The 51,762-nt window shown below is 64.7% G+C and carries 50 protein-coding genes and 2 pseudogenes (1 of these 52 running past the window's edge); 32 read left to right on the top strand and 20 right to left on the bottom strand.

The genetic code is table 11. The annotated features are described in order from the left end of the window. From GY40_RS27745 to GY40_RS26730, 5 genes are all read right to left on the bottom strand, one after another. A partial coding sequence (locus GY40_RS27745; RefSeq protein WP_156116033.1) for an autotransporter outer membrane beta-barrel domain-containing protein occupies positions 1-2,157 on the bottom strand: 2,157 nt, incomplete at its 3' end. A gap of 932 nt (positions 2,158-3,089) precedes the next feature. Then, positions 3,090-3,404, bottom strand: a complete 315-nt coding sequence (locus GY40_RS21105) for a hypothetical protein (RefSeq protein WP_038366480.1) — start codon at positions 3,402-3,404, stop codon at positions 3,090-3,092. Between the two features lie 358 nt (positions 3,405-3,762). Continuing rightward, the gene (locus GY40_RS21100; protein ID WP_038366478.1) at positions 3,763-4,299 is read right to left on the bottom strand and encodes a PAS domain-containing protein; all 537 of its coding nucleotides are present in this window, start codon (positions 4,297-4,299) and stop codon (positions 3,763-3,765) included. Positions 4,300-4,370: 71 nt separating this feature from the next. Beyond that, entirely contained in the window at positions 4,371-4,583 is a 213-nt protein-coding gene (locus GY40_RS21095; protein WP_038366476.1) for a hypothetical protein, read from the bottom strand. A 6-nt stretch (positions 4,584-4,589) separates the two neighbouring features. Beyond that, positions 4,590-5,972, bottom strand: coding sequence for a GNAT family N-acetyltransferase (locus tag GY40_RS26730; protein ID WP_156116032.1), 1,383 nt, complete (start codon positions 5,970-5,972; stop codon positions 4,590-4,592). An 86-nt stretch (positions 5,973-6,058) separates the two neighbouring features. On the opposite strand from GY40_RS26730, the gene GY40_RS21085 reads away from it, so the two are divergent. After that, positions 6,059-7,096: a LysR family transcriptional regulator gene (locus GY40_RS21085; protein WP_081925580.1), complete on the top strand. Its 1,038-nt coding sequence runs from the start codon at positions 6,059-6,061 to the stop codon at positions 7,094-7,096. 216 nt (positions 7,097-7,312) lie between these two features. Here GY40_RS21085 and GY40_RS21080 read toward each other — a convergent pair whose 3' ends face one another. After that, positions 7,313-7,723: a helix-turn-helix domain-containing protein gene (locus tag GY40_RS21080; RefSeq protein WP_113254892.1), complete on the bottom strand. Its 411-nt coding sequence runs from the start codon at positions 7,721-7,723 to the stop codon at positions 7,313-7,315. A 575-nt stretch (positions 7,724-8,298) separates the two neighbouring features. Between GY40_RS21080 and GY40_RS21075 the strand changes: the two genes are divergently transcribed. Continuing rightward, positions 8,299-8,589, top strand: a complete 291-nt coding sequence (locus GY40_RS21075) for a hypothetical protein (RefSeq protein ID WP_156116031.1) — start codon at positions 8,299-8,301, stop codon at positions 8,587-8,589. A gap of 86 nt (positions 8,590-8,675) precedes the next feature. Here GY40_RS21075 and GY40_RS21070 read toward each other — a convergent pair whose 3' ends face one another. From GY40_RS21070 to GY40_RS21025, 10 genes are all read right to left on the bottom strand, one after another. Continuing rightward, complete coding sequence (locus GY40_RS21070; protein ID WP_038366466.1) at positions 8,676-9,203, bottom strand: hypothetical protein; 528 nt, start codon at positions 9,201-9,203, stop codon at positions 8,676-8,678. A gap of 53 nt (positions 9,204-9,256) precedes the next feature. Continuing rightward, positions 9,257-9,448, bottom strand: coding sequence for a bestrophin family ion channel (locus GY40_RS28045; RefSeq protein WP_162738008.1), 192 nt, complete (start codon positions 9,446-9,448; stop codon positions 9,257-9,259). A gap of 717 nt (positions 9,449-10,165) precedes the next feature. Then, the gene (locus GY40_RS21060; protein ID WP_038366610.1) at positions 10,166-11,254 is read right to left on the bottom strand and encodes an acyltransferase family protein; all 1,089 of its coding nucleotides are present in this window, start codon (positions 11,252-11,254) and stop codon (positions 10,166-10,168) included. A gap of 7 nt (positions 11,255-11,261) precedes the next feature. Further along, positions 11,262-12,494, bottom strand: coding sequence for a glycoside hydrolase family 5 protein (locus tag GY40_RS21055; protein WP_038366463.1), 1,233 nt, complete (start codon positions 12,492-12,494; stop codon positions 11,262-11,264). Then, positions 12,491-13,396 (bottom strand): methyltransferase domain-containing protein, encoded by a 906-nt coding sequence (locus tag GY40_RS21050; RefSeq protein WP_038366460.1) that lies wholly within the window; start codon positions 13,394-13,396, stop codon positions 12,491-12,493. The genes GY40_RS21055 and GY40_RS21050 overlap by 4 nt, the downstream gene beginning before the upstream one ends. Positions 13,397-13,398: 2 nt before the next feature. Next, positions 13,399-14,613: a glycosyltransferase family 4 protein gene (locus GY40_RS21045; RefSeq protein WP_081925577.1), complete on the bottom strand. Its 1,215-nt coding sequence runs from the start codon at positions 14,611-14,613 to the stop codon at positions 13,399-13,401. Next, positions 14,613-15,839 (bottom strand): glycosyltransferase family 4 protein, encoded by a 1,227-nt coding sequence (locus GY40_RS21040; protein WP_038366458.1) that lies wholly within the window; start codon positions 15,837-15,839, stop codon positions 14,613-14,615. The genes GY40_RS21045 and GY40_RS21040 overlap by 1 nt, the downstream gene beginning before the upstream one ends. Further along, positions 15,836-16,651 carry a polysaccharide deacetylase family protein gene (locus tag GY40_RS21035; protein ID WP_081925576.1) on the bottom strand — a complete coding sequence of 272 codons (816 nt, stop codon included), beginning with the start codon at positions 16,649-16,651 and terminating at the stop codon, positions 15,836-15,838. Before GY40_RS21035 ends, GY40_RS21040 begins: the two co-directional genes overlap by 4 nt. Then, complete coding sequence (locus GY40_RS21030) at positions 16,644-17,963, bottom strand: O-antigen ligase family protein (protein ID WP_051988363.1); 1,320 nt, start codon at positions 17,961-17,963, stop codon at positions 16,644-16,646. The genes GY40_RS21035 and GY40_RS21030 overlap by 8 nt, the downstream gene beginning before the upstream one ends. Beyond that, positions 17,960-19,384: a GumC family protein gene (locus GY40_RS21025; protein WP_051988362.1), complete on the bottom strand. Its 1,425-nt coding sequence runs from the start codon at positions 19,382-19,384 to the stop codon at positions 17,960-17,962. The genes GY40_RS21030 and GY40_RS21025 overlap by 4 nt, the downstream gene beginning before the upstream one ends. Before the next feature lie 269 nt (positions 19,385-19,653). Here GY40_RS21025 and GY40_RS21020 point away from each other — a divergent pair, with 269 nt between their 5' ends. Continuing rightward, positions 19,654-20,883, top strand: coding sequence for a lipopolysaccharide biosynthesis protein (locus GY40_RS21020; RefSeq protein ID WP_156116030.1), 1,230 nt, complete (start codon positions 19,654-19,656; stop codon positions 20,881-20,883). 27 nt (positions 20,884-20,910) lie between these two features. On the opposite strand, the gene GY40_RS21015 is transcribed toward GY40_RS21020, so the two are convergent. Together GY40_RS21015 and GY40_RS21010 are read right to left on the bottom strand one after the other, a co-directional pair. Continuing rightward, positions 20,911-21,909, bottom strand: coding sequence for a glycosyltransferase family 2 protein (locus tag GY40_RS21015; RefSeq protein WP_038366455.1), 999 nt, complete (start codon positions 21,907-21,909; stop codon positions 20,911-20,913). Between the two features lie 4 nt (positions 21,910-21,913). Next, positions 21,914-23,059: a hypothetical protein gene (locus GY40_RS21010; RefSeq protein WP_038366452.1), complete on the bottom strand. Its 1,146-nt coding sequence runs from the start codon at positions 23,057-23,059 to the stop codon at positions 21,914-21,916. 483 nt (positions 23,060-23,542) lie between these two features. Between GY40_RS21010 and GY40_RS21005 the strand changes: the two are divergent. Beyond that, positions 23,543-24,569 (top strand): annotated as a pseudogene (locus tag GY40_RS21005) (IS110 family transposase). 344 nt (positions 24,570-24,913) lie between these two features. On the opposite strand, the gene GY40_RS21000 reads toward GY40_RS21005, so the two are convergent. Then, positions 24,914-25,822 carry a LysR family transcriptional regulator gene (locus GY40_RS21000; protein ID WP_038366450.1) on the bottom strand — a complete coding sequence of 303 codons (909 nt, stop codon included), beginning with the start codon at positions 25,820-25,822 and terminating at the stop codon, positions 24,914-24,916. Positions 25,823-25,938: 116 nt separating this feature from the next. On the opposite strand from GY40_RS21000, the gene GY40_RS20995 reads away from it, so the two are divergent. The 20 genes and pseudogenes from GY40_RS20995 to GY40_RS28360 all read left to right on the top strand — a co-directional run. Continuing rightward, positions 25,939-26,691: an SDR family NAD(P)-dependent oxidoreductase gene (locus GY40_RS20995; RefSeq protein WP_038366447.1), complete on the top strand. Its 753-nt coding sequence runs from the start codon at positions 25,939-25,941 to the stop codon at positions 26,689-26,691. Positions 26,692-26,705: 14 nt separating this feature from the next. Then, positions 26,706-27,221, top strand: a complete 516-nt coding sequence (locus GY40_RS20990) for a nuclear transport factor 2 family protein (RefSeq protein ID WP_248311242.1) — start codon at positions 26,706-26,708, stop codon at positions 27,219-27,221. Between the two features lie 637 nt (positions 27,222-27,858). Then, entirely contained in the window at positions 27,859-28,575 is a 717-nt protein-coding gene (locus tag GY40_RS20985; RefSeq protein ID WP_038366441.1) for an IclR family transcriptional regulator, read from the top strand. A gap of 1 nt (position 28,576) precedes the next feature. Next, entirely contained in the window at positions 28,577-30,307 is a 1,731-nt protein-coding gene (locus GY40_RS20980) for a hypothetical protein (RefSeq protein ID WP_038366438.1), read from the top strand. Continuing rightward, the gene (locus GY40_RS20975; RefSeq protein WP_051988361.1) at positions 30,304-30,999 is read left to right on the top strand and encodes a hypothetical protein; all 696 of its coding nucleotides are present in this window, start codon (positions 30,304-30,306) and stop codon (positions 30,997-30,999) included. The genes GY40_RS20980 and GY40_RS20975 overlap by 4 nt, the downstream gene beginning before the upstream one ends. 12 nt (positions 31,000-31,011) lie before the next feature. Next, positions 31,012-31,977 carry a dipeptidase gene (locus GY40_RS20970; RefSeq protein WP_038366435.1) on the top strand — a complete coding sequence of 322 codons (966 nt, stop codon included), beginning with the start codon at positions 31,012-31,014 and terminating at the stop codon, positions 31,975-31,977. Positions 31,978-31,989: 12 nt separating this feature from the next. Continuing rightward, positions 31,990-33,051: an ABC transporter substrate-binding protein gene (locus GY40_RS20965; protein WP_038366432.1), complete on the top strand. Its 1,062-nt coding sequence runs from the start codon at positions 31,990-31,992 to the stop codon at positions 33,049-33,051. Continuing rightward, on the top strand, positions 33,036-33,926 hold the full coding sequence (locus GY40_RS20960) for an ABC transporter permease (RefSeq protein WP_081925575.1): 891 nt from the start codon (positions 33,036-33,038) through the stop codon (positions 33,924-33,926). Before GY40_RS20965 ends, GY40_RS20960 begins: the two co-directional genes overlap by 16 nt. A 1-nt stretch (position 33,927) precedes the next feature. Next, positions 33,928-34,716 carry an ABC transporter permease gene (locus GY40_RS20955; protein WP_038366429.1) on the top strand — a complete coding sequence of 263 codons (789 nt, stop codon included), beginning with the start codon at positions 33,928-33,930 and terminating at the stop codon, positions 34,714-34,716. An 8-nt stretch (positions 34,717-34,724) separates the two neighbouring features. After that, positions 34,725-35,786, top strand: a complete 1,062-nt coding sequence (locus GY40_RS20950; RefSeq protein WP_038366427.1) for an ABC transporter ATP-binding protein — start codon at positions 34,725-34,727, stop codon at positions 35,784-35,786. An 817-nt stretch (positions 35,787-36,603) separates the two neighbouring features. After that, complete coding sequence (locus GY40_RS28370) at positions 36,604-37,014, top strand: peptidoglycan-binding domain-containing protein (RefSeq protein ID WP_248311241.1); 411 nt, start codon at positions 36,604-36,606, stop codon at positions 37,012-37,014. Between the two features lie 150 nt (positions 37,015-37,164). Then, positions 37,165-37,326: a hypothetical protein gene (locus tag GY40_RS28365; protein WP_248311240.1), complete on the top strand. Its 162-nt coding sequence runs from the start codon at positions 37,165-37,167 to the stop codon at positions 37,324-37,326. Positions 37,327-37,577: 251 nt separating this feature from the next. Further along, complete coding sequence (locus GY40_RS20940; protein WP_038366425.1) at positions 37,578-37,757, top strand: hypothetical protein; 180 nt, start codon at positions 37,578-37,580, stop codon at positions 37,755-37,757. A 129-nt stretch (positions 37,758-37,886) separates the two neighbouring features. Then, positions 37,887-38,150 carry a Pam3-gp28 family putative phage holin gene (locus GY40_RS20935; RefSeq protein ID WP_038366422.1) on the top strand — a complete coding sequence of 88 codons (264 nt, stop codon included), beginning with the start codon at positions 37,887-37,889 and terminating at the stop codon, positions 38,148-38,150. A 10-nt stretch (positions 38,151-38,160) separates the two neighbouring features. After that, entirely contained in the window at positions 38,161-38,643 is a 483-nt protein-coding gene (locus GY40_RS28040; RefSeq protein ID WP_197062795.1) for a hypothetical protein, read from the top strand. Beyond that, on the top strand, positions 38,630-38,824 hold the full coding sequence (locus GY40_RS20925) for a hypothetical protein (RefSeq protein WP_038366416.1): 195 nt from the start codon (positions 38,630-38,632) through the stop codon (positions 38,822-38,824). Before GY40_RS28040 ends, GY40_RS20925 begins: the two co-directional genes overlap by 14 nt. Beyond that, the gene (locus tag GY40_RS27740; protein ID WP_156116028.1) at positions 38,821-38,994 is read left to right on the top strand and encodes a hypothetical protein; all 174 of its coding nucleotides are present in this window, start codon (positions 38,821-38,823) and stop codon (positions 38,992-38,994) included. The genes GY40_RS20925 and GY40_RS27740 overlap by 4 nt, the downstream gene beginning before the upstream one ends. A gap of 180 nt (positions 38,995-39,174) precedes the next feature. Next, positions 39,175-39,474, top strand: a complete 300-nt coding sequence (locus GY40_RS20920; protein WP_038366413.1) for a PRC-barrel domain-containing protein — start codon at positions 39,175-39,177, stop codon at positions 39,472-39,474. 592 nt (positions 39,475-40,066) lie between these two features. Further along, on the top strand, positions 40,067-40,249 hold the full coding sequence (locus GY40_RS27735) for a helix-turn-helix domain-containing transcriptional regulator (protein ID WP_349236413.1): 183 nt from the start codon (positions 40,067-40,069) through the stop codon (positions 40,247-40,249). A 646-nt stretch (positions 40,250-40,895) separates the two neighbouring features. Further along, positions 40,896-41,012, top strand: a pseudogene (locus tag GY40_RS28360) (ATP-dependent DNA ligase); the annotation flags it as partial. Positions 41,013-41,254: 242 nt separating this feature from the next. Here the strand turns inward: GY40_RS28360 and GY40_RS20915 are convergent. Next, on the bottom strand, positions 41,255-42,145 hold the full coding sequence (locus tag GY40_RS20915; protein ID WP_038366410.1) for a LysR family transcriptional regulator: 891 nt from the start codon (positions 42,143-42,145) through the stop codon (positions 41,255-41,257). Between the two features lie 143 nt (positions 42,146-42,288). On the opposite strand from GY40_RS20915, the gene GY40_RS20910 reads away from it, so the two are divergent. The 8 genes in view from GY40_RS20910 to GY40_RS20875 are tightly spaced (at most 12 nt apart) and all read left to right on the top strand, a layout consistent with a single transcriptional unit that may run on beyond the window. After that, a complete protein-coding gene (locus GY40_RS20910) occupies positions 42,289-43,848 on the top strand; it encodes an ABC transporter substrate-binding protein (protein ID WP_051988360.1) in 1,560 nt (519 codons plus the stop codon). A 12-nt stretch (positions 43,849-43,860) separates the two neighbouring features. After that, positions 43,861-44,805 carry an ABC transporter permease gene (locus tag GY40_RS20905; protein WP_038366407.1) on the top strand — a complete coding sequence of 315 codons (945 nt, stop codon included), beginning with the start codon at positions 43,861-43,863 and terminating at the stop codon, positions 44,803-44,805. Next, on the top strand, positions 44,802-45,686 hold the full coding sequence (locus GY40_RS20900; protein ID WP_038366404.1) for an ABC transporter permease: 885 nt from the start codon (positions 44,802-44,804) through the stop codon (positions 45,684-45,686). The genes GY40_RS20905 and GY40_RS20900 overlap by 4 nt, the downstream gene beginning before the upstream one ends. Beyond that, entirely contained in the window at positions 45,683-46,648 is a 966-nt protein-coding gene (locus tag GY40_RS20895; RefSeq protein ID WP_038366401.1) for an ABC transporter ATP-binding protein, read from the top strand. Before GY40_RS20900 ends, GY40_RS20895 begins: the two co-directional genes overlap by 4 nt. Continuing rightward, positions 46,645-47,517: an ATP-binding cassette domain-containing protein gene (locus GY40_RS20890; RefSeq protein ID WP_051988359.1), complete on the top strand. Its 873-nt coding sequence runs from the start codon at positions 46,645-46,647 to the stop codon at positions 47,515-47,517. Before GY40_RS20895 ends, GY40_RS20890 begins: the two co-directional genes overlap by 4 nt. Continuing rightward, on the top strand, positions 47,504-49,579 hold the full coding sequence (locus tag GY40_RS20885) for a hydantoinase/oxoprolinase family protein (protein ID WP_038366398.1): 2,076 nt from the start codon (positions 47,504-47,506) through the stop codon (positions 49,577-49,579). The genes GY40_RS20890 and GY40_RS20885 overlap by 14 nt, the downstream gene beginning before the upstream one ends. Then, positions 49,576-51,318 carry a hydantoinase B/oxoprolinase family protein gene (locus GY40_RS20880; RefSeq protein WP_038366395.1) on the top strand — a complete coding sequence of 581 codons (1,743 nt, stop codon included), beginning with the start codon at positions 49,576-49,578 and terminating at the stop codon, positions 51,316-51,318. Before GY40_RS20885 ends, GY40_RS20880 begins: the two co-directional genes overlap by 4 nt. Then, positions 51,315-51,762: the beginning of a DSD1 family PLP-dependent enzyme gene (locus GY40_RS20875; protein WP_051988358.1), read on the top strand. It continues 710 nt past the right edge of the window; the window shows 448 of its 1,158 coding nt (coding positions 1-448); the start codon lies at positions 51,315-51,317; its stop codon lies off the right edge, out of view. The genes GY40_RS20880 and GY40_RS20875 overlap by 4 nt, the downstream gene beginning before the upstream one ends.

Genomic DNA, 51,762 nt, shown 5'->3' with positions numbered 1-51,762 from the left:
AGACAGGCGGCTGTTCACGTCGAAGTCGCTGCGGCTGTAGCCGGCAACGACGCCGAAGCGCAGATTGTCGAAGACCGCCGCATCGGCGCCGACGAGGAAGCCGCCGGTCGAGCGCTTCAGCCTCGCGGCATTGCCGTCGCTATCGGTCCGGCCCCATGAGCCATAGCCCTGGCCCCAGACTGCGAAGCGGTCCGGCTGCGGCAGAGGCATTGGCCCTTTCACGCTCGGGGCCAGATCCGCGCTGTAGCCGTAGTTCAGCGTGACCGAGCCGACGCTGCCGAAGGCAGAGCGCAGCCGGTCGTTGACTGCCGCACGCAGCAACCAGCTGTCTTCGATCAGGGCCGTCTTGGCAGAGGCGTGGATCTCGCCGGAAAGGTCATTCAGCGCCCGCCGGGCCGCATCGAGGCTCGGCTGGTTGAGCACGCCGCTTTGGACCGAGTTGCCCGCAGGCAGGTTATCCACGCTTTTGCCGACGGCAGCCTCATTGGGGGTGGTGCCGATGTCTCCGATGCTGCGGGTTTGCACCACCGCGAGATAGGCATGATTGGCGTCATAGCTGTCACGCAGGCTGAGGAAAGGCGTCAGCGTCTGGTCGAAACCGTAGGTTCCAACGAGGCCAGCAGTCGAGGTCAGGATCGTGTAGCGCTGACCGAGTGCGTACGCTGCACCAGTATAATTCACGACGGACAGGCCGGCGCCGGTCGCGAGCGTCGCCGCGCCGTTCACCTTGATCAGATCCGACGTCATCGTGCCAGGGTCGACCTCGACCTGATAGATCGAACCTGCTCCCTGCACGAATGTACCGTTGACCGTGAGCGTGCCGATCGAATTGCCCGGCGCAATGGTGCCGCCGGACGCAATCGTCGTCGCCCCCACCGTGCCCGAGCCGGCGAGCAGCGCACCCGACGCAACCGTCACAGCCGAGCTCGCGAGTGCGCCGTTCACCACGAGCTTGCCGGCGAGAACGCTGGTAGAACCGGCGAAGTCGCCGCTACCGCTCAGTGTCCATGTGCTGGTGTCGGTTTTCTCCAGAATGTCGAAATTGCGATACTGGCCGGTAGTCCCAATACCGCCGTCCAGTGTCCAGTTGCCGGAGCCGCCGAGGCGCAGGACGTCGTTGGTGCCGAGGCCGCTGGCGACCACGTTGCCGACGATCTGCGAACCGGCGTGAAGCTCGAGCCGGTTGTTCCCCCCGGTGAGCGTGATCGCGTTGGCGCGATAGGCTTCATCGCCGATATGGCCGCCGGCGAACCCGCCGGAAATTGTGCCGCTATTGATGATGGTCACACTCGCGCCGGCTATTCCGACGCCGCCCGAGCCACTCGTCCCCGGTGTAGCTCCAGCGATTCCCGCTGCCCCGCCCAGGCCGCCATTGCCGCCTGCTATGGTGCCGCTGTTGAGGAAGACAGCACCCGGTGCAGTCAGTTGCACACCAACACCGCCGTCACCGCCAAACCCGCCGGAATCTGGATAGGGCGGCCCGAGATAGATTCCCGACATTCCGCCACGACCGCCATTGCCGCCGATAATCGTCCCGATGTTTGAACTGATGCCGCCGCCCAGCACGACGGCACCGTAGCCGCCGGCCCCGCCGCCACCACCACCACCGGCGCCGACAGGAGTTCCGTTGCCGCCAGCTCCACCGTTGCCGCCAACCAAAAGGCCCACATTCGAGAGTGAAACAGTACCGGGGCCATTGCCGTTATAGCCACCCCCGCCACCACCCCCGCCCGCGCCAAAAGAAGAGGCGGAGACGCCATCTTGCCCGTTAGGGCTGATGGCCGTGCCGCCGGAGCCTCCTAACGCTCCCGAGGCACCGTCACCGCCCTTGCCGCCGCCGGAGCCACCGCCACCGGCACCAGCATTGCCCATCGCATCGTTGCCCGGAGCACCCAAGAAGCCGGTGCCCCCGCTGGTGAACCACCAGCCAAAGCCGATACCGCCAATTCCGCCATCTGCCAGAGCCGGAATAGTTGAGGCCGCGAGAAGGGCGGCATATGACACGCCACGTATCGCAATTGCCCTCGTGACCGATGCGTTTCGGACGATATGGGGCTGGTCTGAGCACCGCCGGAACAAGAAGGCGAGCGGGCTGATCGCGCCCGCAGAGTTGATCCGGTCCATTCCCTGGTGCCCCATCGCGACATATTCGGTCACGGAATCAGGCCACGATCCGATTGCCCATCGCCGGTCGGCCAGCCAGAACCCTTTGCGATAGAAACGATTCTCTTCGGCTCGGTCAATGTCGAAGATTGAGCTGCGGCGCTCCTGCAGCCGCCTTCACAGCGTTTTCCCCGGAACTCTCGAACGAGTGCCCGTCTGCGGCGAACTCGCTACCTAGACCACTAGCGGACCGCCAAGTCTCAAGGAAGGGCGGCCCTTGAGGCAGTGGCATGGATCGTGATGGCAGCCTCGCTGCTCAGGCTCTTCGGGATTGTCTAGAAGTCGTTGTCTTGGCCGGCCACGCCGATCTCCTGGACATGGTAGGGCGCCAGCAGGGCCTCGATGATGGTGTTGTGATCTGCGAAGCCGATATAATGAAGAATGCAACTCGTCGGACGGTCAGAACCGATGCCCTGGCAAATTCCCGTGGCCAACCCACACCTGAACGTTACCTACGAGTTTGGCCTTATGAGTGAGAGGAATGGTTGGTTCATGGAGGTTTCTATCGACGACAAGTTTCTATTTGTAGTTCAGAAGGATTCATGCGGGGAATTTGTGATAGATTTTTGCTGGAGCGTCGGTGGTAGATACTCAGATTTGCTGCGAACCAGTGATCTCGATGATGTCATTTCGACTGCGAAGCGCTGCTATGCGGCCCACGATGTATCGCATTTTAATGTAGTATAATTGCGCGGCGGCACAGCCTTTTGGAACTGCGCATCTGACTTCCGCTCCCGACCCAACTGAGGCATTCATCACGTTGGGCGATTGACACCCATGACCCAATGGAGAGGCCGCCCGGCAGGGCCCATTGCCCGCTGCTCTTTCTCCGGACCAGAGCAATTTCGTTCCCGCGCACGACCACTGCGTCGGCCGTCAGGTGAGGGCCCTTGCCGTATTTGGCCTCGTAGGCGGGATCAGATATCTCACTCCCCCTGCGCCCGGATGGCTGCGGCGGCCTTCTGTAGCGCAAAAGCTTGAGCAGCATCAGCTTGTTCGTCGGCGGATGGTGGGTTTGAGCGCTTCGTTTCGCAGCGCTCCCATTGGGCGTCAGCCTGCGCGTCGAGGTTCGCGGCAATGCGTTCCCTCTCCGCAGCGATCGCGGCTTCGACCTCCTGCCGATGCCTGATCTGCTCGCATGGCATGCCCATCTGCTTGTCGAGGAGGAGGGACAGTTCGCGGACGCGGGCTTCGGCGCTCTTGCCGCGCTCAGCCCAGAATGCGCCTGCGGTCGCGTTCATCTCGGCAGCCTGAATGGCGGCTTACTGAAGAACCCAGAAGCAGGCATTCTCGAGGTTGGCAATGGGTCGAAAGCGGTCAGTTGTACGCGTTAAGCAACGGAGCGTTCCCCGCGTGACGGGTTGCCCAACGGACCAGCCCTCAAGGGGGGCTATCACCTGCTTTGGGTTTGGAGAGATCTGGGGTCTCGGCAATTTGCCCGAACCGCATTCGAGAACTACTCCGTAAAGGGCACGAGTTGGCGCAGCATCGCGATCAGGACGTCCGGCCGCTGATCGACGAAAGCCCCGAAGCGCCGTCCCTGGTCAAACCGGCTCGCTGCAAAGTAGGAGGCGATCTGAGCCCGGCCGGTGAAGACTCTCACCGAACGACGGAAATCCGCGGGCACGGCTTTTGTAGTGTCTTCTCCCTCGACGCTAGACGGGTGGCCATCTCCATCAGGGCCATGTCGATGAAGAGGGAGAGCGATTTTTCGCCGGCCCCTCGCACAAGCTGGGCCGCATTCAGCAAATGGTCCGCGGCCATCGCAAGAGGGTGCTCGTCGGGCTGCTCCCAGATGTGAGCGCCGCCGAGATATTCCAGAGGGCGCCCGCCCCGCCCCGCCCGCACACAACTTCCCGCGATTTCGATACGGTGAAGCGCCTCAGAGCTCATGACGCGATAACTGAGGCTGATGTCGCCGCCATAGAACGAGGCACGCTCAACCGCCTCGACATAGGAAGCCCGATCATCCGGGTGGATCGACTGGGCGATGCGCTCCGGTTTGACGCCGGCGCGCCCCTCAATTGGATCGATACCAAGGAGCAACGCCAGTTCTGCGCCCAGGAAAACAGAATTCGATGCCACCAGCCAACGCCAAGCGCCGGCAAACCGCGCAACATCGATCGGAGGTCGCATGTCAGTCTCCTTTGGAGCGTTTCGGGTTGGGGAGCGCTTCCCCGGAGATGTGCCGGGGAAGCAGAGTGGGTTTATCGTCCGGACGGGGGAGGCTTGAACTCGGCAATCGCGCCGGCCTTGAGAGCCTTCCCCTTGATGAGCTCGACTTTGGCCAGACCCAATAGAGCTGCGCTGACCGGGTCGATCTTCGACGCATCCTGGATCAGGACATCGACTCGGGTGATGAGGACGTCGATCGGATCGCAAATCGAGCGATCCGAAAACACGGGACGGGCGTCAACCATGGATGTTCATCTCCTGATGTCGCCGTAAATCAAGGGCGGCCACGAATTCTCGCTGCAATCCGGCGACTCGCCGTAGAACGGATTCACGCAACCGGGGATGTCGCGATCCGGCTGCATTGTCCGAATCTGAGGAGCGGGAACGAATTCGGTCGAGCCGGCCACGGCGAGGGCTACGTCATCGACGACCGCAGATTTGGGCGCAGCCGCCTCCAAGGGGCCTGGTCGATCCCATTGGCCCTCCGGCCGTATCAGGACGTTGGCGCCGGAGAGATGAGACAGTTGCTCGGTAGGCGTCTCGGTAACAAGGTCGATCTCGTAATAGACCTCGTCGGTCAGATAGCTCAGCCCCGGCCCCGAGCGGCGCTCGAACCCGAAATGCTCCCAGAGCTTGAGAACGGGTGCGGCGGCTTGACCGTAGAAGCGCCGATACCCCTTGGCCTTGCCGAATGCGATTGCGGCGCGAATGAGATCGAGGGCAAGGCCACCACGGCAGCGGGGCAGCACGGCCAGACGCTCGAGCTTGATGAAATCCGCGAAATAGCGGATCCGAATGCAGCCGGCCGGCTCATCCCCGACGAAGCCAAGCAAGTGCGTGGCGGTGAAATCGTTGCCATCGACATCCTCGGCATAGGGGATGGAGCGCTCCTCGACATAGGCAGCTCCGCGAATGGCGATGCATTTCAGCAGATCGTCGAGCGAATGCACGACCGAGACCGAAGTCCTCCTAGTTCCGGCATGCCGGCCGGGGAGGAAATTGTCGTAGGGCTTGCGGTTGGCGGCCGGATCCGGGACGGCGCAGCTCATCAGCTCGCGGGAGTGCAACATCTCGTAGGTCGCGCCCTGCGAGAATCCCATGCTCTCGAAAAGCGCCTTTGCCTTGGCGTTTGCAGCCTTGCAGAAAATTGGCAGGTCGCGGTTCTTGTCGCTGGTCATTCTTTCCATGACGAGCGACATGCCGCCGCCATGCCCAAGCTCGGCCGGAATATGGATGAACCAGAAGTACAGGGCGGCGGGCCGCTGATGCGGCTTGCAGATGAATTTTAGGGCCGGCTCCGCCGTATTCAGCTCGCCGGTGAACAACGCCAGGACGCCTTCCTGCGTCAGCGGGAGATGCGCGAGCATGCCCACCGGCGCCTGGTTCCGACACACGACGTGCTCTCGGGCGAAGGCAACGAACGTATCGGGATTGTGCTTGAAGACCGCGAGAACAGTCTTTGTCTCAGCGATACCAGGGATATCCTTGCTTGCCATTTCCAATGAATGACAGATGATGTCGTTCTGCGGTGTGAAGGTAACGAATCCGCGTCCGTAGCGTGTGTAGTCGAGTGAGCGAAAATTGCGCGGGGCTGGCGCAATATTAAAATGCTCCTTTGAGTAGCTGATTCCCATAACGCAAATCCTTCTGGATACGAGGAACTGGGTACGCAACAGCCCAAAGGTTAATCCGAAACTTCAGGGGCGGGGATAGATTTGAAATGACGCACGTTAGCTCTGAAATCGCACACCCTGGCATGCACGGCGAAATGAGCTTCAACTGGGACGACATCAGGATTTTCTTGAAGGTTGCAGAATGCAAAAGCATTCGTGCGGCCTGCATAGATACGGGCCACACTCATAGTTTCGTCAGGAATCGCCTCAAAGAACTCGAGAATCAGATCGGGGCGATTCTATTTCACAGGCAGCCGACCGGGCTCACTCTGACCGAGACCGGAGAGCGCCTGACCACCGTGGCGAAAAGTGTGCAGCGGCAGGCCCGAGCGTTCGCCGCTTTTTCCAATCGCCGGCAACCCGAGCTTCGCTCCGTTGTTCGCGTCGGCATCACCGAAGGGCTGGGCGTATTCTGGCTTACGCCGATGTTCAACGATTTACGCGGCAAGCATCCAGATATTCAGTTTGATTTGCGTTGTTCCATGGAGCTCCCGAAGATTTCCGAGCTTGATGTCGACCTCGCGATTCAACTGGAAAAACCAACTGATCCGGAGCTGATAGTCCGAAAGATCGGAAAATTGCACGTGGTTCTGTACGCGTCGGAGGGCTACATCGCGAAGCACGGCGCGCCCGCAAGCAAATGCGACATCGACAAGTTTCACCTCATCGAAATCGTCGGGCCTCAGATCCGTAGCGAGGAAGTTGAGGAGAAGATGACGTCAACAGATAAGCGCCGCTTTGTCAGCTTGCGCGTGAACTCTAGTTCAGCTCAGTTCATAGCAGCGCTAAGCCATCATGGCGTATCCGCCTTTCCCACCTACGTGCCGGTTGTCTCTCGCGGCCTGGTGCACGTCGCACAGGACTTCGTCCTGGAGCGTGATATCTGGCTTGCCTATCATCCTGCCTCAGGGGAGCTTGCTCACGTCCGGCGCACCATCGATTGGATCATCTCCTCATTTGATCCTGCCCGTTTCCCCTGGTTCCGGGACCAATTCATCAGCCCTGCTGACATTGAGAAAATGATGTCCGAACAAGGTGGTAAGAGTTTGTTTACTCCTGCGTGTACTCTAAGCTTTGCATCCTAATCGCTTGCTCCGTTCGGAGCCGGCCGTTGCGGGCGTCAGCCATGCCAAGCTCGAGACCCGCCAAGCTGCTTTCGCTCGTCGATCAAATTCGTCAACTGGCCGACGAAGCTGCGTCGCTCAACAATCCGATCCTGGATCAATTATTGTCCGCGGCAGCCCATGAGCTTTTGAGCTTACAAAATGACGGGGCCAACGGTGAGGATAAGGCATCGGATCCTATTTCTGCTGATCATCGGACTCCGCGAGAGCTTCAACAAGGTCGATAATGCGGCGGCGGGCGCGGTTATTCTTGATCTGGGAAAAAGCCTTGATCAATTGAACGCCTTCGCTCGTCGAAAGAAAGTCCGAGACGTATCCGCTTGCCTGATCATCCACGCCGGCGAGAGCTTGCTCGCTGCTAGGGGCGCCGTCGAAGAAAAATGATACGGGGACGCCCAGCATTGTGGCAATGTGCTGCAAACGACTGGCGCTGACTCTGTTTGAACCCTTCTCGTACTTCTGTACCTGCTGAAACGTAACACCGAGAGATTCGCCCAGCCTCTCCTGGCTAATGCCGGCGAGCATCCGACGCATGCGAATGCGGCTACCGACGTGTCGATCGATAGGGTTGGGTAGCTTTGCTATCACTGGAATCCCCCTGCTGACGTCTTTTCAATTTTCGACAACCCAGCCTCTTAAACTGCCGCTCAAGATGGCGTAACGCAACATCCACGCCTATAACTTTCACTCCGGCATTGACGTGTTTTTGAGCGCACTCAATCTGAGGCAGCAATATGAGATTTCCGGGTCAGTGGGTGGTTTGACCTCGCGCCTGCAACTTGCGCCCGAGCGTTGGTCGATATGAATTGGACCTTCCGCTAGGTGTATTACAACGTGATCGATCCGGTGGTGACCTTCAATTCGCTGCAAACTTTGAAATCGTGCCCCGTGCCGGGCTGGTCCGGGGATGCCGCTGCAGGTTGCTATTCGTATGCGAACCCGCCGCGCGCTCAGAGATTCCGTTTGTGGAGGGGCGAGGCCCTTTGCACGAAAACACCACGGAAGAAACCACGCGATACGGACCTATCGGCATCGGCCAACAGGACGATGAAATCATGCGCCAAAGCATGCAGGGTTGCCGCCTCTGAAGCGTGCTCCCCCATGAGCTTCGCGTTAACTCGGTCGCGGCATGCTCGACGTATCTGCCAATTCCTAGAGGCCACATGCCCCAGGTGCCGAAATCGTTCCGAGAATTCGCGTTGGAGGGTAAGTCGTCGCAGCGTGGCTATATCCGCAAAGAGCGAGCTCGAATGCAGAAAGCGCAGCTCATCTGGGAGAGAAGCGTTCGCGATTTCAAACAGCTTGGGCTACCCCCAATGACCGGGCAAGATATCGCCGACCGGTGTTTTGAACTCAGCACAATGGAAGCCGAGATCGACGAAAAATTTAATGACAACGAGGTGATGCGGGCTTCTTATCAGCTATATCTGAAGCAAGCAGGCCAGCCTGACTGAGGCAGCGGATCGTGTGCGCCCTTGTCCGCGCCTACCCGGCGACTGGGAAAATCGGGGCTCCGATCCGCGCCGCGTCGCCGAGGTTTTCAGTGACCTGAGGAATCGCGTTTCGCCTGGGCGACATGGGATGCCTTGCGGAGGCGCCCCCGCTCCGCCGGGCGAATCAGCGAATTCACCTCCTTGTCCGGGATGTCGTGCATGCCGCGATTGGCGTGCCGGGTGTTGAACGGGATGTTGTTCTGCTGCGCGTGCATCTTGAGTTCGAGCGCGCGCTGGGCGTTCTCGATCAGGCTATGGTTCTTCGCCATCTCGGCGCGACGCTGAACCTCGGCATTCAGTCGTTTCAGGGCAGCCGACAGTGTCGTTGCTTTCAGGCTCGACCCCGCATTACCGGTGCTGGGCTCCGTGCCTTTCGGGGCTGATTTGCCGCGCATTTCGCGGCGCTGCTGGTTGGCGTGGCTGCTGGCCTTGTCGCGCAGATCCCGCAACCGCTTCAGCAAGACGTTCACGGCGTCGTGCGCCAGGTCCTGCACGGCGGGGTGGCGCGTCTGCGCGACGATCTCCCGCTCCTCGACATTGAGCGCTCGCTCTTCGTCCTTGCGCGTTTGGGCCATGGCGTTCTCCTCCTCGGTGCGGGTCCGTCTCGGGGCGGCGGCGGGCGGTTTCGTCAGTTCAGCATGTTGTCTTTCGGTTGGATCGGCTCAGGCAGATCTTTGCAGCCGAGCATCGACAGCATCTTTCGCTCGACAATGCGCTGCAGCGCGTTCAGCGGCAATGCGTTCGGTTGCGATCCGAACGGATCCTCTAGCTGGTACCCGAGCGCATCGAGCCCGAAGAAAGTGTAGGCCACGAGCAGCACGGGCAAAAGGTCCGCTCGCAACTGCCCTGTACATCGAACAAGGCCGCCAACTGCCCCTCGATGACCGAATAGTGGATCGCGCTGAGCTCGCCATTGTGCATGACCGCGATGCTGTACTTCCCGAGTTCGCACAGGACGGCGTTCGTCGGGTTCGGGCTTTCCGAGATCGAGGCCGGATCGAACCATTTGCCGATTGCGGCGAGCTCGTCGCCGCCCCGCAGCCGCGTCACTAAGCCGGAGGTGACCCGCAGAGACCGCGCAACAGGAAGCGCTGGTGGCTCGGATCGAGAGCCGAAACCTGGCGGGCCAGCGAGCCGCCACCTTCACCTGGGTCGTCACACCGTTGATGACGACGGCCTAGTGGCTCCGGTGGAAATGTGCCGAAAGCGGACCTTGCCATGGATGAGTTTCGGCCATGTCTAACTTGCCCCATTTGAAATCGCCGACCACTAGCAAGGCATGGCCCGTTGCGGACACTCGCAAAGACCGGTTTTGGTCAGTTTGGCCGGCCGAAGCTGGCCCCTTCCCGACATTCCGGCGGGTTTCGGGCGTTTTAATGCAGCGATATGCCACACAGCCAGGGTTGGCCCGCTGCTGGCATTGGAAAAGAGCGCCCCCGACAATTCAGATCGATACTTGGAGAGGCGCCGATGTTGGCGCCTCAATAGGTTCTGGCGCGTTGGCTTTCTAGTCGGCCGACTGAAGCCAGACTGGTTCTCACGGAGCTGGAGCGCTCGTCGCTGGCAGGAGCGTGCGGCGTGACGATAACGAGCGCCCCATCGCGATCATCGGGCGTTCGACGATGCGATGGACGAGCCAGGATAGCGCGAGCGTCAGGCCGATGCAGGTCAGCATCGTCGCGAGGTCGCCGGATTGCCCGGTCAGAGGCAGGGCTCGATAGACGGCAGCGTTGACCGGCCCGTGGAACAGATACATCGCATAGCTGATCAATCCGATCCGAGCGAGCGCGGCGGAACGCGGCCGCTCCAGCCGGATTGCCGCAAGGAAGAGCGCGAAGGCGGCGAGATGGGCGCCGAGAACGGGCTTGAGCCCCTCCATGATGAAATGGTCGCCGCGCGCCAGCGAAAATGACGAGACCGCGACGATTGCCGCGAGCTGCGCGAACGCGAGAACCAACGCCGAGAGCCGCGCGCCGGGCTTCCGTTCCACAAGCCAGAGCCGCAAAAGCAGCCCGAGGAATAGGAAGGACAGGTGCATGCCGAGATACTGGACCGGCAGTTCGGCGACGCCATGCAAGCGCAATTGCATCGGCAGGATGGTGGCCGCGATCAGGCCTAGGCCGAGGCCAAGCAAGGCGCCGATATGGCGCAGCATACCCGCGGCGAACAGCAGCGCGGCGAGAACATAGAACACGAGCTCGACGAACAGCGTCCAGTAGATCGGCGAAAGCCAGGGCTGGCCGAAAAGCGGCGGCGCCATGGTCATATTGGCCAGCACGGTCGCGGCCGGCGGCGCGTCGCCGGCAAGCCAGGCCGTAAGTGTGAGCACGGCCAGCGCCAGCCACAGCGCCGGATAGAGCCGAAACAGCCGCGAGATCGCGAAATGCCGCAGCGGCTTCTGGCCGGCGATGCTGAAGGGCACGACGAACCCGCTGATCAGGAAGAACAGCGCCACGCCGAACCGGCCGAGGCTCAGATTCTCGGAGACCGATCGAGCGACAATGCCCATCGGCCCCGTCGCCGAGGGGGCCTGCCGAATGAGGTCGCCGAACAGATGCTCGACCATCACGCCGAGCGCGGCGATCGCCCGCAATCCATCGAGATGGGCATAGCGCTGGTGGGTCATGCCGACCTCACTGAAGGCCGAGCGCACGCAGCGTCGCCGCGTCGAAGCCGGGTCCGGCCTCGTTCTCGGCGAGTGCGAAGCCGCCGGTCCCCGCATAGGTCCAGGCGGCCCAGGCGAAGCTATGCGCCTCGGCGAGCTGGCGCATGTCGCGCAGCCAGGTTTCGCGTGCGACGGTTCCCTCCGGCGTGTTCAGATAAGGCGTCCTGTGCACGCCGAATTCCCCGAGTAGGATCGCGTGAGCGGGGAGCCGCTGCGCCATGCGCCAGGCATTCACCTGCCGGAAGGTTCGTGCGAGATCGGGGCGGTCGAAGCCGGCGTAACTTGCGAGGGTTCGCCTCGCCCTCCGGGCTTCGCTCAGCGCGGCGCCTTCCAAGCCGAGGCTGGCGATACGTTGCTCGGTTGCCGCGATCATCACATCGGCCGAGGGTGGCGCCGGGTAGGGGATCGCGTCCAGCGCATGGGCCGGGCTGCCGCGCAGGCCCTGATGCGTGAACTGCCAGGGCGCGTAGTCGTGATAGGTATAGATCAGGCGGCCGTCGCCCGCGAAGGGCTGCGTGTCGATCACCGTCAGCGCCGCCGCCGCATTCATCGAGCCGCCGCCGAGTACGAGCGGCAGCGTGGCGGAACCCATGCGAGCAGCTCTGTAGCTAGCTTCGAGCATGGGCTGCCAGGCCCTCTGGGGTACTTCCGGTTCGTTCATCAGCTCGAAGGCGAGCCTCGGCTGGCTGGTGGGTGTCCTGTCCTCGGCAAGCCGCCCCAGCAGGCTAGCCAGCCGTTGTTGCAAATCGAGCACCGCCCGGAAGATCGGCGCATTGACGCCTGCGGTCAGGGCCGCTGGCCGGTAGGTCGGGTTCATCGCACTCGGATGCAGGTCGACGATCACGCCGAGATCGGCATCAAGCAAGTCGCGCACCGTGCCCATGAGAAGCGCATCGAGCCGATCGCGGGCCGCGCGCTGGAACGCCAGGAAAGGCCCGATATCGACGGCGAGGCGCACGAAATCGAAGCCGGCGGCGCGGACCGCCCGCCGCTGCGCCGCGTCGAAGCGGAAGCGCGGAGCCGAGAAGGGAGGCTCTCCATAGGAGCCGTCGGGCGCGACCTCGGCCCAGCCCAGCGCATGGGAGACGCCGATGCCGCGGCGAAAGAGCGGGAGGCTATCGCCGGAACGGCTTGTGGCCTGTCCCGTTCCGACAAGGGCGGAGGCCGCGAGGCCGGCGAGAACCGAGCGGCGGCTCGTCATGGCGATGCCCCCGAAACGCCGGCCTTGCCCGGATAACGCGCCGTCAGGGCGCCATCGAGGATGGCCATGTCGGCCTGCCCGGCGAAGGGAGCGGCGAGGCCGCGCAGCGAGGCCGCCCGTAGGACGGAATCGATCGTCCGCGACGGCACGAAGCGGACATCGCTCCAGCCTTGGCTTTCGAAATCGCGGACATAATCAGTGGGGCGCTGCCGGTTCGGCTGTCCCGGAAAGGCGAAGAGCCGATAGAGCAGCTCGGGATAGCGATAGATGTTGTTGGGGTCGCGCTCCCGGATCCAGCGCGAATGCGTCTGCAGATCGATGATGTGGACCGCTTCGCAGCCGGGCCGCGCGACCTGCGTCATGGCCGCGATGGCGTTCGCGGGGTGGTCGTAATGCTCGAAGGCGGCGCAGCTGACAATCAGGTCGAATGTCCTGCCCTCGGCCAGGCGCAGAATGTCGAAATCGCGCCCCACCGCATAGCCGAACTCGCGCGAGTCGGGCGTGCCGGCGAAGGCCCGCGCGCGCGCCCGGTCGGCGGCGCGGCCTTCGGGAAACTGGTCGAGCAACCGCTCGTAGAAACCGGGTTCTTCCCCGACGGCGAGGTCGAACACGTCGATCGCGTGATAGGAGCGAGCGCCCAGCGCCAGGAAGAGCACGCCGTTGCCGCGCGAGGCGCCGGGGCTCAACTCCAAAACGTCCCGCCCGCGCAAGTCGAAATCCGGCGGCATGAAGCGGCGCAACGAAGCGAAGACGTCGAGGAGATAGGCGATCTGCCCGTCGGGATCGGATTTCGCGACGCCGTTCGGCGTGGTGTAGCCGTTGAGCCTGTTCTTCCCCCAGGCCAGGCCGAGAAAGCCCAGGCCGAGCACGGTCATTTCGAGGTTTCGCAGCGCAAGCTTCATCGTCAGCCTCCGAGCTCGACATGGTTGCCGAGATGGGCGCCGCCACGACGAGCGCCGTCAGGCCGCCAGCCGCGAAGCGCGCTCTCGTAGACCTCCATGGTGCGATCGACGATCGCGCCCCAGCCGAAGGAATCGAGGATCTTGGCAGCGCGCGCCGCGCTCTCGGCGGGGTTGGATGCGGCCAGTTTCGCGCGCATCGCCTCCGCCAGCCGATCCACCGCCCCCAGTGGGAAATAGCTGTCCTGTCCGAGCTCCAGGGCGAGGTTGGCGTCGATGTCGCTGGCGACGCAGGGCACGCCGTAGCTAAGCGCTTCCAGCAGCGCCATCGGCATGCCTTCATGGCTCGATGGCAGGACGAACAGGCCGGCATGCCGGTAGAGTTGGGATAGGGCTTCGCCGCGCTGGAAGCCCGCCATCACCACGCCGCGCGTCGCGGCGGCTGCCGCTGCAACGTCATGCTGGTAGGAGCCGGCATGGTCGGCAGCGCCGGCGATGACGAGCTTGAGACCGGAATCGTTCAGGCGCGCGAAGGCCGCGATCAAGTCGAGATGGCGCTTCTCCTCGACAATCCTGCCGACGCTCAGGACATAGCGCCGCGGCCTGAGCTGGATACGGTCGAGATAGGGGATGTCGGGATTGGCCGGCGGAGGGCTCTCGACGCCGTTGGGAATGAAAGTCGCGCCAACGCTGAACCGGTGGCGGACGGTCTCGACGATCGTCCTAGAAACCCCGATATTCGCGTGCGAGAACAGCATGCCCAGCGCTTCACCGGTCCGCAGGATGGCTCTTGCGGCGGGCCCCCATTTCTGCCGCTCGTAGTCGAAGCCGTGATGCGTCACGACGACATGCAGGCCAAGCAGGCGCGCGAGTGGGGTCAGCAGCGCCGGGCCGATCGCATGGATATGGACGAGATCTGGGTTCTCGCGGGCCGCGACGAAGAGGCCGAGCGTCGTGTGCAGCACCGCCTCGAAGCTCCGCGAGCGCGGCGCCCAGACCGGTGTGACGGTGACGCCCTTCCAGACATAGGGCCTTCGCGAGGGAAGATAAGGCGTACGGCCGATAACTTCGACCCGCCAGCCGCGCTCCGCCAGGCGCGCCGAGATCGCGGCGACATGGGTTTCGACCCCTCCCTGGATGTCGGGGACGCCGCGCAGGCCGACGAAGACGACCTTACGCTCGCGCGGAAGGAGGGAGACGGGCGGGATCAGGGTGTACATCAGCAGATCGCCTCGTAGAGGTTGAGGGTGCGTTCGCGATATCGGGCGGGCGAGAACTCGCGCAGGACCCGGTCGCGGCCCGCTGCACCCATTCCGGCACGCTTGGCGGGAGAGAAATCGGCGAGGGCGGAGAGGGCTTCGGCGAGCGCCGCTGCGTTACCGGCTTCGACCAGCAGGCCGGTCTCGCCTTCGGCGACGAGCTCGGGAATGCCGCCGATCCGGGCGGCGATGACCGGGCGCCCGAGCGCATAGGCTTCGAGGAGGCTGACGGGGGCGTTCTCGTACCATTCGGAAGGCAGGACCAGCGCCAGCGCCTCGCTGATCAGGCGTTGCAGCGCCGGCTGGTCGAGATGGCCGGCAAAGCCGACATCGGCGCCGAGGCGTGCCGCGAGCCGGCGCAGGCTCTCTTCTTCCGGGCCGCTTCCGGCTAGGATCAGCTTCCGGCGCGCCAGCGCGGCGGCGTGCAGGAGCGTCGCCAGCCCTTTCTCCGGCGCGAGCCGCCCAGCATAGACGAAATACTCGTTTTCGTCGGCGGCGGGCACGTATCCGCTTGCATCGAGGCAGTTCGGGATATGGACGATGTGGTCTGCGTTCCAGCCCCAAGCGATCAGCTTGTCACGATAGAAGCGGCTCGGCGTGATCAGGCGGTCGAGCGTGCCGCGATAGAGCCCGAGGCTGCGATGGACCAGCGTCTCCATCAGGACGAGCCCGCTGACGGCAACGGAATCCTTGACGCAGCGATGGAGGAGGACGTTGTGGATGCGCCCGCCGCGGCAGCGCTCGCAGATGCTGCCCCGGCTCAGCATCTTGTAGGCCGGGCAAGCGACCTTCAGGTCATGCGCCGTCATCACCAGCGGCACGCCCTCGGCCTTGAGGGCGCCGAAGATCGACGGCGAGATGTGGTGGTAGACATTATGGGCATGGGCCACCGTCGGCCGCGCCTGTCCGATCAGGGCGCGGATCTTCCGGCGCGCCTCCAGCGAGAATACGATCTTCGCCGCTTGTTTTGCCTTGGTGAGCGGTCCGCTGGCCCCGCCATATTCGATCTCTGAGACGAAATGCTCGGACCAGGGGCTCGGCAGGTTGGCGGGGTGCTGCATCGCGAAGGGCACCACGTCCCAGCCCGCCGCCGTGAACAGGCCGATATGGTCGAGGAAAACGCTCTCCGCTCCGCCGCGCCGGTAGAAGTAGTTGTTGATGGCCAGGAGCCTGCGAGGGGATGTCATGGCCTTCCCTCCCGCAGGCCCATGCGATCGAGCGCCGCGTCGACGGTTAGCACTTGGCAGCCGCGAGCGAGCGCATAGGCGACGAGCAGATGGAAGCTGGGGGGCGTGCAGCCATGGGCCGTCGGCTGCGGCGAGACGTCATGCGTGAAGAAGATCAGCCAGCCGGGATCGGCGACCAGCGCATCGATCCAGCGGGCGAGCCCCAATACATGCTGCTGCGGTTGCCGGATCTCGACCGCCTGCAGGAAGGCCGGGTCGGTCGGGCCGCGATTGATACCCTCGCCACCGGCCCGACAACTACGGAAGGTTCGGGCAAGCAGGGCGCGCTTGCCTAAGGAGCCGCTATTGTAGGGATAGGCGAAATTCCGCCGTGACGGCCTCGGATCGATCGTGTCGAGATAATCGCCGTTGCGGGCGAGGTCCTCGGCCAGGGTGGTGCCGTCCACATGCCGTAGGTCATGATGTGCGAAGCTGTGGCAGCCGAGCTCGTGACCGCGCGCCGCAAGTTCCCGACAGCCGGCGCGATCGATCAGCGTGCGGCCAGGCTCGATCCGTCCCTCCAATCCTGCCGCGATGTAGTAGGTGCCACGCGCGCCGTTCGCTTCGAGGATCGCGGCGCCGGCTTCGAGGGCGGAAGCCGGCACGTCGTCGAAGGTGAAGGAGACGATTGGCTCCTCTGACGGAACCTCCATGACATCCCGCGGAACGGCGCGGATCAGCCTGTTCTCCAGGCGCCCGGCGAATTGGTCGAGCCGGGCCGAAAGGCGGGCGAGACCGGCTGATGGAGTTGAGATTCTCGATGGGTCAGGCATGGGCCGGCTCCATCTCGCGGGGATGCTGTGCCGGCTCGCGGATCTCGTGCGCGCTGGCTTGCAGGTGCAAGCCGAAGATCGCGACGATCAGCATGAACCAGATCAGGCTGCCGGACTGGAAGAACAGGCTCTCGACGCAGGCCGCCAGGATTCCGTAGAGCCAGATCCGCACGAAGAGGCGGGTAAGTGCGGGATCGTTGGCTGTCGCTTCCGCCCGAGCGATGGCGCGCAGCGGCAGCCAGACAATGAGGACCAGCGTCAAGACAAGGCCGGGGAGGCCCGTCGTGATCGCCATGTCGAGATAGGCGTTGTGGCCGTTGAAGGCAGCGTATGCCCAGCCCGCCGCCGCGCCGCCCTTGTGGACCATCGCGTCGGTCTGCCAGAACAGCTGGAAGCCATGGCCGGTCAGCGGCCTGTCCAGGACGGCGGTGGCGCCGATCTTCCAGATGTCGATGCGGTTGGTGAAGGTCGGATCGATACCGAGCCCGGCGACGAGGCCGCGCATGGTCGGCGACATCGCGCAGCCGATCGTCAGGATATTGATGGCAGCGATCCCGATGGCGATCATCGGAATCCGAAGGGCACGCCAGCGCTCGAACGCCCAGGCGATGCCGAGGATGCCCGGCAGCGCCGCGATCGCGGATTTCCCGCCCGTCTGGGCGAGGAACATCGCCGCGAGCACGACCATGAGGCTGCCGACGAGGCGCCGGCCAGTGCCGAACAGGTAGAGGCCGACGAAACTGATCACCACCATGGCCGCGGCGGCGACGTTCTTATGGGCAAAATGGCCGCGCCAGAGACCGGCATTCATCGGTTCGCGGATTTCGCTGGCCTGGTGGATTGCCAGTTGCGGCATCAGCGCGACGCCGAGATAGGCCAGTGTCAGCGTCCCGAGGCAGCAGAGAGTCAGCATGCCCGCGAACTGGCGTTCGGAGCGCGGCAACAGGAGCAGGGTGCTGCCGTTCACGATGGTCAGCATGGCCAGGAAGACGCGCTTGAGAGCTACGTCCGGCTGCGCCGAAACGGCTGAGACGAGCGCGAACCAGAGCAGCATCGCGATCAGGATGCCGCGCGGGCGGGCGACGAGGTGGCGTGCGCTCGACCGCAGGACGGTGAGCCACAGCACCGCCGTCAGCCCGAGATAGACGATCTGGTTGAGCCTGTTGGACTTGGCGGTCGCGACATCGCCCGCGGCGGCTGCTGAGAGATCGATGAACGGTGTCAGCGTCACCAGGTAGAACAGCAGCGTCGCCATGAAGAGCAGGGACGCGGCGGTGCCGGCAGCGGGGCGCGGTTGCGTATGATCCATCATGGCGTTGCGCCTCTGCGGATGGTGCGGAGATAGCCGAGCCCCGCGAGCACGCCCGCGGCGAGCAGCAGGCCGAGCGCTAGCCCGGCTCCGGCCGCGACGACGGGGCGGGGTGGCCAGGTCGGTCGCGAGGGCGGGGTGGCCGGCGTGATCACCCGCACATCCGTCGCGTCGATCTGCTGGCGCTGTGCGGTCTCGCCGGCTCGAGTGAGGAAGGTCTGGTAGAGCGCGGTCCGGGCCGCTGCCTCGCGTTCGAGCTCGCGCAGCTTGACCAGGGCCTGGTCATCGGTCGAGACGCTGCCGCGCAGCGCCTGCGTCTCGCCGTTCAACGTGTCGAACGCGCGTCTCGCCTGATCGACCTCGATGCGGGCTGCGCGCCGCAGCCGCTCCGTCTCGGACCTTATCGCCTTGGCCAGCGCATCGGCTTCCGCCAGCACGTTGAGCAGGGAAGGGTGGCGCGGTCCGAGCGTTTTGGAGAGCGCCGCGACCTGCCGGCGCAGGCCGGCTTCGTCGGCGAGCAGGCCGGCGAGCGTCTGCGACTGCACACCGCCTCCCTGAACGCCCTGCGCCGAAACCGAGCGCGACACTTCGTTGTAGCGCGCTTCCGCCTCGGCCAAGCGCGCCTTGGCATCGGTTAGCTTGGCGCTCATCCGCTCCAGCGCTTCCGAGCTCAGCGGCTGCTTCGACAGGCCCTGCTGCAGGCCGTGCGCGCGGCGGAAATTCTCGACCCGGTCTTCCGCCTCGGTCGCAGCCGCCTTGATCTCGCCGAGGCGAGCGGACAACCCTTGCGCCGCACGCCCGACCCGCTCGGCATCGGCCCGCACGATCTCGGCGCGGAAGGTTTCGGCGATGGCGTTGGCGAGCCGCGCCGCCAGCGCCGCCTCGCTTGCCCAGGCCGAGACGGACACGACATAGGAGCGCTCCTGCCGGGTGACAGTTACGTGCCTCGCGATGGTGCGGGCGATCTCGGCCGCGTCGGGCGGCTGGTCGGAGGCGCGCAGGAAATCCGGTATCCACGGGCTTGGCGCGAATTCCGGATCGCTGCCGAGGCCGAGCTCTTCGACGACCCGGCGCAGCACATTGCCGGAGGAGATCATCCGCATCTTGCTCTCGACATCCAGGATCTGGCTGTCGCTCTGGATATTGGTCGCGTAGAGGTCGTTCGGGGCAATCAGCAGGTTGGATGGCGCGATCGTCAGCTCCGTCGTCGCGGTGAAGCGCGGTGTGACGAGCTGCCCGGCGCCGACAGCCGAGACGGCGCCGGCGAGTGCCGTGATTGCCAGCCAGGGCCAGCCGCGCAGGAGCCAGCCCAGAACCCTTGTGGGGCTGATCGCGCGGGCCGGCGGGAGAGCGCTGTCGACGGCGCGTCGATAAGCGACATCGTTCCCGCCCGGCATCGGGCTGGTCTCGGTCGTGACGTACATGGCGATCCTGCGTCAGTGAAGGTGGGCTTCCGGCCTTGCCGAGACCGGCTCCGGCGGTACGCCGGCGGCGTCGGAAAGGCTGGTGGCGGCAATCTTGAGCATCTGTCACTCAGGCTGGCATTACTCGCGAAACATCATCTTCAGATTGAAGTAATCCATTTATGGTAGTGAAATACAATCTTAGGTAGTATTTTCAATTAAACGTTAACCTTAACTTGGTGGTGGCACAGAGGATGTCAGAATTGGCCGGGGGCGGGAGGTTGCGGCGCATGCGCCCGGCTCTCGTCAGCTATCTCATGTCGAGCGGTGCGCTGGCTTCGGCGGCGCTCTCGCAGCTCGTGACCTTCGCCATCCTGGCGCGTGCGCTCGGGCCGAGCGAGTTCGGGCTGTTCGTCCAAATATCGGCCGTCACCACCATCGCGGTTCAGCTTTGCGGCCTCGGTGCTTCCGACTGCTTGCTGCGGCGAGTCGCGCGCGAGCCGGGCGGCTATGCGGCCCTGCTCGGCCACAATCTCTGTCTGATCGGCCTCACCGGGGTCGTGCTCGTCGTCGCTGGCACCGCCGCGCTTTCCGGTTGGCTTCGGTTGAGCGCCGGCCCCACGGTCGATGCGCTCACATTGGCATTACTGCTCTTCGGCAATGTCGTCGTCGTCAGAGTGATCCTGCTCGTGGAGACTGCTTTCCTCGGCCTCGGTCGGTTCCATCAGGCCAATCGGGCGGTGGTCGGTTTTGCCCTGGCACGCACCGCCACCGCGGCGCTGGCCTGTCTGGCGTTCGGGGTCTCGACCCTGTCGGAATGGGCGCTCTGGCAATGCGCGGCGCATCTTCTCTATGCCGCGATCGGTGCCGCCTGGATCCGCCCCCTCGGCCGGCCTCGCTTTGTAATCCTGCGCGAGGAGTTGAAGCCCGGTATCCTGTTCAGCTCGCAATTCGTGATGCGGGCTGTGCGCACCAATGTCGACCTCCTGGTGATCGGCCTGCTCGCCCCGCTCGCGACGGTCGGCAGTTATGGCGTCGCCCGGCGGATCGTGGATTCGAGCTATCTCGCGATCGATGCCTTGAACCGCTTGCTTTATCCGCGCCTGGCGCGGGAAAGCCGCGAGGGCTTGCATCTTGCCCTGCCGATGGCGAAGCGGGCATTGGTCGCGGCGCTGGCACTCGGTCTGGCGACCTATGTTGCTCTGGTCCTGCTCGCGCCCGAGCTGATGGATTTGTTCGGGCGGCAATATCAGGAGCTGCCCCTCTTCGTCCGCTGCCTGTCGGGAACTGTCGTCCTGGTCGGTATCTGGGCGCCGGCCGTCGACCTGCTCGGGGCATCCGGTCGACAGGATGTGCGGGCCTGGATCCTGAACGGTGCCAATCTCATGGGGAGCGTCCTCATCGCGGTCGCGACCTGGCTGGCGGCGCCGCTCGGCACCTTCATTGCGCTCTACCTCATCGAGGGGGCGATCGCCGTGGCGGCCTGGCTCGTGCTGCTGCGGCTGGCGCAGCGCAGCTGATTGCGAGCTGCGGAAACCGGCGAGGTCCTATGAAGCGTCCTTGACGATCCGGCTCTCGATCCAGGCTTCCGGGGCCTTGCGTGCCTGCAGGAAGCCGAGCGGCAAGGCGGCGGCGTGGAACAGCCAGGCGACGACCGCATAAAGCCCGAGCGGCAGGCTGCGCTGCCGCAGGCTCATCGCGCCGATGATGCCTGCGGTCAGGGCGGCATCGACGGCAAGCCCGGCCAGTGGGCTCGGCAGCGCGAAAGGCAGCGCGACCATCACGGCAAGCCAGGCATAGACGCCGGCCCAGAGCTTCAGCTCCGGCAGCTCACGGACGAGATGGCGCCATCGCGGCTTGCCGAGCGCGCCGCGCAGCAATTCCCCGATCCCGCGCAGGTAGCCCGATTTCCAGCGCCGTACGAGCAGGGCATAGGCATTGAGCGCATGCCCGAAATGGCGAACGAAGCGGCGATCGAGTCGGTGAAGCGTCCAGCCAAGCGCCCGCAATCTTACGCCGAGATCGAATTCCTCGTAGCCGTGCAGGTTGCGGTCGGACAGATACCCGGCCTGCTCGATCGCCTCCCGACGATAAAGGCCGCCGCCATTCATGCGGTCGATCGTGCCCGCCCGGTTCTCCGGGGAGATGCGGCGCCCGCGCCGGACATATTCGAGGCTCGTATCGTTCATCTCCTCGACATGGCCGGTGACGCCTGCAGCCTTGGGATGAGCGGTGAGGAAGGCGAGCGCTTCGGAGATGAAGTCGGGGTCGAGCAGCATGTCGCCGTCCATCAGGCAGATGAAGGGCGCGCGGCTGTACTGGAAGCCAAGCTGGGGGCCGATGCCGCAACTGGGAGACGTGGCCGCTTCAAGCTGGACGACCCGGATCGGATAGGTCGTGGCGATAGCGATGGTACGATCGCGCGAGCCGCCATCAGCGACGATGACCTCGCCACCAATACTTGCGGTCACCGCCAGAACGCTCTCGATGGCGGCACCGATCCGCTGTTCCTCGTTGAGCGTCTTGAGGATCACCGAAACCGCCATCGCATTAGCCTCGATGGAAATCGGTGAGCAGCCGGCTCCAGTCCTCGCCGGCAAGGCCGCCGAGAAAGACGTCGCCGCGCGCCAGGGCCTCGTTGATCTCCGGAACCCGCGTCAGCGCAACGGTGAAGGCACGATGCTGGAAGATGAGCCAGCGCTGCAGCGACAGCCCGATCATCAGGGCAGGCTGCGCGCGCCCGCGCGCCTCGACATGACCGGTTTCGTTGAGATGTCGGAACATCGCACCCAGCACGGCGGGCTCCTGGCCGGGCAGTGAGAGCACGTTGAGAACATGCGCGGTCCGCCCCGGCGCCGCATAGTAAACAAAGCAGCCGATGATCGCGTTGTTGCGATCGAGCACGGAGCGGATCGTGAAGATGCCGAGCCGCGTGTTCTGCGCGGCCAGAGAAACCAGCCAGAAGAGCTCCTCCTCCGTCCAAAGCGGCCGCACCGCGTAATGGGCAATGAGCCGCGGCGCGTGGACGAGGAATATGGGGACAGGCATCTCCGCTACGCGCGTGACGTCGGGTTCCGGGGGGTCCCGCTGTGGCAGCAGGTGGCGCAGCAGGCCGTCGACCGGGCGCGCGAGGACGAGCAGACCGGGGATTTTGCCGCGCAGGAAGCGTGCGTTGAAACGCCCCACCAGGGCGCCAAAAGGCCGGAAGCTGCGGGACCATTCGAGATTCTGAAGAATGATCGGCTTGCCGCCAATTGCGAGGAGGTGATTGCAGCTCGTCGGCGATGCACTGTCGCAGAAGGCCAAATCCGCGCGCCTCGGCCGCAGGGCGAGAATGAGCTGTGCGGCTCCGAGGGCTTCCCTGTCGGCATCTGTCATGAAAGCGCCGAGAAGGCGACCAGGCACGATATTCCCACAGGCGACGAAACGCATCGGCACAGCGAGCAGCGCGCTCCGAATACGTCCGTCCTGCTGCTCATAGACCTGTGTGCCCAGGGGCTCGCTATAGGACGGGGAGGCCAGGAGCAGAGTTCGCAGATAGTGCTGCAGATCCGTGCCGGCCGGCTTGTCGGCTCGTCTGAAGATTTTCAGGAATAGCCGTGCGACAGCCGGTATGTCCGAGGCCCTGATCGGCCTGACCGTTCCCCGCTGGCGCGGACGGATCTCGGCGCGCGCATCCGGTTCGATCAGCGACATCAGGCCTCGCTCGTTGGAACCAAGTGGAATGGGTTTGGCGCAAATGCGCGGCGGCTGGACATCGTTATCCTTGTCATCGCGTGGCCCCAGTGCCGGATGGGGCAGGGAAGAGACCATCTCGGATCAAGAGGCTATTCCATTTACGCAATCTATGCGTGTAAAAACGAGAGAATGGTAAAGATTGGGACCCGCTGTACCGCGCTGCCGGGCAGATAGCGCAACCCGCGGTGAGGTCAGCCAAGATGGCTGGGCCCTCGACAGGATGAGGGCCCCAAGCGACGGGCAGAGCCGTTCTTCACTCCGGGAATTCATGCACCATGCCGCCAGAACAGGCGCAACGGACGATATCGATCAGACGGTAGTGATGGGTTGCGACAATGACTCGAGAGGAGCTATGCGCCAATAGCATGCGTAATCGGGCGGACCCGCGAGGGTTCAAGCTCCCATTAGGATCTCGGCAGATCCAAGAGGGAGGAAGTCGCGATGTTCTACGCTGCGCTGGATGTGTCGCTGCGCTCGGTGGCGATCTGCATCATCGACCATGACGGAAAGATTTGCCTCGAGCGCTCCGTGCGCTCCGACGTTTCCGATGTCCTTCTTGGCCTCGCGGGGTTCGATCAGCCGATCCATCAGGTCGGTTTTGAGGCCGGCGCGCTGACTCAGCCCATCACCTACGGACTGACGGAGGCTGGCTACGACGTCGTCTGTATGGAGGCGCGTCAGGTCGCGGCTGCGCTTTCGGCCATCGGAACAAGACGGACAAGCATGACGCCCGCGGCATCGCCCAGATTCTCCGGTCGGGTGGTATAGCCGAGTGCATGTGAAGAGCGTCGAGAGTCACCACAGGCGAGCGCTGCTGACGAGCCGCAAGGTGATGCAGCGAAAGTGCATCGACCTCGAGAACGAGATCCGCGGCCTGTTGCGCATCTTCGGCGTCGTGCTGCCTCTCCGATTGTCCCGGGGCGCTTTTGATGCCGCTGTACGTGAGACGATCGAGACCGATCCTGCGCTCAGCCATGCGCTCCTGCCGATGCTGGAGGCGCGGGCGATGCTCTTCGGGACCTTCACCGAGCTCGATCGGCGAGCGAAGCGAGCCGCCCGCGAGGATGCGATCTGTCGGCGCTTCATGACCGTGCCGGGCGTCGGAGAGATCAGCGCCCTCAGCTTCAAGGCTGCCGTGGACGATCCCGCCCGCTTCATGAGTTCTCGAGCGGTCGGAGCCGACTTCAGACTGACACCTCGACGCTTCCAGTCCGGCGACACGGACAATCCAGGTCGGATCTCCCATGCCGGTGACGTCGACGTTCGCGCTGCGCTCTACGCGGCCGCAAACGTCATGTTGATGCGCTCGATCACCTGGTCGAGTCTCAAAGCGTGGGGTGTGCGGCTGATGAAGACGAAGGGTCGCCGGCGCGCCATTGTCGCGGTGGTGCGCAAGATTGCCGTCGTGCTCCATCGTATGTGGGCCGATGGTACCGACTTCCGACTGGGATCGGAGGCTGCGGCATGACCTGACCGCAGCCCACACCGATCCCGACCGGGATCGTCCCACGCGGACGACGGGATGGATGAAGCCGAAAATGTCTGCTGCGCTCTCAGGGCGTCCACAAGCGAGGCTCTCCAGACCCAATCCGATGCATGCGTGCAGCGGCGGCTTGGCTCGACAGAAGCCACCAGACTGCGAAGAGAAGCGTGACCCGCGTGAATGAGACCCCGGCACAGAGGTGCAACCCGAGCTTGACCCAACTGCCCGATTAGAGAAGCGGACTCTAGCACATTGCCCGAAAGGCGACCCAACCGAGCTTGGGTCTTGCGCATGACGGAGCGTTTGCGTGGCGCCGCGTGACGCGTGCCTTACATTGTCGCCTTCGTGGCCAACTCTCTCTGAAATCCAGCGGCGAGATGATCGATCAACGCCCGGACCGCCGGTGGCAGACCGCGCCGTGTCGTGAAGACCAAATGCACGATGCCTTTGAGCCCGTGCCACGCTGGCAGTACGCGGACGAGGCGCCCGTCGGAAAGCGCCTCACGGCAGACATGATCAGGCAGGATCGCGACGCCCAGCCCGTCGATAGCGGCCTGGCGAACCGCCATCATATCGGCGCAGCCCATCCGTGGCATGATACGGACGGCGCGAGTGCCGCCGTCTTCGGATTCCAGCTGCCATTCCAGATCGTCCGCATCGTCACTGGTCGCGAGGGTGGGCAGCGCGGCCAACTGCGTAACGTCGGCCATCTGGCTCGCGAGCCGTGGCGCGGCGACGAGAATGCGTGTCGAGAGCCCGAGCGTGCGCATGGTCAAGGCGGCGTCGCTCGTCAGGGCCGCACGGACCCGCAGCGCCAGATCGATCCGCTCAGCGATCAGGTCGACCGGTCGGTCGGTTGCAACGAGTTGCAGGCGCACCTTGGGATATTTGGCGAGGAAGGACGATATCAGGGCCGAGATCGGCTCCAACATGCCGGTGGGACAGCTGAAGCGAATGCGGCCATGCGGTTCCGACTGAGCCTGCATGACCAGCGCCTCGGCCTGCTCCGCCTCCGCCATGATCGCCCGGCAGCGATCGTAAAAGGCAAGGCCCGTATCGGTCACGCGGAAGCGCCGGCTCGATCGTTCGATCAGCCGCAGCCCGAGCCGCTCTTCCAGCCCTGCAATGCGCCGGCTGAGCTTCGATTTGGGTTCGCGCAGCGCCCGGCCGGCCGGGGCGAAGCCACCATGAGCCACGACCTCGGCGAAATAGGCGTAGTCGTTCAGGTCGATCTTCATCATCGTTCCGTTTGTGGAACGATTAGTGCCATATTCGGCGACTACACGCATCATCGTTCTTGTCTCATTTGAAAAGGGCCGCGGCGCTTCGTCGCTCGGTTTCAAGGAGACGGACAATGACGAGCAAGTTCGACGACAAGGTCGTGGTGGTGACGGGCGGGACGAGCGGCATCGGCCTCGCAACGGCGAAGGCTTTCGCCACCGAGGGCGCGTCGGTGTTCATCACCGGCCGCCGGCAGGACGCGCTCGACGCCGCGGTGAGGCAGATCGGCGGCAAGGTCACCGGCGTCCGCGGTGACATGTCGAAGCTCGCCGACATCGATCGGCTTTACGATGCCATCCAGCAGAAGCACGCGCAGATCGACGTGGTCTTCGCCAATGCGGGCGGTGGCAAAATGGCGCCTCTCGGCGCGATCACCGAGGAGCATTACCAGCACACCTTCGACACCAATGTGAAGGGTGTGCTCTTCACCGTCCAGAAGGCGCTGCCGCTGCTGAAGGACGGGGCTTCGGTTATCCTGACCAGCTCGACCACCAGCATTTCCGGCACGCCGGCCTTCAGCGTCTATTCCGCCACCAAAGCCGCGGTGCGCAACTTCGCCCGGAACTGGATTCTGGATCTCAAGGATCGGCACATCCGCGTCAACGCGATCAGCCCCGGCGTGACCGACACGGCAGGGCTCGACGAGCTCTTCGGTGGTGGCGAGCAGGCGAAGGGCACCAAGGATTATCTCGCCAGCCTGATTCCTGCGGGCAGGGTCGGGCAGCCCGAGGAAATCGCTCGGGCCGTTCTGTTCCTTGCTTCCGATGAAGCGAGCTTCGTCAACGGCATCGAACTCTTCGTCGATGGTGGCCAGGTTCAGATCTGAGTTGCAGACCATCATTGGATGACCGCAGCCGGCGGCAGCCCTTTCCCTTCACAGACCAGATTCAACAGGCGTTTCCAGTCATGCTGACCAATGAAGACACCATCCGCAGCCTCTATGCCCTTGCAGAGGCTTCGTCCAAGGACACGGACAAGTTCATCTCGCTGTTCGCCGAGGACGGCTATTTCTACGATGTGCCGGGCGGCAGGAAATACTATGGCAAGGAGATCGGCCTGCCCGTCGATGCGATGGTCGCGGCGTTTCCCGACATGCATCGCGAGTTGTACGATATCTACGTCAAAGACGACGTCGTGATCGTCGAATTGGCTCTGCAGGGTACGCATAAGGGCGATTTTTACATGGCCGGCGGAATCTTGCCTGCGACCGGCAAGAGGATGGATGCGCCGTGCTGTGACGTGTTCCACCTGAAGGACGGGAAGGTCACGTCCTTCCATTGCTACAACCTGCCGTCGGTCATCCTGCAGCAGCTCGGTGTTCTCGAAAACCTGCGTGCTGCATTGAAGCGCGGATGAGAACCTGCAACCAGAAGCCGCGGGCGAAGCGTCTTGGATGTACGGGTTCACCACCGAAACCACGTCGATACAATCATCCGTCATTCCTTCCAGGGGAATGACGGACCGCATTGGCGTCCTCTGCTGGCCAGCATTCGTTGCAGCTGCAGCCGAAACCCAGTGAGCGACCGCCACCAAGCCTCGGCGGCAATCTGCGATTGCCGCCAGGAACTCACTCGCACTCAGCGCCATGAATGGACATTGAGCTCCTGCTTGGAAGCAGACGCTCATTGGCCCGGCGAGTAACCGTCAAGGGTCCGAGTACAGCAATCGCCTAGGCAGGCTTCTGGCAGGATCATCGTGCCGGCGCGGAAAAGATCGCAGCGAAGCTGATCGCCTCACACGGACGGATCGAAGGCACGCCGAACGATGTCCCCTTGCCTCGCGGTTGGATGCCGATCGTCGGCTGGCTTGCCGCCTGCGGCATGCCATCATCGGCACGCCTCAAATGGAACAGCGCCGGCAGAGACTTAGCGCGCCGGGTGGTGCCTCACACAACGTTGGCGCCGGTCCTAAAGCGAACTCGCAATTTCCAGCTTGACATCGAGTTCGCGCAGAATGATTTTTATATTATACGTTGTCTATTATAAGAATACAGATGGCCGTTCGCTCCCTCTCCTCCACGCTCAAGACGCTCGCGGTCTGCGATATCATCGCCGCTTCGCCGAAGCCGTTGCGGCTGGCCGATGTCGTGCGGGCAAGCGGCGATGCACGCGCGGTCGTCTATCAGCGGCTCCGGACGCTGGTGGAGGCCGGCCTGCTCGACCAGACCGAGGACGGCGCATTCCGATTGGCGCTGCGCTTCCAGTTCTATGCGGTGCGCGCGCTGGAGCAGGCCAATCTCGGCGAGCGCAGCAGCGAGTTGCTCCAGCAGATCGTCGATGAGAGCGGCGAAACCGCAACGATTTCCGTCGCCGACGGCTACCATGCCGTCATCATCAACCGCGTCGAATCCCGGCAGGTTCTGCGGGCGGACCTGCGCGTCGGCGCCAAGATGGCGCTCGGCGGCAGCGCTTCCGGCGCCGTGCTGGTCGCTTTCGGATCGGAGGAGATGCGCGACAGCCTGCGCGGGCAGGGTGTCACTCTGCCGCCGGAAGCGGAATTGCAGGTGGTGCGCGAGCGCGGCTACGCCGTTTTCGCGCCGACGGACCCGCATCTCGTCGCCGCCGTCGCTGCTCCCGTCTTCGATGCCGCGCGCCAATGCGTGGCGGTCCTGGCCATCTCGGGCCCGATCTTCCGCTTCGATCACGACCGCTGCGGCCCCATCGTCGTTGCCGGCGCACGACGTCTCAGCGCGCAGTTTGGACATTCCTGACATGACGGTTTCCGCCCTTCTCGCCCCGGAAGGCCCGCTGCTGCCGCGTGCATTGATGCGCAGTCCGGATGAACTGATGCGGCCGGAGCGGCTCGCCGCCATCCAGCCCTCGCGCATCAGCGCCTCGCGCAACCTGATCGCGCGGGCCTCACGCCAGCGCTGGACGATCACGCAGAAGGCCTTCGACATCGACGAGAAGGGCCGCGGCCACGCCCGTTATGCCATTGAGGCGGGTAGCTGGCGCTTCTCCTTCCCGATCTTCTCCTTCGAGCCCTCCGCGCGTGAACGCACAGGCCGCATCATCGGCCGCGCCTGGGACATGATGGGCGCGCTGGTCGAAGGCGACATGTCGCCCGCAGCGGTCGCGGCGCTCCAGAGCGAATTGCCGAAGCTCTACGAAGGGCGCGCCACGCCCGATACCCTGACCTGGGCGCGCTCGAACCGCTCGGGCCGCCTGTTCGACCTCGCGGTCAACGCTTTGGCCAGGGGCGAGCAGCCGCCGGTCGAAGCGCTCGGCGGCACCTGTTACCTGATGCGCAACACCGGCATCGACGGCAACGGCACCTTCGGCACCAAGTCCTTCCTCGCCTTCGAGAAGGACCACCCGCTGCGCGCCTCCCTGCAGGCGCAGATGCTGACCGCGTATATGATGCGGGTCTTCGCGCTCGATCTCGTCCAGCATTTCGCGCGGTTGCATGGAGGCACGAAGGCCGCGGGCTTCGCGCCGGATCTCGCCCGCTTCCTCGGCGTCGGCAACGGCTCGGCGCTCGGGCTGATGTTCTTCGTCAACAACCATCCGCGCCTGATCAACCAGTGGCTGACGATCCGCGAGACCGCCATCGCCCATGGCAAGCTGGTGCCGGTGGGTCGGGAGGGGGCACCGCTGCGGACGCTGGCAAGCCTGCTCGACAAGGCGATCGTCGCACGCCAGCAGGATCGCTCGGAATACGAGTCCTTCACACCGAGCCTGCGCATCGCCGAGGATCTGGTCGTCATCCGCCGCGAGCTCGACGCGCTGATCGCCTTGGCTCAGGCGGGCGAGACGGGCGCGACCCCGCTGCTCGACTTCACGGCCTCGCTCGACGGCCGCGTTCATGCCGAGGCCTTCGAGACCTTGCTCTCGCTGCTGATCGAGCTGGTTCCCGACGTCGCCGACAGCCTCTCGGACACGCTGGTCATCGACGAGGAACTGACCGGCCGGCCGGAAATGCCGCTCGGGCGGCTGCGTGAGATCGTCCGCAGCGATTATCGCTGGGCCTTCGATCTCGATCTCACCTCCGAGCGCTCGCAGCGCTATGTCTGGTACAAGTCGCGCACCGCCGAGGAGCCGCGCCGGGGGCCGCGGGAGGAAATCGGCGAAGCCCATAATCTCGGCCTCGACCTGCCCCGGCTGATCGTCGCGCTCGACCGCGACCTCAGCCAAGCAGACCCAAAGACCTGCGTCGCCCGCTTCCTGCTCCAGCATCCAGAGCACCGGCTGATCGCAACGCGCGTCCAAGCGCTGGCCGGGCTGCCCTACCATTCGCCGCATGCCGACATCATGAGCGAGGACTTCGTCCCGGCGCAGATCACGCGCCTGCTCAATGTCGGCATCCACGGCATCGACAAGGCGCGCGACTTCCTCAACCGCAACCTGCGCGGCGTGATCTTCCATGGCGCGCCGACGCCCGCCGATCTCGCGGCGGGAACGGCCGATCCCCACTGGTTCTATCCTCCGGAGCCCCGCTCATGACGGAGCTGCGCCTCACCCTGCGCGAGATACGCCTGATCATCGAACGCTTGGTCCAGGCGAACGGTGTCGCTCCGGGGCTTCTCTTCGCCGTCCGCGATGCGGCGGTGGTGTCCGCGATCCTGCCCGTCGCAGGCTTTGAGAAGCTCTCGGCCGAAATCGCTGCGCTGGCCGCTTCGCCTGTCAAGCCCGCCACATTGAGCGAAGGCGAGGACGGCGTTCTGCAAGTCGATGTTGCCGGCCAGCATCCCTGGCTCGTCGCCGAAGCCTTACTCGATCTCGCCGTCGAGCGGTTCCGCCTCACGGGGCGCGGCGAGGTTCTGGTGTGCGGCGCGGTGAGCCCGTGCGAGTTCGGTGTGGTCGCCGGGCTCGCCGAAAAGCATGGCCTCACGGCGATCTGCTCCGAGGTAGCGGGCGGCGTCCTCTTGGAAGTCCGACCCCGCCTGGCGCGAACCGAAGGCCTCCTCAACCACGTCCGGCGCGAAGGCTGCACGGTCGCGGCAGGCTTGTGGTGGCCGCTCTACCACGCCTCGCATGCGGCGCTTGCTCCCGACTCTTTCGAGAGCCGCCGCCATGCCGGCACCATCCGCGTCGAGGCCGATGGCCGCATCGTCGGTCGCAACGACGAGGACGAAACCGACCTCTCCATGCTCGCCGCCGATCCCATACGGCTGCGCCCCGCCTCCATCCCGTAAAGGTTCAAACCGATGCTGATCGACGGCTTGCAATGCGGCTTCTACGGCCGCGACGTGTTCGAGGAGCTCAAGGCCGGCGGCTTCACCTGCGTCACGCCGACGCTTGGATTCTGGGAGGGCGCGATCGAATCCTTCGACGCGATCGGCAAATGGCGCGACATGGCGCGCGCCAATAGCGACCTCGTCACCATCGCGCTGAAGACCGACGATATCCTCGTCGCCGACCGGGACGGCAAGACCGCGCTTCTGCTCGGCTATCAGAACACCAACCTGCTCGACGGTCGTATCCGCTATGTCGAGCTCTTCGCCGATCTCGGCGTCCGCGTCCTGCAACTCACCTACAACAACCAGAACGATGTCGGTTCGAGCTGCTACGAGGCGGTCGATCCCGGCCTGTCCCGCTTTGGGCGGGAGGTCGTGCGCGAAATGGACCGCTGCGGCCTGCTGGTCGATTGTTCGCATGTCGGCGACAGGACGACGCTCGACGCGATCGAATGGTCGCAAAAGCCGATCGCGATCACCCATGCCAACCCGTCCTCCGTCTTCCCGCACAAGCGCAACAAGAGCGACGAGGTCATCAAGGCACTGGCTGCCAAGGGCGGCATCATCGGCTGCGCCGCCTATCGCAACATCACCCCGGTCGAGGCCTGCGACCGCGTCGATGCCTGGGCCGAGATGGTGGCGCGCACCGTCGACATCGCCGGCATCGACCATGTCGGCCTCGGCACCGATTTCAGCCATCACACCAGCCAGAGCTATCTCGACTGGATGCGCCAGGGGCGCTGGACGCGGACGGCCCAGTATGGCGCGGGCTCGGCTACCAATACCGCCCCGAGCGAGAAGCCGGCCTGGCTCAAGAAGATCAGTGGCCTGGCTGCGGTCGCGCCGGCGCTGGCGAAACAGGGGTTCAACCCGGAAGAAGTGGAGAAGATCACCTCCGGGAATTGGCTGCGCGTCTATCGCGCTGTGTTCGGCTGAGAGGAGAGAACCATGACCGGCGACGACGCTTCGAGCTTGCGGCTCTCACGACGGAAACTGCTCGTCGCCGCCGGCGCGGGCAGCCTGTCGATACCCTTCATCCGTCGCGCCCGCGCGGCCGAGGCGATCTACGTCAACACCTGGGGCGGCCCCTGGGAAGAGGCGGCGCGCGCCGTGCTCTTCGATCCCTTCACCCAGGCGACGGGGATCGAGATCAAGACGATCGCGCCGGTCTCCTTCGCCAAGCTCGCGGCGCAGGTCCGCACCGGCGTCTACGAATTCGACGTCACGACGCTCGGCGTCTCCGAGCTCGCCCGCGCCAACCACGCCAATCTGCTCGACAAATATGACGAGAGCAAAATCCCGGCCGCCTCGCTCTGGCCCGGCGCCGTGACCCTCAACGGCGTCAATTCCCACGCCTTCGCCAATGTCATCGCCTACCGGAAGGACAAGTTTCCCGCGGGCGGCCCGAAGAACTGGGCCGAGTTCTGGGATACGGCGAAGTTCCCGGGCTCGCGCTGCCTGCAGAACTATTCCGCCCGCGTGCTCGCCTTCGCGCTGATGGCGGACGGCGTCGCACCGACCGATCTCTTCCCCTACGACCTCGACCGCGCCTTCAAATCCCTCGACCGGATCAAGAAGGATGTCCGCGTCTGGTGGAGCCAGAGTCCGCAATCCCAGCAATTGCTGCGCGACGGCGAGATCGAATTGATCGGCATGTGGAACACCAGCGCCCAGCAGCTCATCGATCAGAAGGTGCCGATCGCGCTGAGCTACGACCAGGCGGTGATCGATGTCGCGGCCTGGGTCGTGGCGCGCGGCACGCCGCGGACCCGCAATGCCTGGCGCTTCATCGAGTTCGCGGTGCAGCCGGAGCGGCTGGCGCAGTTCGCCCAGCGCAACAATTACGGCCCGATGAACCCGGCCTCGTTCAAGAGCCTGCCGCCGGAGGTCGTCGCGCGGATGCCGACCTCGCCGGAGAACCTGGCCAAGGCCGTCGTGCTGAACGCGGAGAAGCTCGGCCCGCAATTCGACGTCATGGCAAAGCGTTTCGAACAATGGCTGTCGAGCTGACGCGCCCCGCGCTGGCGGCCGAGGCGTCCGCGCTTCCTGCGCGGGCGCTTCTGGTGACCCTCTTGCGCCCGCCCGTCATCCTCTATGTGCCGGCGGCACTGTTTCTCGCCGCCTTCTTCCTCGTCCCGCTCGGCCTCGTCGTCTGGATGAGCGTCAGCGATCCGGAATTCGGCTTCGGCAACTACGCGACCTTCTTCGCCTCGCGTTACGACCTCGCCGTGCTGGCGCGGACCTTCCAGACCGCCTTCGTCGTCACGCTTGCGAGCCTCGTCTTCGCCTATCCCATCGCCTATGTCGCGGCCCGGCGCGGCGGCGCCGTCGGCGGCTTCCTGCTCGGCGTGGTCGCGCTGAGCTTCTGGACCAGCTTCCTGGTCAGGACCTATGCCTGGATGGTGATCCTGGGGGCGAAGGGGCCGGTCGTCGGGCTCCTGACCGCGCTCGGCGTCAGCCCGCCCCCGCGCCTGCTCTTCACCACCTTCGCTGCGACTTTCGCGATGGCGCACATGCTCGTGCCCTTCATGGTGCTCGCGCTCTATGCCGTGATGAAGCGGATCGACGAGAGCTATATGCGCGCCGCCGCAAGCCTTGGCGCCCGGCCCCTGCGGGCCTTTCTCACGGTCTATTTTCCGCAGAGCCTGCCGGGCGTGGTCAACGGCGCGACGCTCGTCTTCATCACCTGCCTCGGCTTCTACGTGACGCCGACCCTGATCGGCAGCCCGCAGGACAAGATGATCGCCGGACGGATCGGCCAGGAAATCGAGCAGCTCCTCGATTTCGGCGCGGCCTCCGCAACCTCGATGATCCTGCTCGCCGCCGCGCTCGCGCTGTTTACGCTCTATGACCGCTTCTTCGGTCTCGACAGGATGTGGAGGTAGCATGTCCCGCTCCACGATCATCCTGGCGGTTCTCGTCGCGATCCTCCTCACGGGGCCGATGTTCATCGTCGTGCCGATGTCGTTCAGCACGGCGCCTTCGCTCGAATTCCCGCCGCCGGGCTTCTGGCTCGGCTATTACCGGCGCTTCTTCTCCGACCCGAACTGGACCGGGCCGCTGTTCAACAGCTTCGCGATCGGCTTCGGGACGATGGTGCTGGCCATGCTCTTCGGGGCGCCCGCGTCCTTCGCCCTGATGCGGCATCGCTTCCGGTTCCGCTCCGCCTTCCGCATGTTGGTGCTGTCGCCGCTGATCGTGCCGCATATCGTGATGGCGCTGGGCTACTATAGCTATTTCGGCTCGCTCGGGCTGGTGCAGAGCATGACCGGCGTCATCCTTGCCCATACCTGCTTGACCATCCCCGTGGTGGTGCTGACCCTGACCTCGGCGCTCGCCAATTTCGACCGCCGGGTCGAGAATGCCGCGGCCGGCCTCGGCGCACGCCCGCTCACCACCTTCCGGCTGGTGACCTTCCCGATCCTGCGCCCGGCCTTCCTGGTCGCGGCCTTGTTCGCCTTCATCCACTCCTTCGACGAGACCGTGATCGCGATCTTCATCTCGGGCCGCGACAGCGCGACCTTGCCGCGGCAGATGTTCAACAGCTTCCAGATGGAGGCGGATCCGGCGATCTCCGCCGCCTCCTCGCTGCTGCTTGCCGCCGTTCTCGTCGTCATCGGCGCGCGCTGGGCCGCGCGCCTCGTCAAGCCGCAGCCTGCCCGCGCGAAAGCCTAGGACAGACCATGAAGAACGCCCGAGCCCTTTCCTTGCGTGGCCTGTCGAAGAGCTACCTGGCTGGCCAGAACGCCGTCGACAGCATCGATCTCGAGATCCAACCCGGCGAGTTTGTCTCCTTCCTCGGTCCGTCCGGCTCCGGCAAGACGACGACGCTGATGATGATCGCCGGCTTTTCCAAGCCGAGCAGCGGCGAGATCGCGATCGGCGGACGCAAGATCGACAGCGTCGAGCCCTATGACCGCAACATCGGCATGGTCTTCCAGAACTACGCACTGTTTCCGCATATGAGCGTCGCCGACAATGTCGGCTTCCCCCTGCGGATGCGGCAGGTGCCGAAGGCGCAGGCCGCCAAGCGCATCGCCGATGCGCTCGCCATGGTCGGTCTCGCCGATTTCTCCGGCCGCAAGCCGGCCGAGCTATCCGGCGGGCAGCAGCAGCGCGTCGCGCTGGCGCGCGCACTCGTCTTCGAGCCCGATGTCGTGCTGCTCGACGAGCCGCTCGGCGCGCTCGACAAGGCGCTGCGCGAGCAGATGCAGATCGAACTCAAGCGGATCCACCGCGAGCTGGGCGTGACCATGGTCTATGTCACGCACGACCAGGGTGAGGCGATGGCGATGTCGGACCGCATCGCGGTGTTCAATCGCGGGCGGATCGAGCAGATCGGCAGCCCGGCGGAGGTCTATGCCAGGCCGCAGACGCGCTTCGTCGCCTCCTTCATCGGCGACAGCAACCTGATCGAGGGCGTCATTGGCCGTGGCGGGAGTGTCGATCTACCGGGGTTCGGCTCGATCGCGGTCGGACGTGGCGATCTTACCCCGGGGACTCCAGTCGACGTGCTCCTGCGGCCGGAGACCATTCGCCTTTCCAAGGAAGAGCGGTCTCCCGAAGACATCTGCTTCACCGTCGACGAGATCGTCAATTACGGCGACAGCTTCCTAGTCATCGGCAAGAGCGCCGGTCAGGAACTGCGCGCCCGCGTGCCTGGTCTCGACATGCCAGCGCTCGCCCGGGGGGAACGCTGTGTCATGCGGTGGTCCAAAGAGCGCGTCCATATCGTTCCAAGATGATTTTGGCCCGGGAGGATCGGAGACCAATCCTTGAGGTCATTCTCAAGCTAGCCAATACGCGGCAGCTCAAGATGTAGGCCGTTCCGCGCCACCTGCGGACACCCGTAGCGCCGCTGATCAGACGGGGCTCGCAATCCTTTGCGCTCGACTAGCGCGGCCAGCGCTTCCGAGATCCGGATGAGGTTGCAGCCATCACAAATCCAATTGTCCCTGCGATCAGCAGCACGGCAATGATCGTCACCTGAGCAAGCATATCGCCCTCCGTTAAGGCGTAGCGCTCCAACAACCCCGCGCCGGCGAGGGCTGTTCCGCTGCTGCTGCTGATCCGACCAGTCTCTAAGGGTGCCAGAGTGGCACCAGCGCGATAGCTGCCAGCCGGCGAGATTGATCGCCGTCATTAGCCAGTGCGGAACCGTCACCGCTGTGCATCGAGCGGCCGGCTCTTCCCAACCCATCTGATCTGTCCCTGAGATCAGCATCGCAAGCCGATGCGGGCCATGGCTATCCGAACAGGAAGTGCCACGCGCCATAACCGATCAGTCCGAGCCACATTGTCATGGCGATTGCTGCGGTCGAAACGAACGCTAGGGCGGTCAGGATTTCCTTGCTCTTCTGCACAGCTTAGGTCTCCACACAACGCTGTTTTTATCTGAAACCTCTGTGAACTGAGCCGGCGCTGCCGAGACGCAACAAGACAGCGCCGGCTCATGCCCAATCCAGGCACGGCGAAGTGGCTCGGGCGATTCGTCGGACGCCTTATATTACCTTAGGTCAAGTCTCTCCTTATCCGCATTTTTAACCGCCGCAGTACTGCTTTATGGGCACGACCGCAGTACAGCGGGCGCTGGTCGCGCTCGGCTATTCGCTTGTGGTGGATGGCAAGCCGGGGCCGGCGACCAAGGCCGCTATCCAGGCGTTTCAGCGCGGGCGCGGGCTTGCGGCGGATGGAGTGGTCGAGCCGCTGACCATCGCTGCGCTTCAGAAGGCGACGAAGCAGGGCGAAGAGCCTGCTGCTTCGACTTCGGTCGTTCCTTCTGACTGGATGCCCGCGGCTCAAATGGACCGGATCATCGTTCACTGGACCGCCGGCGCCCATCGCGGCTCAGGTCTCGACCGCAGCCATTATCATGTTCTGATCGAGGGAGACGGCAAGCTGGTGCGTGGTATTCCGCCGATCAGCCTGAACGATTCCGTGGGGCCAAGCCGGGCTATGCCGCGCACACGCTGAACTGCAGCACCGGCTCGGTCGGCGTGTCGTTGTGCTGCATGGCCGGAGCAATCGAGCCCCTTCAACGTGGCTTCGGCCCCGATGACGAGGATGCAGTGGAACGCACTACTGGCTGTGCTCGCCGACCTTTGCCGCTGATATGCCATCCCGGTGACGCCGAAGACGGTGCTCTCGCACGCAGAGGTGCAAGGCACGCTGAAGATTGCTCAGCGCGGCAAGTGGGATATCGCTCGGCTTGCTTTCGATCCGCCCGTCGGCGGCGCCAAGGCCTGCGGCGACATGTTCCGCGCCGCGACGTCCGCGCTGATCTGATCCGAGGACCAGACCAGCCTCGGCTTCGGGAATTGCTCTTCGCGCGCCAGTCTCAGTTTCCCAAGCGCACGCTTCATCGACGCCCGGCGCGCCGAGAAAAATAGACCCAGCCCCTTTTTCATCTTTGCCAACCCTATCGCCGCGAGAAAATTGTTCTCAGGGCGCCGGCGGCCGGCATCCATCATTTGATGGATGTCTCCTAAAAATCCCGCCGCGGTTGGGCCAGCCGCTTTCCCACCCCGGAGCATCACATGAACCGTATCATCCTGGCGCTCGTCGCCTTGGGATCGCTGGCGCTCGCCGATTGCCAGACGCTGGACAGCCAGATCGCGCAGGTCAGCGACCGCTTGTCTGCCCGCTGCGCCGATCTGCAGACGGCGGCGCTGACCGTCGACCTGTTCGCGCCGGAGAAGGTGCGCGCTGCGGCGTAGCAGGGACAGGTCGTGCTCGCGCAGTTCTGCGCCAAACCGCCGCGCTCCGCTGCCGATCTCGCTATCGCCATCGGCGAAACGATGAAGGCGCTGCAGGCGATCGAAGCCGCGAAGAAAGGAGCTTGAGCCATGAACGAACAGATCCTCAGCCTCATCCGCACCGTCGTCCAATCGGCTGCGGCCGCGCTCGGCACCTATGGCGTGCTCGATGCGCAGGGGCAGACCGTCGTCGTCACCTTCGTCATGTGGCTGATCCCCACGGTCTGGGGGCTCTATGTCCGCCGCAAGGCCGGCCTGGTCGCCTCTGCCGCTGCACTCCCGGAGGTGACCGAGATCCGCACCACGCCGGAAATGGCTCGCAAGGTGAAAGACCCCTCGGTCACCGCGGGATAGGAGTAGGCCGGTGCCCTACCGCAATCACCCGCTTCCGGTCCGGATCTACCTCGGCATCCACGACCGTTTTCCCGGCTCGGCGCTCCGAATGGGTTCTGGCCGGGATTCACGGTGGCGTGGGGCTGCATATGATCGGTCCGGCTCCAACCTTCGCGGGCAACCCTGCCTGGGCCAGATGGCGGCCATGATGAACGAGAGCACCTGGGGGTGGTTCGCCATTGCGATCGGGGTCTTCCGGCTGCTGGCACTCGTCGTGAACGGGGCGTTCTCGGGGACATGGTATGGTCGCTGGTCGCCGCACGTGCGGGCCCTGGCGTCGTTTCTGTCCTGCTTCCTCTGGCTCCAGATCACCTTTGGCCTGCTGGCCTCCGATGCGGCGACGACTGGCCTTGCTGTGTATCCCGGCCTTCTTGTCCTCGACGCGATGAACATCGTCGCCGCGACCAAGGATGCCGCGAGCATGGACAGGGTCATCGCCGATGGTTCTCCCTGAAGGTATCACCCCAGAGGACGCGATCGGCACGCTCGTCGCTGGCCTTGCCATCGGCGCTGTCATGATCCGCCAGTACCTGAAGGATCGGAAGAGCCCGACAACGCCGTCCGGGGATCGATTGATCCCCGGGCTGTCGATCGCGGATATGCGACCACTTCAGGAAATGCCGCCGAGCAATTGAAGCTGACCGCGATCATGGAGCGCATCGCCGTCTCGCTCGAGAAGATGTTAGCCATCAGCCAGGAGCGCGCTGAGGACGCCGAGATTGTCCGGCGAGCCGAAATCATGGCTCAGGAGATGCTGAAGCAGTTGCAGGTCACGAAGCCAGCGCCGCGCCGGCGCCGAACATAGATCGCGGCTCCGGCCGTCGACCGCCTCGCCCTCGTAAGGGGCGGCCCTCCTTGGGCGTTTCCTCCCTGCACTTGGGCCGTCGTTCCTTCGGGAGCGGCGGCCTTTTTGTTTTGAGCCGGCACTGCGAGGAACGCCATCGCTTTCCGCCCGTTGGTTCTGCAACAACCCTGGGAGGAAACGATGGATCATTCTCGGCATACCCGCCTTTCATCGACCGACCTGACGCCCGACGTTCTCGACGGCGCCACCATCTATGGGCCGGGCGACGAAAAAATCGGCTCGATCTCGCATGTCTACGGCTCCGGGCCAATGGCTCAGGCCATTATCGATGTTGGCGGCTTCCTCGGGATCGGAACCAAGCCGGTCCCCATACCGATCAACCAGCTCGAGTTCATGCGTGATGAAGACGGAAACGTGCACGCGGTGACGAACTGGACCAAGGACGAGTTGAAGGCGATGCCGGAGCACGTCGACCCCTGACGCTGGCTCTATCGATCAAAGGCCCCGTCAGCTCCGGCTGGCGGGGCCTTTCGTTCGGGGTTGCCGTCAGACCATGGGCCATTTGGTCCAGAAGCGCACAATGTATCCTAAGCAGGAACCTCGATATCGGGCCCGCGTTGTCAGGCCGGACAGCCCCAACGCTTCGTAAAATCAATGCCGAATCCTCGGGAGGATCCGATGCTGGTTTCTGCTGAACATTGCGCTTTGCCTGCAACGACCACGCCGATCGAAACAACAATCGAAACACCCGAGCAGCTCCGAGAAGCTTTAGACCGGCTGCGGTGCATCGAGTTCGAGCATCAGGAGACACCCAGAGGACGGGAAAGGGCAGAGCTTGAGCTCAGCATCTGTCGCTATCTCGCTGGCTGCGAGCATCGAGTTCGCTAGACCGTAGTCGGGGCGAGTTGACGTTGCCGCCAGCGCTCCGCATTGAGCGCCTTCCCGATCGAAGCAGCGCGACCAACTCGATGGCATCCAAGGCGACACGGCCCCTCGTCCAGCGTGATCTTGAGACGGTTGAGGGCCGCGTCGCTCACATCAAAGCTGCCTTCAAGAACAGCGATCCGCAAGCATCGCGAAGGCCGTTGGCGATGTCATCCCAGAGATCGGCGTGTGGGAGTTCGCGGCGCAGACCGGGCTCAGCCGGTCAGTTATCTACAAGGCCTTCATCCGCGATGGCGGCAATCCCACCCTGACTACCCTGTTTAGGGCGCTCGAGGTGATTGGCGTGGACTTCCGCGAAGACTTTGGCTGATTGAGACAGGATGGGTCATTTTCCGTTGCCGGGACCTCCGGGGGTGTTAAAGTAGCCGGACATGCCCTTCTCATCGCTAAAGGACCCGGTCGATCTCGCGCGGGCTCATGGGGCGCTCGAGGCCGCATGGCAGGAACTGAAGCGAGAATTTCCAGAAGAGGACCACGAGCGACAACGGGCCCGTCTAGCATATATCGTGGCCGCATTCGTTCTTGTCGCCCAAAGCGAGAAGGAGCTCGTCAGGCGGTCGGTCGAGCGATTCCGGGAGAAGTCGCCGTAGCCGGCTCGCTCACGCGGTGCCGGGCCTTTTCGTTTCAAGGTCGCTACCTAGTCGTCACACCGAGTTAGTTGCTCGCCGGTTGGAACGATAGTGAAGATGCAATCGTCCTCGAAGTGCACCGGCGTGCCATCGTCCAGAGAGTAGAATGTGGTCCCAAGGCCAGGGTAGCCTTGCCAGACTATGACTGTGTAGATGTTGCCGTCGTCGTCACGACATCGCTCCCTGTAAAGCTCGCGATGCCGAAATGTCGGTTGTAGCCCTGGCTCCTTGGGTTGTCTCGAAACCATCGTTGGCGCTCCGGTTCCTGCGGCTGTCTTCAAACCGATTTGTGCCTAGGCGGTTCCGCTAGGGAACGATTCGCCCTGCCGGTCGAAGAGCTTCGTCATCGTCGGCTATGAACCGTCGACGATCGCCCTGGGCGGGATTGGCCGGCTGCTGCTCGCCGCGAGGCAGGGCGACCACCTAGTCTATGTCGGTGGCGTCTGCGGGGAATTCAAAGGCGCCGAATTCCAAATGAAGGTCCGATATGACAAGGAGCCGCATCCGACAACCTTTGCAAGCATAAGGCACGTGCCGCAATCGGCGGCGCGATCACTGGGAGGCTGCCTCGGCCAACAGCCTACGCGATGTGAGGGAATCCGCTTGTGATGAGCGATTTGGCACCGTGCCCCAAGCTGATATTCACCCTTCGCCGAAAAGCGGACGCTCGCATACAAAGACACGCCTTACCGCCCAACCTTGGCGATCTCGGCAGCGAGGTTCGCAAGGTAACTGCATTCATCGGCAGATTCGTTGTTCCACCACATCGCACACAGGTTATGCGATGGGATGGCCGGACGCGCCTCCAGCACGCGCAATGCCAGCTTCTCTCCCGAGAGATGGATCATCTCGCGCGGGATCATCGCCGCGCCGGTGCCGGCGCTCGCGAGGCGGGCGATCACGGTAAGCGGGTTGCAGGTGTTGAGGCGGCGCGGCTTCAGGCCCTGCGCGCCAAACCACATCTGGATCGTGGTGAACAGGCCCGATGGCGGGCTATTCGTGAAGATCGGCAGATCGACCAGGTTCTCCGGCGTCGCGACATTGCCAGCGAAGGGCAGGCCTTCGCCCACCACCCAGACGAGATCGATCATCCAGAGCGGCACGATCGTAATCCCGTCATGGGCCCGCGGCTGCGAGAGAAAGGCAATGTCGATCGAGCGGTCGAGCAGGAGTTGTTCGAGCTTGGTGCTGAAGTCCACGGTGACATCGACCTGCAGCTCCGCATGGCGAATAGCCAACTGCGCAAGGAGGTCCGGGAGGACCGCGGCGGCGAAGGAATCGGCGGCGCCTATGCGTAAAAGGCTCCTGCCGCGCAAGCCGTCCTTGCTGTGACGCTGGACCTGCTCGGCATGAGCCAGCAAACGCTCGATATCCGCATAGATCGCATTGCCAAGCGTCGTCGGCAGCGGGCGGTAGAGCGAACGGTCGAACAATTCGCCGCCCAAAGTGCGCTCGAGCTCCTTGATGCGCAGGCTGACCGTCGGCTGCGACAGGTTGAGATGCAGGGCGGCGGCGCGGAAGCCGCCCAATCGGGCCACCCAGTAGAACGCCTCGGCCTGACCAAAGGTATAGCGCATCGTTCAAGACGATAGCGGGAGACAATCAAGCGGCAAGCACTTCTTATTTTTATTCGCCGCCTCAGCGCTCTAGCTTTCCCTGGTTCGGCGCGGCGCCGGTCTCCGGCGCCGCCAAGGCATTGCTATAAAAGAGGGGAATTCCGATGCTGACCGTGCCGACACATCGCCGTGCGTTTCTCGCCGCTGCAGCAGGCGGCGCTCTTGGCGGCCTCTTGCCAGCGAGCCTGCTCCACGCTCAACCGAACAACGGCAAGACGCTGACCATCGTCCTGCCGAGCAATCCGATCACCATCGATCCGATAAACCAGCTCAATCACGACGCCATGGTGCTCGGCCAGACCGTGTTCGAGAACCTGGTCGAGTACGATGTCGACGGCGTGCTGAAGCCGCAGCTCGCCAAGGCTCTGCCGGTGATCTCGGCCGACAAGAAGACCTACACTTTCGACCTGCGCGACGACGTCACCTTTCACAACGGCGAGAAGATGACGGCGGAGGATGTGAAATACTCCTTCGAATACATGCTCGACCCCGCCAACAAGGCGGCGCGCCGCTCGCTCTTCACCCGCATCACCAAGGTCACGGTGCTGGATCCGCTCAAGATCCAGTTCGAGCTGTCGGAGCCGTATGGCCCCTGGCTCTACTTCCTGACGAAATACATGGGCATCTACCCGTCCGGCTCGCGCAAGGAGCATGGCGACGACTATTTCAAGTCGCGTCCCGCCGGCGTCGGCACCGGCTTCGGCGTCTTCGAGGAGTGGAAGCCGAACGACTATATCAGCTTCAAGAAGAACCCGAACTACTGGCGTAAGGGCCTGCCGCATTGGGATCGGCTCGTTGTCAAGATGATCCCGGAGGACGCGACCCGCGTCGCCTATCTGCTGACCGGCCAGGTCGATCTCATCAGTGCGCCGCCGCCGCGCGAGTTCAACCGGCTGAAGACGATGCCGGGCATCACCGGCGCCTCGCGCCCGACGCTGGGTGGCGCGCTGTTGATGTACACCAACAACCTGAAAGCCCCCTTCGACGACGTGAACTTCCGCAAGGCGGTCTCCGCCGCGATCGACCGCAAGACGATTGGGGAGAAGGTCTATTACGGGCTGCTCGATCCTTCCTCCGTGCCGGCGCCGGCACGCGGCTGGTGGTTCAACGCCGAGGCGGACAAGGAACTCGGCTTCGATCTCGACAAGGCCAAGGCCTTGCTCGCCAGGTCGAAATACGCCACCGGTGCCGAATTCGACCTCAGTATCCAGGCCGAGCCCTATCTGCTCGACACCAAGGATGCGGCGATCTTCGTGCAGGCCCAGCTCGCCAAGATTGGCATCAAGGTCAACCTCAAGGTTTACGAGTTCTCGGTGCTGATCCAGCAGGCGATCCGCGGCGAGCACCAGGCGGCGCTGCAGGTCTTCATGTCGCCGGGCGAGCCGAGCTACATCATGCAGGTCTGCCTGACGCCTGAGCAGGTCCTGTCCAAGAGTACCGGCTACAACAATCCGGAGTTCAACCAGACGCTCGCGGCTGCCTTCGCCGAGACGGAGGAAGCCAAGCTCAAGGAAGCCTATGGCAAGCTGCAGGCGCTCGCCGCACGCGACGCGCCGCTCGGCGTGCTCGGCTATGTCCACGCCTCCAATCTCTGGCGGCAGGCGGTGCAGGATGTGAAGGTCAATCAGGGCCTTACCATCGCGCCAGGCGAGATCAAGGTCTGAAACGAGCACGCAATGTTCCGCCTCATCGCAGGTCGCATCCTCTCCTCGATCGGCACGCTGCTCTTCGTCGGCCTCGCGCTGTTTGCGCTGACGCGCTCCGGTCCGGGCTCCCCGGCTCGGATCGTGCTCGGGGCCGACGCCACGACAGAGCAGATCGCGCAGTTCGAGCAGGCGCATGGCCTCGACCGGCCCTTCCTTTCGCAATACGCCGCCTGGCTCGGCGACGTCCTGCGCGGGGATTTCGGCAAGTCCTTCGTCACCGGCCGCGACGTCGCGAGCGAGATCGCCAACGCGTTGCCGGTGACGCTGGCGATCGTGTTCTTCGCCTTCCTGATCGCATTGATCTTCGGCATCGGCATCGGCGTGTTGTCGGCGCTCAAGCCGGGCGGCGCCTTCGACCGGATCAGCCGCTTTGCCTCGGTGCTCGGCCTGTCGATCCCGGCCTTCTGGCTCGGCATCGTGCTGATCCGCTTTCTCGCTGTCGACCTGCGCCTGTTGCCGCCGGGCGGTTATTTTCCGCTCTCCGCCGGACTGTCGCTGCACCTCCAGAGCATCCTGATGCCCTCGCTCTCGCTCGCGGTCTATTACATCGCCGTACTGGCACGGATGACGCAGGCGAGCCTGCAGGAAACCTTGCGCGGCGACTATGTCCGCACCGCCCGCGCCATGGGCCTCTCCTCTCGGCATGTCGTGTTCTACGCGCTGGTCAACGCGCTGCCGCCGGTCGTCAATCTCGCGGCGCTCTCCTTCGGCTACATGTTCGGCTGGGCGCTGATCATCGAGCAGGTCTTCAACATCCCCGGCCTGTCACGCGCGCTGCTGAACGCAATCTCGCAGCGCGATTTCCTCTTGCTGCAGGGCATCGTCTTCCTGTTCACCGCGATCTTCGTCTTAGCTAATCTCGGTGCCGACCTGGTCAACCGCGTACTCGACCCGCGCCAGAGGGCCGCGGCGTGAGCAATCTGCGCAAAGCCTTCCATGGCCTCGACTGGAGCGGCTGGCTCGGAGCCGGCATCGTCGGGCTGATCGTGCTGGCCGCGATCTTCGCGCCGCTGATCGCGCCTTACGACCCGCTCGCGCTCAATATAGAGGCCAGGCTGGCCGCGCCCGACGCCGCGCACTGGCTCGGGACCGATCAGGGCGGCCGCGACGTACTGAGCCGGATCCTGTTCGGCGCGCGCGCCTCGCTGTCGGTCGGAATCGGCGCGGTGCTCATCGGTGCAGCCATCGGCGTCTCCGCCGGGGTCTTCGCCGCCTACAAGGGCGGGCTCGGCGAGCAAATCGTGATGCGCATCGTCGATGGCGTCGCCTCGATCCCACTGCTGGTCTGGGCGATCGCGATCGTCGGCATTCTCGGTGTCGGGCCATTGCCGATCGGGCCGCTGCTCTTGCCAAACGAGGTCAAGATCGTCGTCCTGGTCGGCTGCCTGTTCTCGCCCGTCTTCGCCCGCGTCACCTATGCGGTGGCCAAGCGTATCGCCGGGGCCGACTATGTCCGGGCTCGCTTCCTGCAGGGCGCCTCGCACTGGCAGATCGTCAGTGGCGACGTAGTGCCGAACTGTCTGTCGCCGATCATCGTGCAGGGCACGCTGCTGGTCGCGATCGGCATCGTCATCGAGGCCTCGATCAGCTTCGTCGGCCTCGGCGTGCAGCCGCCGCAGCCGAGCTGGGGCACCATGCTCTCAGATGCCCGCAGCGCGATCTATTCCGGCGAATGGTGGCTGCCGGTCTTCCCGGGCCTCGCCATCTCGCTGACCGTGATCGGCTTCAATCTTCTGGGCGACGCGGTGCGCGAACTCTTCGACCCGCGCAGCGAAGCCAGGACGCTGGTCGCATGAGCCGGGCACTGCTCAGCGTCGAGGGCCTGCGCGTCGGCTTCCGTTCGGCCGGCGGCGGCGTGGTCGAGGCGGTACGCGGGGTCGACTTTTCCGTCGCGGCGGGCGAGGCCGTCGGCATCGTTGGCGAATCCGGCTCGGGCAAGAGCCTCAGCATGCTAGCGGCGATGCGACTCCTCGGCACGCCGGCTCGCGTCACTGGCGGGCGAGTGCTCTTCGACGGCGAGGACCTGCTCGCTGCTGATGAAAAGCGTATGCGGGCGCTTCGCGGGCGCGATATCGCCATGGTCTTCCAGGATCCGCAGAGCTCGCTCAATCCGGCGCTGACCATCGGCCGGCAGATCACCGACGTGGTTCGTGAGCATCGCGGCGTCTCGTCAGCCGAGGCCCGGCGCATCGCGGCGGAGGCGCTCGAGCGCGTCGGCATCCGCGATGCCGGCCGGCGCCTCGCTTCTTATCCGCACGAATTCTCCGGCGGCATGCGCCAGCGCGCTCTGATTGCCATGGCGATCGCCTGCCGCCCGCGTCTGCTGATCGCCGACGAGCCGACCACGGCGCTCGACGTTACCGTCCAAGCCCAGATCGTCGACCTGATCGCGGAACTGCGCCGCGAGCTCGGCCTCACCATCGTCTTCATCTCGCACAATCTCCAGCTTGTCGCCGAGATCGTCGACCGCGTCGTGGTGATGTATGGTGGCAAGGTCGTCGAGGACGGGCCGGTCGAGGCGATCGAACGCGCGCCGCGCCATCCCTATACCATCCTGCTCAAGGCCTGCGTCCCGAGCCTTTTCGGCCCGGTCGGCCCACTCACCGCGATTGAGGGCGCGCCGCCGCGGCTCGGCCGGTTGCCGGCCGGTTGCCCGTTCTCGCCGCGGTGTCCCCACGTCATCGAGCCCTGTACCAGCGAAATGCCGGCTCTGATCGCCGAAGCCGGTCATCGCACCGCCTGCTGGAGGCCGCGATGACCGGCCCGATCCTCTCCCTTCGCTGCGTCTCCAAATCCTTCCCGCAAGGCGGGCTGTTCGACCGTCTGCTCGGGCGCGACAGCCGGCTCGTCGCGCTCGACGATGTCAGTCTCGACGTCATGCGCGGCGATGTCGTTGGCATCGTCGGCGAGAGCGGCTCGGGCAAGTCGACGCTGGCCGGCCTCGCGGTCGGGCTGGCGCGGCCGACCTCGGGGGAGGTCTTGTTCGATGGTCAGTCGATGGCCGAGCTGATGCGCGATCACGCCGGGCCGTGGCGTCGGCGCGTCCAGATGGTCTTCCAGGATTCGAGCAGCGCGCTGAACCCGCGCAAGAGCGTGGCGCGCTGCCTCGGCGAGACGTTGGCATTACGTGGCGTGCCCGCGGGGCAGCGCCAGAATGAGATCGCAGACTTGCTGACGCGGGTCGGGCTCGGCCCCGAGATCGGGCCGCGCTTGCCGCATGAACTCTCCGGCGGGCAGCGCCAGCGCGTCGGCCTGGCGCGGGCCCTGGCGATGAAGCCGGAGGTGCTGATCGCCGACGAGCCGGTTTCGGCGCTCGACGTTTCCCTGCAGGCACAGGTGATCAACCTGCTGTCGCGTTTGACCCGCGAGCTCGGCCTGACCCTGCTCTTCATCAGCCACGATCTCGCCCTGGTGCGCACGCTGTGCAGCCGCATCGTCGTGATGCGGAAAGGGACGATCGTCGAGCAGGGGCCCTGCCTCGATGTGCTCGACCGGCCGCAGCACCCCTACACCCAAGCCTTCATCGCCGCCGTCCCGAAAGGCCTCGCCGGCCGGCGCACGCCTTTGCCTGTCCGTGCCGACGCGGTGGCTCCAGAAACCAGGGAAGACATCCATGGCGCAGCATAGCTACCGGATCGGCATCGACATCGGCGGCACTTTCACCGATGTTGTGGTCGCGCGCGACGATGGGCTGATCGAGACCCGCAAGGTGCCCTCGACCCCGGACGATTACAGCCGCGGCATCGCGCAGGCGCTGAAGGCGCTGGTCGAAGACTACCAGACCACGCCCGACCGCATCACCGGCATCGTTCATGCGACGACGGTCGCGACCAACGCTATCCTCGAATACAAGGGCGCCCGCACCGGCCTCCTGACCACCGCCGGCTTCCGCGACGTGCTCGAGATGCGCCGCCTGCGCATCCCGGTGCTTTACGACCTGCAATACGACAAGCCGAAGCCACTTGCGGCGCGGCGCCTGCGCCTCGAGGTCAATGAGCGGCTCGGCCCCGACGGTTCCGTCCGCGTGCCGCTCTCGCGGGAGGATGTCGTCGGGGCGGCGCAGCGCTTCCGCGAGGAAGGCGTCGAAGCCGTGGCGATCAGCTTCCTGCACGCCTACGCCAATCCGCAGCACGAAATCGAGGCTGAGGAGATCCTGCGCGCCGAGCTCGGCGACGGCGTCTATATCTGCCGGGGCTCGGAAATCCTGCCGGAGATCCGCGAATACGAGCGCACCTCGACCGTGGTGGTGAACGCCTATATCGGCCCGGTCGTGCGCAACTATGCCAGCGCCCTGACGGCGCGGCTCGCCTCGATCGGCGTCACCTGCCAGGTCGAGATGATGCATTCCGGTGGCGGCATCATGCGCCTGGGCTCGGCGGTGAAGCGTGCCGCTTCGCTGGTTGAATCCGGTCCGGCTGCTGGCGTCATCGCCTGCGCGCGACTAGTCTCGGGCGGCGACGAGCCCAGCATCATCTCCTTCGACATGGGCGGCACCACCGCCAAGGCAGCGCTGATCGAGCATGGCGAGCCGGCGCGCACCACCGAATACGAGGTCGGGGCCGGCATCAATCTGTCGAGCAAGCTGGTCAAGGGCGGCGGCTATCCGATCAAGATGCCCTTCATCGACGTCTCCGAGATCGGCGCAGGCGGCGGCAGCATCGTCGCGATCGACCGGATGAACCAGGTCTCGGTCGGCCCGCAGAGCGCCGGCGCGTGGCCGGGACCGGTCTGCTATGGCCTCGGCGGAACGCAGGCGACGCTGACGGACGTTTTCCTGACGCTTGGCTACATCAACGATGTCGCACTCGCTGGCGGCAGCTTCCCGCTCAAGGCCGATGCCGGCCGTGCCGCGCTGAACGACCAGGTCGCGTGCCCGCTCGGGCTCGATCTCCAGCAGACAGCGCGCGGCGTGTTGACGCTGGCGGTCACCACGATGACGCGGGCGGTCAAGGCGGTCTCGACCTATCGCGGGCGCGACCCGCGCCAGGCGACACTGGTCGCCTTCGGCGGCAACGGCCCGGTGGTCGCGGCCGAGGTCGCGCGCGCGCTCGGCATCCGCCGCGTCATCGTCCCGCGTGCCGCCGGCGTCTTCAGCGCCCTAGGCCTGCTGCGCTGCGATGTCGAGCAGGAATTTGTGCGGCCGTCGCGCCGACGGGCGGGCGAGCTCGACGATGCCGGGCTGGAGCAGCTCTTCGCCGAGCTCGGCGCCCATGCCCGCCGCATCCTCGCGCTGGAAGGCTATGATTTGGCGCAGGCCGAATTCCGCTATGCTGCCGACCTGCGATATGTCGGCCAGGCCTATGAACTGACCGTGCCGGCGAGGCGCTTCGACATCGCAGAGCTGGGCGAGCTATTCCATCGCGAGCACGAGCGGACCTATGGCCATCGCTCGCAGAAGGATTCGGTGCATCTCGTCAATGCCCGCCTGACGGCGCGTCTGCCGCTGATCGCGCCGCGCCAGCAATTCGCGGTGGAGGCGCCGATGCGCCGGACCGATCGGATTGTCTCGTTCAACGCCAGCGGGTCGGCGGCCGCGATCGCCGTGATCGGCCGGGCCAATCTTGATACCACGGCGCGGCGCGGGCCCTTCGTCATCGAGGAATACGACTGCACCTGCGTCGTCGGCCCCGGCCAGAGCGCCAGGCTCGACGAGGCCGGCAATATCGACATCGCCCTGGAGGCCGCATGAGCGCGCAGGCAATCGACCCGATCACCCTGGAGGTGATCCGCAATGCGCTAGCCTCGACCGCGGATGAGATGGCGCTGATCGTCATGCGGAGCGCCTATTCTCCTGTTGTCCGCGACATCATGGATTATTCGACCGCACTCTGCGACGCGAAGGGCCGGGTGATCGCGCAGGGGCTGACTCTGCCGATCCAGCTCTGCTCCTTCCCGCGGATCATGGGATTCGTCAAAGAGCGCTATGGCGAGACGCTGAAGCCCGGCGACGTGCTGATCGCCAACGACCCCTATGGCTCCGGCGGTCAGCATTTGCCGGATATCTACATCCTGAAGACGATCTTTGTAGACGGCCGGCTCTCAGGCTTCGCCGCGACGGTGGCGCATCACACCGATCTCGGGGGCATCGTGCCGGGCAGCGTCGCGATCTACGCGACCGAGATCCAGCAGGAAGGCCTGCGTCTGCCGCTGCTCAAGCTCTACGAGGCCGGCGAGCCGGTCGAGGCCGTCTTCCGCATCCTCGAGGCGAACACACGCTCGCCGGTCGAGGTGCTCGGCGATATCCGCGCCCAGATCGCCGCCTGCAATGTCGCGGAGGAGGGCATGAAGACCCTGATCGGCCGCTACGGCGCGCAGGAGCTCGACGCATATATCGACGCGCTGCATGACCATGCCGAGGCGATGATGCGCGACGTGATCCGCGCTCTGCCGAACGGTGTCTATCGCGCCACGGACTATATCGACGGCGTCGGCGAGAACCCACAGCCGCTGCCGATCGTTGCGACCGTCACCGTCGCCGACGATACGATCGACATCGATTTCGCCGGCACGGCCGATCAGGTCGCGGCATCGATCAACTGCCCGATCTCGCTGCCGGAATCGGCTTCCTTCTGCGCGATACGCTGCCTGTCGCAGCAGGACATTCCGAATTGCGAGGGATATCTGCGGCCGATCACGGTCAGGGCGCCGGAGGGCTGCCTCGTCAATCCGCGTTATCCGGCTGCCTGCGGGGCGCGCGGCGTCGTCGGCTATCGCGTCTTCGATGCGATCATGCAGGCGCTCGCCCAGATCGTGCCGGAGCGGGCCATGGGCGGCTCCGAGGGGGGGCCGTATCTCCTCGCGGCCGGCGGCACGCATGAAGGCCGGCCCTTCGTGCTCAACGAGATGGTGGTCGGCACCTGGGGGGCGCGGGCCGGCAAGGACGGTATCGAGGGCATCTCCAATCCTGCCGCCAATCTCTCCAACCAGCCGGTCGAGATGATCGAGGCCGACATGCCGGTCGAGGTGCTGCGCTACGGCCTGGTGCCCGACACCGGCGGGCCGGGCCAGTACCGTGGCGGGCTCTCGCTCATCCGCGAGTTCCGCTTCCTCGCGCCGGTCGCCTTCGTGCTGCGCGGCGACCGGCGCGACCACCCGCCCTTTGGCTTGGAGGGCGGCAGCCCTGGAGCGCCTTCCGCTCACATCCTGCTCCGCGCCGACGGCACGGAGCAGGGCCTGCCGACCATGCCTATGGAGAGCTTCAACGCCCGTGCCGGCGATGTCTTTCGCCTGATCGGCGCCGGCGGTGGCGGCTATGGCGATGCGCTGCAACGCGATCCCATCCGCATCGAGGATGATCTGCGCGAAGGCAAGGTCACGGCGGCAGGCGCATCCCGCGATTACGGCGTGGTCTTCGCTGCCGATGGCGCAACGATCGATCAGGCAGCCACCATGCGTCGGCGGGCCGAGCTTGCGGAGGCAAGGACATGAGCAAGGTCATGTCCGGTTCGGCGGCCCTTAACGCAAAGCTCGTCGGCGAGCCGGGCAGCCGGGCGCGGCTGGAGACGCCGGCAGCCGTGCTCGATCTCGATCTGTTCGAGCACAATATCGCGCTGATGGCGGAAACCTGCCGCAAGACCGGGCTAAGCCTCAGGCCGCATGCCAAATCGCATAAATGCGCCGAGATCACCCACCGGCAGATGGCAGCGGGGGCGCTCGGCAATTGCTGCGCCAAGCCGGGCGAATTGCTGGCGCTGTTCGAGGGCGGAGTGCGCGATCTCCTGCTCAGCGCGCCGATCGCCAGTCCGGCGAAGATCGACGCACTGGCGCGCGCCGCGGCGGCGGGCGGGCGCATCGGCGTCGTGGTCGACCGGGCTGATCTCACCACCGCCTATGCGCAGGCGGCGCAGCGACACGGCGCGGCCTTCGACGTGC

The sequence above is a fragment of the Allobosea sp. UNC402CLCol genome (genome assembly GCF_000745475.1).
Lineage (GTDB): Bacteria > Pseudomonadota > Alphaproteobacteria > Rhizobiales > Beijerinckiaceae > Allobosea > Allobosea spartocytisi.
Note: the sequence above shows the minus strand (reverse complement) of the source record. Positions and strands in the feature narration are given on the sequence as shown.

Excerpts from the sequence above, each read along its gene's own strand:
- GY40_RS21105 (WP_038366480.1), bottom strand. The coding sequence starts at position 3,404 with ATGAACGCGACCGCAGGCGCATTCTGGGCTGAGCGCGGCAAGAGCGCC.
- GY40_RS21100 (WP_038366478.1), bottom strand. The coding sequence starts at position 4,299 with ATGCGACCTCCGATCGATGTTGCGCGGTTTGCCGGCGCTTGGCGTTGG.
- GY40_RS21095 (WP_038366476.1), bottom strand. The coding sequence starts at position 4,583 with ATGGTTGACGCCCGTCCCGTGTTTTCGGATCGCTCGATTTGCGATCCG.
- GY40_RS26730 (WP_156116032.1), bottom strand. The coding sequence starts at position 5,972 with ATGGGAATCAGCTACTCAAAGGAGCATTTTAATATTGCGCCAGCCCCG.
- GY40_RS21085 (WP_081925580.1), top strand. The coding sequence starts at position 6,059 with ATGACGCACGTTAGCTCTGAAATCGCACACCCTGGCATGCACGGCGAA.
- GY40_RS21075 (WP_156116031.1), top strand. The coding sequence starts at position 8,299 with ATGCCCCAGGTGCCGAAATCGTTCCGAGAATTCGCGTTGGAGGGTAAG.
- GY40_RS21070 (WP_038366466.1), bottom strand. The coding sequence starts at position 9,203 with ATGGCCCAAACGCGCAAGGACGAAGAGCGAGCGCTCAATGTCGAGGAG.
- GY40_RS21060 (WP_038366610.1), bottom strand. The coding sequence starts at position 11,254 with ATGACCCACCAGCGCTATGCCCATCTCGATGGATTGCGGGCGATCGCC.
- GY40_RS21055 (WP_038366463.1), bottom strand. The coding sequence starts at position 12,494 with ATGACGAGCCGCCGCTCGGTTCTCGCCGGCCTCGCGGCCTCCGCCCTT.
- GY40_RS21050 (WP_038366460.1), bottom strand. The coding sequence starts at position 13,396 with ATGAAGCTTGCGCTGCGAAACCTCGAAATGACCGTGCTCGGCCTGGGC.
- GY40_RS21045 (WP_081925577.1), bottom strand. The coding sequence starts at position 14,613 with ATGTACACCCTGATCCCGCCCGTCTCCCTCCTTCCGCGCGAGCGTAAG.
- GY40_RS21040 (WP_038366458.1), bottom strand. The coding sequence starts at position 15,839 with ATGACATCCCCTCGCAGGCTCCTGGCCATCAACAACTACTTCTACCGG.
- GY40_RS21035 (WP_081925576.1), bottom strand. The coding sequence starts at position 16,651 with ATGCCTGACCCATCGAGAATCTCAACTCCATCAGCCGGTCTCGCCCGC.
- GY40_RS21030 (WP_051988363.1), bottom strand. The coding sequence starts at position 17,963 with ATGATGGATCATACGCAACCGCGCCCCGCTGCCGGCACCGCCGCGTCC.
- GY40_RS21025 (WP_051988362.1), bottom strand. The coding sequence starts at position 19,384 with ATGTACGTCACGACCGAGACCAGCCCGATGCCGGGCGGGAACGATGTC.
- GY40_RS21020 (WP_156116030.1), top strand. The coding sequence starts at position 19,654 with ATGCGCCCGGCTCTCGTCAGCTATCTCATGTCGAGCGGTGCGCTGGCT.
- GY40_RS21015 (WP_038366455.1), bottom strand. The coding sequence starts at position 21,909 with ATGGCGGTTTCGGTGATCCTCAAGACGCTCAACGAGGAACAGCGGATC.
- GY40_RS21010 (WP_038366452.1), bottom strand. The coding sequence starts at position 23,059 with ATGTCGCTGATCGAACCGGATGCGCGCGCCGAGATCCGTCCGCGCCAG.
- GY40_RS21000 (WP_038366450.1), bottom strand. The coding sequence starts at position 25,822 with ATGAAGATCGACCTGAACGACTACGCCTATTTCGCCGAGGTCGTGGCT.
- GY40_RS20995 (WP_038366447.1), top strand. The coding sequence starts at position 25,939 with ATGACGAGCAAGTTCGACGACAAGGTCGTGGTGGTGACGGGCGGGACG.
- GY40_RS20985 (WP_038366441.1), top strand. The coding sequence starts at position 27,859 with ATGGCCGTTCGCTCCCTCTCCTCCACGCTCAAGACGCTCGCGGTCTGC.
- GY40_RS20980 (WP_038366438.1), top strand. The coding sequence starts at position 28,577 with ATGACGGTTTCCGCCCTTCTCGCCCCGGAAGGCCCGCTGCTGCCGCGT.
- GY40_RS20975 (WP_051988361.1), top strand. The coding sequence starts at position 30,304 with ATGACGGAGCTGCGCCTCACCCTGCGCGAGATACGCCTGATCATCGAA.
- GY40_RS20970 (WP_038366435.1), top strand. The coding sequence starts at position 31,012 with ATGCTGATCGACGGCTTGCAATGCGGCTTCTACGGCCGCGACGTGTTC.
- GY40_RS20965 (WP_038366432.1), top strand. The coding sequence starts at position 31,990 with ATGACCGGCGACGACGCTTCGAGCTTGCGGCTCTCACGACGGAAACTG.
- GY40_RS20960 (WP_081925575.1), top strand. The coding sequence starts at position 33,036 with ATGGCTGTCGAGCTGACGCGCCCCGCGCTGGCGGCCGAGGCGTCCGCG.
- GY40_RS20955 (WP_038366429.1), top strand. The coding sequence starts at position 33,928 with ATGTCCCGCTCCACGATCATCCTGGCGGTTCTCGTCGCGATCCTCCTC.
- GY40_RS20950 (WP_038366427.1), top strand. The coding sequence starts at position 34,725 with ATGAAGAACGCCCGAGCCCTTTCCTTGCGTGGCCTGTCGAAGAGCTAC.
- GY40_RS28370 (WP_248311241.1), top strand. The coding sequence starts at position 36,604 with ATGGGCACGACCGCAGTACAGCGGGCGCTGGTCGCGCTCGGCTATTCG.
- GY40_RS20940 (WP_038366425.1), top strand. The coding sequence starts at position 37,578 with ATGAACCGTATCATCCTGGCGCTCGTCGCCTTGGGATCGCTGGCGCTC.
- GY40_RS20935 (WP_038366422.1), top strand. The coding sequence starts at position 37,887 with ATGAACGAACAGATCCTCAGCCTCATCCGCACCGTCGTCCAATCGGCT.
- GY40_RS20925 (WP_038366416.1), top strand. The coding sequence starts at position 38,630 with ATGGTTCTCCCTGAAGGTATCACCCCAGAGGACGCGATCGGCACGCTC.
- GY40_RS20920 (WP_038366413.1), top strand. The coding sequence starts at position 39,175 with ATGGATCATTCTCGGCATACCCGCCTTTCATCGACCGACCTGACGCCC.
- GY40_RS20915 (WP_038366410.1), bottom strand. The coding sequence starts at position 42,145 with ATGCGCTATACCTTTGGTCAGGCCGAGGCGTTCTACTGGGTGGCCCGA.
- GY40_RS20910 (WP_051988360.1), top strand. The coding sequence starts at position 42,289 with ATGCTGACCGTGCCGACACATCGCCGTGCGTTTCTCGCCGCTGCAGCA.
- GY40_RS20905 (WP_038366407.1), top strand. The coding sequence starts at position 43,861 with ATGTTCCGCCTCATCGCAGGTCGCATCCTCTCCTCGATCGGCACGCTG.
- GY40_RS20895 (WP_038366401.1), top strand. The coding sequence starts at position 45,683 with ATGAGCCGGGCACTGCTCAGCGTCGAGGGCCTGCGCGTCGGCTTCCGT.
- GY40_RS20890 (WP_051988359.1), top strand. The coding sequence starts at position 46,645 with ATGACCGGCCCGATCCTCTCCCTTCGCTGCGTCTCCAAATCCTTCCCG.
- GY40_RS20885 (WP_038366398.1), top strand. The coding sequence starts at position 47,504 with ATGGCGCAGCATAGCTACCGGATCGGCATCGACATCGGCGGCACTTTC.
- GY40_RS20880 (WP_038366395.1), top strand. The coding sequence starts at position 49,576 with ATGAGCGCGCAGGCAATCGACCCGATCACCCTGGAGGTGATCCGCAAT.